At 42.8% G+C, this 57671-nt stretch carries 33 protein-coding genes and 2 tRNA genes (1 of these 35 running past the window's edge); 6 read left to right on the forward strand and 29 right to left on the reverse strand.

Features of this window, described 5'->3' with window-relative positions; genetic code table 11:
• From LN893_RS08340 to LN893_RS08415, 16 genes are all read right to left on the reverse strand, one after another.
• On the reverse strand, nt 1-925 hold a 925-nt coding region (locus LN893_RS08340), incomplete at its 3' end, for a hypothetical protein (protein ID WP_229969355.1).
• A 97-nt stretch (nt 926-1022) separates the two neighbouring features.
• Nucleotides 1023-1691, reverse strand: a complete 669-nt coding sequence (locus LN893_RS08345) for a cohesin domain-containing protein (RefSeq protein ID WP_229969356.1) — start codon at nt 1689-1691, stop codon at nt 1023-1025.
• Nucleotides 1636-4722, reverse strand: coding sequence for a DUF8696 domain-containing protein (locus LN893_RS08350; protein WP_229969357.1), 3087 nt, complete (start codon nt 4720-4722; stop codon nt 1636-1638). Before LN893_RS08350 ends, LN893_RS08345 begins: the two co-directional genes overlap by 56 nt.
• A gap of 92 nt (nt 4723-4814) precedes the next feature.
• Nucleotides 4815-8903 carry an Ig-like domain-containing protein gene (locus LN893_RS08355; RefSeq protein WP_229969358.1) on the reverse strand — a complete coding sequence of 1363 codons (4089 nt, stop codon included), beginning with the start codon at nt 8901-8903 and terminating at the stop codon, nt 4815-4817.
• 532 nt (nt 8904-9435) lie between these two features.
• Nucleotides 9436-9882 (reverse strand): response regulator, encoded by a 447-nt coding sequence (locus tag LN893_RS08360; RefSeq protein ID WP_229969359.1) that lies wholly within the window; start codon nt 9880-9882, stop codon nt 9436-9438.
• Nucleotides 9879-13193 (reverse strand): PAS domain S-box protein, encoded by a 3315-nt coding sequence (locus LN893_RS08365; protein WP_229969360.1) that lies wholly within the window; start codon nt 13191-13193, stop codon nt 9879-9881. The genes LN893_RS08360 and LN893_RS08365 overlap by 4 nt, the downstream gene beginning before the upstream one ends.
• A 523-nt stretch (nt 13194-13716) precedes the next feature.
• The gene (locus LN893_RS08370; protein ID WP_229969361.1) at nt 13717-14955 is read right to left on the reverse strand and encodes an MFS transporter; all 1239 of its coding nucleotides are present in this window, start codon (nt 14953-14955) and stop codon (nt 13717-13719) included.
• Nucleotides 14956-15251: 296 nt separating this feature from the next.
• Nucleotides 15252-17972, reverse strand: a complete 2721-nt coding sequence (locus tag LN893_RS08375) for an alpha-L-rhamnosidase-related protein (RefSeq protein WP_229969362.1) — start codon at nt 17970-17972, stop codon at nt 15252-15254.
• Nucleotides 17973-18166: 194 nt separating this feature from the next.
• Nucleotides 18167-20344, reverse strand: coding sequence for a glycoside hydrolase family 97 protein (locus tag LN893_RS08380; RefSeq protein WP_229969363.1), 2178 nt, complete (start codon nt 20342-20344; stop codon nt 18167-18169).
• 190 nt (nt 20345-20534) lie between these two features.
• Entirely contained in the window at nt 20535-22103 is a 1569-nt protein-coding gene (locus LN893_RS08385) for an alpha-amylase family glycosyl hydrolase (protein WP_229969364.1), read from the reverse strand.
• Between the two features lie 81 nt (nt 22104-22184).
• Nucleotides 22185-23552: an alpha-amylase gene (locus LN893_RS08390; protein ID WP_229969365.1), complete on the reverse strand. Its 1368-nt coding sequence runs from the start codon at nt 23550-23552 to the stop codon at nt 22185-22187.
• Between the two features lie 204 nt (nt 23553-23756).
• Nucleotides 23757-24782 (reverse strand): SusE domain-containing protein, encoded by a 1026-nt coding sequence (locus LN893_RS08395; protein WP_229969366.1) that lies wholly within the window; start codon nt 24780-24782, stop codon nt 23757-23759.
• Between the two features lie 27 nt (nt 24783-24809).
• A complete protein-coding gene (locus LN893_RS08400) occupies nt 24810-26390 on the reverse strand; it encodes a RagB/SusD family nutrient uptake outer membrane protein (RefSeq protein ID WP_229969367.1) in 1581 nt (526 codons plus the stop codon).
• A 27-nt stretch (nt 26391-26417) separates the two neighbouring features.
• Nucleotides 26418-29462: a SusC/RagA family TonB-linked outer membrane protein gene (locus LN893_RS08405; protein ID WP_229969368.1), complete on the reverse strand. Its 3045-nt coding sequence runs from the start codon at nt 29460-29462 to the stop codon at nt 26418-26420.
• 673 nt (nt 29463-30135) lie between these two features.
• Nucleotides 30136-31704, reverse strand: a complete 1569-nt coding sequence (gene susR / locus LN893_RS08410; RefSeq protein WP_229969369.1) for a SusR family glycan utilization regulator — start codon at nt 31702-31704, stop codon at nt 30136-30138.
• 717 nt (nt 31705-32421) lie between these two features.
• Nucleotides 32422-32486: transfer RNA gene (locus tag LN893_RS08415), tRNA-Ser, on the reverse strand.
• A 137-nt stretch (nt 32487-32623) separates the two neighbouring features.
• Here LN893_RS08415 and LN893_RS08420 point away from each other — a divergent pair.
• The 3 genes from LN893_RS08420 (at nt 32624) to LN893_RS08430 (ending at nt 35814) form a co-directional block, all read left to right on the forward strand.
• Entirely contained in the window at nt 32624-33844 is a 1221-nt protein-coding gene (locus tag LN893_RS08420; protein ID WP_229969370.1) for a site-specific integrase, read from the forward strand.
• A gap of 166 nt (nt 33845-34010) precedes the next feature.
• A complete protein-coding gene (locus tag LN893_RS08425; RefSeq protein WP_229969371.1) occupies nt 34011-34343 on the forward strand; it encodes a helix-turn-helix domain-containing protein in 333 nt (110 codons plus the stop codon).
• Nucleotides 34344-34656: 313 nt separating this feature from the next.
• Nucleotides 34657-35814 carry a hypothetical protein gene (locus LN893_RS08430; protein ID WP_229969372.1) on the forward strand — a complete coding sequence of 386 codons (1158 nt, stop codon included), beginning with the start codon at nt 34657-34659 and terminating at the stop codon, nt 35812-35814.
• A gap of 483 nt (nt 35815-36297) precedes the next feature.
• Here LN893_RS08430 and LN893_RS08435 read toward each other — a convergent pair whose 3' ends face one another.
• From LN893_RS08435 to LN893_RS08455, 5 genes are all read right to left on the reverse strand, one after another.
• Complete coding sequence (locus tag LN893_RS08435) at nt 36298-38814, reverse strand: DEAD/DEAH box helicase family protein (protein WP_229969373.1); 2517 nt, start codon at nt 38812-38814, stop codon at nt 36298-36300.
• Entirely contained in the window at nt 38807-40339 is a 1533-nt protein-coding gene (locus LN893_RS08440; protein ID WP_229969374.1) for an Eco57I restriction-modification methylase domain-containing protein, read from the reverse strand. Before LN893_RS08440 ends, LN893_RS08435 begins: the two co-directional genes overlap by 8 nt.
• Nucleotides 40314-41003, reverse strand: a complete 690-nt coding sequence (locus LN893_RS08445) for an SAM-dependent DNA methyltransferase (RefSeq protein WP_229969375.1) — start codon at nt 41001-41003, stop codon at nt 40314-40316. Before LN893_RS08445 ends, LN893_RS08440 begins: the two co-directional genes overlap by 26 nt.
• Before the next feature lie 307 nt (nt 41004-41310).
• Nucleotides 41311-41808: an HNH endonuclease gene (locus tag LN893_RS08450; protein WP_229969376.1), complete on the reverse strand. Its 498-nt coding sequence runs from the start codon at nt 41806-41808 to the stop codon at nt 41311-41313.
• A gap of 319 nt (nt 41809-42127) precedes the next feature.
• Nucleotides 42128-42201, reverse strand: a tRNA-Ile gene (locus LN893_RS08455).
• A 101-nt stretch (nt 42202-42302) separates the two neighbouring features.
• Between LN893_RS08455 and LN893_RS08460 the strand changes: the two genes are divergently transcribed.
• Nucleotides 42303-42935, forward strand: a complete 633-nt coding sequence (locus tag LN893_RS08460; RefSeq protein ID WP_229969377.1) for an HAD family hydrolase — start codon at nt 42303-42305, stop codon at nt 42933-42935.
• The gene (locus tag LN893_RS08465; protein WP_229969378.1) at nt 42922-44211 is read left to right on the forward strand and encodes a site-2 protease family protein; all 1290 of its coding nucleotides are present in this window, start codon (nt 42922-42924) and stop codon (nt 44209-44211) included. The genes LN893_RS08460 and LN893_RS08465 overlap by 14 nt, the downstream gene beginning before the upstream one ends.
• Before the next feature lie 83 nt (nt 44212-44294).
• Here the strand turns inward: LN893_RS08465 and LN893_RS08470 are convergent, their stop codons facing one another.
• The 7 genes from LN893_RS08470 to LN893_RS08500 all read right to left on the reverse strand — a co-directional run bounded on the left by LN893_RS08470 (nt 44295) and on the right by LN893_RS08500 (nt 55635).
• The gene (locus tag LN893_RS08470) at nt 44295-44600 is read right to left on the reverse strand and encodes a rhodanese-like domain-containing protein (protein ID WP_229969379.1); all 306 of its coding nucleotides are present in this window, start codon (nt 44598-44600) and stop codon (nt 44295-44297) included.
• Nucleotides 44597-46417, reverse strand: coding sequence for a T9SS type A sorting domain-containing protein (locus LN893_RS08475; protein ID WP_229969380.1), 1821 nt, complete (start codon nt 46415-46417; stop codon nt 44597-44599). The genes LN893_RS08470 and LN893_RS08475 overlap by 4 nt, the downstream gene beginning before the upstream one ends.
• Before the next feature lie 110 nt (nt 46418-46527).
• The gene (locus LN893_RS08480; protein ID WP_229969381.1) at nt 46528-47304 is read right to left on the reverse strand and encodes a PASTA domain-containing protein; all 777 of its coding nucleotides are present in this window, start codon (nt 47302-47304) and stop codon (nt 46528-46530) included.
• Between the two features lie 85 nt (nt 47305-47389).
• Complete coding sequence (locus LN893_RS08485) at nt 47390-50092, reverse strand: D-alanine--D-alanine ligase family protein (protein WP_229969382.1); 2703 nt, start codon at nt 50090-50092, stop codon at nt 47390-47392.
• Nucleotides 50093-50294: 202 nt separating this feature from the next.
• Entirely contained in the window at nt 50295-51530 is a 1236-nt protein-coding gene (locus tag LN893_RS08490; RefSeq protein WP_229969383.1) for a T9SS type A sorting domain-containing protein, read from the reverse strand.
• A 318-nt stretch (nt 51531-51848) separates the two neighbouring features.
• Complete coding sequence (ggt, locus tag LN893_RS08495; RefSeq protein WP_439651185.1) at nt 51849-53573, reverse strand: gamma-glutamyltransferase; 1725 nt, start codon at nt 53571-53573, stop codon at nt 51849-51851.
• A gap of 88 nt (nt 53574-53661) precedes the next feature.
• On the reverse strand, nt 53662-55635 hold the full coding sequence (locus LN893_RS08500; RefSeq protein WP_229969384.1) for a carboxy terminal-processing peptidase: 1974 nt from the start codon (nt 55633-55635) through the stop codon (nt 53662-53664).
• 486 nt (nt 55636-56121) lie between these two features.
• On the opposite strand from LN893_RS08500, the gene LN893_RS08505 reads away from it, so the two are divergent.
• Entirely contained in the window at nt 56122-56670 is a 549-nt protein-coding gene (locus LN893_RS08505; protein ID WP_229969385.1) for an arylesterase, read from the forward strand.
• A gap of 121 nt (nt 56671-56791) precedes the next feature.
• On the opposite strand, the gene LN893_RS08510 is transcribed toward LN893_RS08505, so the two are convergent.
• Nucleotides 56792-57671, reverse strand: the 3' end of a protein-coding gene (locus LN893_RS08510) for an amidophosphoribosyltransferase (protein WP_229969386.1). 1019 nt of this gene lie beyond the right edge of the window; the window shows 880 of its 1899 coding nt (coding positions 1020-1899); its start codon lies beyond the right edge, outside the window; it ends in the stop codon at nt 56792-56794.

Genomic DNA, 57671 nt, shown 5'->3' on the forward strand with positions numbered 1-57671 from the left:
AGTCAGGAGAAACACCACCAATAGTGTAAACACCAGAAAGGCTGCTATACAAGGTCGCATACAAAGTATCATTCAGTGCATTCAGGTCTGGTTGCCCATTCGGGTTCTCCTGCCAAATTTTAAACTGGTACTGCTTACCCTGCTGGAAAGTAAAGTTGCCAAGCGCAATGTTCTCTTCTGTCGCTCCAATAGCCAAAGAACCTGTCCAGTTTTTAGAGGGCTGTGCTACGCCATTAACAGTCCATTTTAATGTCGTTTTCTTTAGAGCATCAATACCGAAGTTGGCTAAGGTTACTTTTATGGCTTGGCTACCAGCGTTGAAAGGCATTTCTGGTGAATTCAGTTTTACCATACCCCCATCGCGTGAGAGTGGCGAGTAAATACGGATATTATCTATTGCCCAGAAATAAGAAGCATCACCCTGCCAGCGGAAACGTATCTTCGCGTTAGTTACCCCACCTACTTTAGAGGACAGGTTGTAAAGCTTGTTTTCCGGAAGTGCTGTACTATCCGTAAAAGTAGCGATGGTACTCCAACTGCTACCGTTGTAAACTTCTAACGTACCTTTGCCCTTTTTACCTCCAGAGAAAAAGTGGTCAAAGGTTAATAATGTATTGTTACTGATAGAGGCATCAAAAAATTTCGACTCTAACACCACGTTTTCAGCCCCATCTTCTTGTGAGTAGTTGTCGCTATCGAAAATGGCAAATTTTCCAGTGAATGGATAGGGCAGGTTTCGGTTGCCCAAGTTATCAAAACGCCACTTATCTGTAGCCACTCCGTTGATGGTAGTGTTAGCCCAGCCAGTAGGTGGTGTGGTTTCTGAGGCAGAAGAAAAGTCTTCGTTCAGGATATAGGTTTGCCCAAATGCGGAGCCACTGCCTAAAAGCAGGAAAAAAGAGAGCAGCAGGTAAATCTGTTTCATAAAGTGCTTGAAAGAAATAACAGGAGTTGTATGTATGTTCTATAAAAAAAAGAAGAGTAGCCACAGTTTTTCCTGCAGCTACTCTCAACGAAAGTGCTTAAAGAATAAGAGCTCGTTTGACTTCTCTGAACCTGCCAGCTTCCATGCGGTAGAAGTAGGTGCCTTTGCCCAACTGATGACCTTGGCTGTACTTTCCGTCCCAAGATAGCTCATGCTCCCCAGCTGCATAAGTGGTCTTATAGGTTCTTACCAGTTGCCCTACAGAGTTATAGATACTGATGCTCACTTCCTCCTGCTGTGGTATACTGAACCTAATGCTTGTGCCGTTCTGGGAGAACGGGTTCGGGTAGTTTTGGTACAGGGCATAGCCAGGAGCTTTCACTTTAACCTGTGCACTTTCTGATTTAACGCTCAGCTGCTCCAGGCTTCCTGTGTAAGCCACACCTCTTGTCAATGAGGAGTTAATTTCCATCTTGCTTACCGTTCCGTTTTCTCCGATTACCCTGAACCTAACATTGAAGACCTGGGTACCATCCTCCAGACTTAGGCTCCTGCCATTTGGCTCTGCCCATACAGTCGTCAGTTTTCCTTTGCCTACACTGTGTGTACCGTAAGCACCCTCTAAACCAGCATGCTCCACGCGGACAAACTCTAGCACCTTCGGATCCCAGTTTAAGGTAAACTGATAGCCGCTAACGTCATTGAAATCTTTAACCGACACTGGAAGGATAACTTCTTTTCCTGGTGCGGCCTCCTGATCCTCCATTCTGAAGTNGCTTAATGCCAATAAAATCCTGACCGTTCAGCTCTGCCGCCTTGCTGTAGGTGCGGGTGCTATCGTAAGGGAAAGGATTAGCAGGGTCAGCAAAAGAGAAGTCGCTGCTTACGAAGGCCCAGGTTCTGTTGCCAGGGAAGCTGTTCGTGTTGTGCAGGATCAATGATCGTATCAACGCAATATCCAGGGTGGTAACTGAACCAGAGTTATTCACGTCGGCGGCTATAACCTTGTAGGGTGCAGTAAGCGGCTGTACTCCTAAAATATAGCGCTGTACCTGAACAATATCCAAGGTGGAAATCCCATTCAGAACATCTTCTTCTCCTCTACTTACTGGCGCTAATTTGTAGGTATTTGTTTCGGTAGGAGTGAAAGAGAAAGTCCCAGTGGAGGATGTGGTAAAAGATTGTTTATCCATGCTACCAGCTAACTTTACAGTAACATTATCTAATGGTGTGCCCGAAAGGGATTTGACGGTGCCTAATATTGAAACCATAATTGGGGCAGGAGCAAATTTCATAACTGTAGCCTTGCTTCCATTTTCTCCATCTAAATAAGCTACATAGGGAGTACCTTTGGCATCCAAAGCTATACTTGTATAATAAACCCAGCCAATAGAAAACATGCTCTTCCCAACACTTTCCCAGTTGCTACCATCATATCTTAATACCGTAGCATGTGTATTATCTCGAAGTGCTACAAAAGGCACACCGCTTTCATCAAGAACTAGATTGATAAAGTTACTGTCATTGGTTGGAAGCCCACCTAAGCTAACGTCCTTCCAGCTATTGGATGTAAACTTCTTTACCATCAACTCGTCACTCTTTTCTTTATCTTGGTAAGCCACATAAGGAGTACCATTGGCATCCAAGGCTATACTTGTATAAAATGAACTCCCATCTGAAAACCCAGCTACCCCTACATTTATCCAGTTACTGCCATCATACTTTTTCACTGTAACCTTTTGCTCATTATCATAATCACTGAAAGCAACAAAAGGTACATCATCAGCATCTAGTGCTAAGGAAATAGAGCCAGCTTCCCCTGCCGAAAAGCCAGCCGTACCAACAGCTATCCAGCTACTACCATTAAACTTCATGACAGTTGCTTTACTGTTATGAACTCTATCCTGGTAAGCCACAAGAGGCAAACCTTTTGAGTCCAGCTTTAATGTTATAGAACCTGCAGCACCAGCTGAGAACCCACCATAGCCAACAGTTACCCAATTGCGACCATCATATTTCTTAACAGTTGCTCTATATCCATTTGCTGCATCAGAGTAAGCGATATAGGGGAACCCATAGGCATCGAGCACCAAGCTTGAATTTCCAAGTTCTCCTAAGAATCCTGTTTCACCGACATCTTCCCAGGTGCCACCAGTAAACTTCTTCGCGAAGATCTTGCTTCTTCCATCATCATAAAGAATAAAAGCAACATCATTTACATCTAACGCTATACTCATATTTCCAGCGTAACCAGTAGAAAATCCAGGTGTGCCCACAGCTTGCCATTCATAAGTGTTATCAAAAAAGGGTGTATTAACTGTTAAGGTTACTACAGAAGAAACCGTGGATTCAAGATCAGTAACTATTACACGATACTTATAGCCGCTCATAGAGATAGGCGCATTAGAAACGGTTAGGGTTGCTGTGTTCGCTCCGTTATACACTAGCCCGTCACTTATTCTACTAAAACTAATACCCCCGTCTTTGCTCTCCTGCCATTGATAAGCTAAGTTTTCTTGTGTTGTAGTAGTAGCCTCAACTATAAAACTACTGCTTTGGCCTCCAACTATGGTCCCATCAACAGGTTGGCTAACAATAGAAGGAGTCTTAATAGCAAATTTCGTTACCCAAAAGTCATAGCTGCCTCGAGAGCTTTCCGTTTTATCCCCGCCAGCATTTGAAGGTGAACTCCCCCCTATCAAATATCCATTATCTGTTGTAGATACTAATGCGGCTAGGTTATCATAGCTGTCTCCACCCACAGTTTTGTCCCATAACAGAGAACCATCAGCATTGATCCTGACGACCCAAAAGTCCCTGTTACCCTCTGAGGACTCTGTTTTATCTCCACTTGCTTCTGATGAAGAAGATCCCCCTAAAAGATAACCTCCAAACGAATCAGCTACTATAGGCCACAAGTTATCAGAACTGTTGCCACCGTAAGCTCTGTCCCATACCTTTCCCCCATCTGCATCGATTTTGACCACCCAAAAGTCACTGCCTCCCCTAGGTAGATCTGTTTTGTCTCCATTTGCTCCTGATGAAGAGGGACCTCCCAAAAGGTAACCTCCATCAGGCACACTTATCATTGAAAAAATTTGATCATCCCCACTCCCACCGTACGTCCTATCCCATTCCTTGCTTCCATCACCGTTGATTTTAACCACCCAAAAGTCTTGATTACCCTTCAATGCTTCAGTCTTGTCACCACCTGATCCAGATAAAGAAGATCCTCCTAACAAGTACCCCCCATCAGGCGTAGCTATCATAGAATATAGATAATCAAAGCTGTCTCCACCGTAGGTTCTATCCCAAGCCTTGCTACCGTCAGCATTAATCTTAACCACCCAAAAATCATGATTTCCCCTTGATGGTTCTGTTTTATCACCAGTTACCTCTGAAAATGATTCTCCCCCCAATAAAAAACCGCCATCTGGAGTATTTACTAAGGAATATAACCTGTCCCAACCATTCCCTCCATAAGTTTTATCCCAAGCCTTGCTACCGTCAGCATTAATTTTAACCACCCAAAAATCATAACTACCTTTAGAATTATCTGTCTTATCGCCATTTGTATTTGAATTGGATTCTCCTCCAAGTAGATAGCCGCCATCCAGAGTTGGAACCAAAGAATGTAGTTGATCAACATTACTTCCACCAAATGTCTTATCCCAAACTTTTACCACAGGTGCCTGCGCAAATGTTTTAATCATTGATAAGTTGAAGAGCAAGACCAGCACTAGGAAATACTTCAGCGTTTTTGACTTTGTTTTTATCAGCAGGTAAATCTGTTTCATAAAGTGCTTTTAAGAAATAACAGGAGTTGTATGTATGTTCTATAAAAAAGAGTAGCCACAGTTTTTCCTGTAGCTACTCTTAATGAATAAGCTTAAAGTATAAGAGCTCGTTTGACCTCTCTGAACCTGCCAGCTTCCATGCGGTAGAAGTAAGTGCCTTTGCCTAGTTGGTGGCCTTGGCTGTTCTTGCCGTCCCAGGATAGCTCATGCTCGCCAGCTGCATAAGTAGCTTTATAGGTTCTTACCAGTTGCCCTACAGAGTTGTAGATGCTGATGCTTACTTCCTCCTGCTGTGGTATGCTGAACCTGATGCTGGTACCGTTCTGAGAGAACGGGTTCGGGTAGTTCTGGTAAAGTGCATACCCTGTTATAACAGGAGCAACGGAGCTGCGAAGCTCAATGGTCGCGTTGCTTGCCTTTACACTTAGTTGCTCTAAAGCCTGGTTATAGGCAACACTGCGGGTAAGCTCTGAATTGATGGCCACCTCAGTTTGTGTGTTCAACTCTCCTACCGCCTTAAACTTCACATAGAAAATCACGCTACCTTCCGCCAGGCTCTGGCTTTTACCTGCTGGGTCATCCCATAAAGTTGTCAGTTTACCTTCGCTTACTCTGCGCGTTCCAAAGGCACCTTGCGCAGCAGCATTCTCCACAGCCTGGTACTCGAGCACCTTCGTATCCCAGGTAAGTGTAAACTGGTAGCCGCTTACCTTATCAAAAGAGTAAACCTTTACAGGCACCACTACTTCCGATCCAGGAATCACCTGCTGGTCACTCAGCTGCACTTGTAGGTTTCCTGCTGAAGCTTGTCTGGCTGTACTGGCATCCCAGGTGTTGTTCACATCCCCGATCTTCACTCCTATAAAATCTTGACCTGTTAGTGCGTTTACAATGTTTGTATGCACCTGCACCGAGTCTTTGAAAGGGAAAGGATTAGATGGATTGCTAAATTTGAAGCTCTGCGGCACAAACTTCCAAAGACGCTTGCCAGGGAAGAAGTTATCTATCGTCAGGATTACTTTTCTGATAGAAGCGATATCAGTAGTAGTAACCGCGTTTGAATTATCCGCATCGGCAGCCAATAGTTGGTAAGGAGACCCCAAAGCCGTAATATTCAGAATGTGTCTTCTAATCAGGGCAATGTCTAGCGTTGTGATACCATTATACACGGCGGAGTCATTGTTCTTGAAAGGGCTGATGGTATAAGTACCGTTCTGCATCACCTCAAACTCATACAAACCATCTGGCTTTGTCTCGAAAGGCACTGGAGTAGCACCACCAGTTGCAGTAACTGTTACAGTACGTACACCTGCACCCTGTTCTGACTTTATCTTACCGCTGATCTTGATTTGTTTACGCACCGTAGCGGCACCAGCCAATCGGGTTACAGGCACCACAAAACCATTCTTTTCAGACACCTCTATAGGTGTTGGTGTTCCTGTTATCGTGATAGGTGTGCTCTGCCCCATGGCACCAACCAACTTCAGGCGAAGGTTGAACAGAATTGTACTATCAGCCAACGTGTAGGCATCCAGGTTACCATCCGACCAGGAAAGCATCAGCTTGCCTGTAGTAGCTTGCGTCGTACCAAAGTTAGTTGAAGAAAGGCTGGTTAAGCCAAAGCCTTCAACACCCACAAAGGTAGCCACACTGGCATCCCAGTTCAGGCTGTACTGCATGCTCATGATATCTGTAAAGCCTTTTACCCTTACTGGCACCACTATTTCAGTGTTAGCCAAACCGCTAACAGAGTCCGCATCGAAAGTTACGGGTGGCACATCCACAACTGTAACTTTTACGGTACCTGCTTCGCTGCTGCAGCCGTTTATAGTTGCTACAACACTAATAGTTGCTACAACACTATAGGTACCAGAGTTAGCTGTAGTTGCCTTCGCTATGGAAGGATATTGCTGTGTAGAGGTAAAATTATTCGGACCAGTCCAGGCATAAGTAGCACCTGCTATAGTACTGGCACTCAGGCTGAGTGTACCGCCTACCTGCACTGGCGAGGCAGTAGCCACAGGTGTAGCTGGTGTAGCCTTTACTGTTGCCGTAACTGCTGTTCTGGCACTTTCGCAATTTGCGCTGTTAACCACAGACACATAATAGGTAGTGGTAGCGCTCAAGTTAGGAGTAGTATAAGAAGCTGCGGCGGCTCCGTCTATGGCAGTGCCTCCAGTAGCGGTAGTGTACCAGCGATAACTTCCGCCTGCGGTTGCACCGCTTGCCGCTAATGCTACTGTACCTGCTCCGCAACGTTCACCTGCTGTTACTGTTGGCGCTGTTGGTATTACATTAACGGTAGCTGTCACGGCTGTTCTAATGCTTTCGCAACCTGAGCTGCTCACAACCGACACATAATAAGTAGTAGTAACCGTTAGACTTGGGGTAGCATATGTAGCATTAGTTGCTCCACTAATAGCAGTTCCTCCTGTTGCGGCTGTGTACCAACGGTAACTTTCATTCGTAGTCGCTCCTGAAGCAGACAGTGTAACACTACCTGCACCACAACGCTCTGCTGCTGTAACAGATGGTGCTATAGGCACAGCATTCACTGTAACCGTAACGGCAGTTCTGGCGCTTACACAACCAGCCGCAGTAGTTGCATCTACATAATAAGTTGTGTTGGCAGTTAAATTAGGCATAGTATAACTTGCACCTGTTGCTACGGCTGTTCCACCTGTAGCTGCAGCATACCAGCTGTAAGTTAGCTTATCATCAGGGGAATTTACAGCTAGTGTTGCAGCTTCGCCTGAGCAAACAGCAGCACTGCTTACTACAGGATTTGTAGGTAAAGGAGAAACTGTTACCTTCACTGCATTGCTCACACTTTCTGAGCAAGTATTACCAGCTGTTATTTTTCTCCTGAACCATGTATCAGCTGTAAGGGACGAAGGTGTGTAATTCTGACCTGTTGCACCATTTATACTGGTAAAGGTAGTACCATTCGCACTTTGCTCCCATTGGTAGGTGTAGCTTCCGTTGCCACCTGTAGGCAGGCTTCCTGCTAATTGTGCAGGAGTGCCACCGCTGCATATGTTTTGGTCGGCAGAAATAGAGTTAGCAGCAATAGCAGGAACGATAGTGGCAATAACCGCCACTCGCTCGCTTTCACAACCAGCGCTGTTGCTTGTTGCCACATAGTAAGTAGTGGTGACGCTAAGGCTTGGTGTATTGTATATAGCTGCTGTAGCGCCGCTGATAGCTGTTCCGCTTGTAGACGTCGTATACCAACGGTACCCGCCATCTGCTGGTGCTCCACTGGCTGTTAAAACCACTGATCCTGTTCCACATCTTTCACCTGCCGTTACGGTTGGGGCTGCTGGAAGGGCGCTAATCGTAATGTTACTGCCATTATCTGTTCCTGTTATAGCAGGCGAAGACGAAATCACTCTGATTCTGTACCCTGTACCCTCCGTTACCGTAGCTAGTATCGTTGCCGCTATAGGGCTTTGGTTACCTGTACCGATGGTTGTTGGGCGGGCAAAAGAACCAGCAGCATCTGAGAGCTGTGCGGTAAAAGTGTTGCTGGAGTTAAAGGTGCCTTGTTTTGTAAAGGCAATACTTACAGCACTGCTCAAACAAAGATTGTTGCTGCTCAACGCACTTGTCGTTATAGAATACGCTGGCACCTGCACCTTGCCAGCCTTCAGCGTCAGTTGTGCCGCAGCAAAGTCTTTATCCACAAATTCTAAAGGAACAGGAGTATTCACAAAGTCTACAGGACTGCTTTCACCATACTTGCCTACTACTTTAAAGCGAATGGCAAAGATGATAGTGTTATCTGCAAGTGTTTTTCCAGCAAGGGTTGCATCATCCCAGGAGAAAAATATCTTACCACTGGTCGCCTGTGTTGTACCAAAGTTAGCGCTTCCCATCCCTGGTAAACCATATTGTTCCACTCCCACATAGCTTGCTACAGCTGGGTCAAAAGAAATAGTACCCTGTCCTGTGATGATGTTTTTGAAAGCCTTTACCCGAACAGGCACTACGACTTCTGTAGCAGGCATACCAGACACAGAGTCTGCGGAAATAGTAATGGCCTCTGCCATTACTATTCTGTTGAAGAAATCTTGGGCGCTTTTACCAATAGCAGTTGCATCGTAGCCGCCATATGTCTGTACAGCAACAGCTAATGTTGCAACAGCAATTAAGAAATAGGGGAGTAAACGTTTTATCATATTATGTTTGTTTTCTTGTAAAGAAAGATGCAGCTATAGTAGTATACTTATGCTTTTTTCACTTAGAAGGTATAGTGATTCTATCTTCCTAAGCTGTGTTATACCGCATCATTTATATATCTATATTATGCGATATAAAATTGCACCAAAAAATATGAGTTTTCAAATTCTTCACATTAAATTTTTTAATTATTTCTACCTGTCCTGCAACCCAAAGCAACCGCAATTGGATAAGTGGCTATTTTAACTCGACTAGCTCTTAAAGCCTGAAGAAGAGTGTATTGTGTTGCATTACAAATGATTTGAATTTATGGCAAAGAGAAACCATGAAAATTCATTTTGTTATCTTCCACTTTGTACTCCTACAAACAATCACACCTTGATAGTTATGCTTTAAATTGATTGCACTTGGGCAAATGACATCTATATTTCAGAATGACAATTTACAAGTACAGTACAAAAGCAAAAGCACTCCTTATAACATAAGGAGTGCTTTTGCTTTTGTACTGAGTGTTGATAAATGAAGTCTCCCCTACTCAGAGGCTAAATCAGAAGCCAAGAATGTTTTAAGGCTTTTATTGGCTTTGAGTTTATTAACGGCATCATCATCTAAAGGCTTGCTGATGAAGTCGATAACAATGTCGTACTTTGAGGCCCGCTTATAATCATCGGGGTCAATGGTTGAAGAAAGTATAATAACTCTGGTTTGTGCCAAAAGTTCTGGACAATTGGCTGTGAAATCTTCTAAAAAGTCCCAGCCACTCATAATAGGCATATTCAAGTCCAGGAATATCAAAGCTGGGGCCTTTTCCGTTGAGCCCTGTGCTTTTCGGTCTATTAAGCTTTTATAAAAGCTAATTCCTTCACACCCATTATTTAACTTGACAATATCCCTGGCAAACTCATTTACCTCGAGTATAAACTCGCAAAGCATGAGTGTTACTTCGTCGTCGTCAATAAGCAAAACTTTATCAATCATCCCCTTCTATCGCTAAACTGTAAGGTAAACGTGGTTCCTTTATTCACTTCACTTTCAACTAAAATATTACCTCCCATGGCTATCATTTGCGTGTGCGTAATGTATAAGCCAAGGCCTTTACTATCAGGGTGATTATGGAAGCGCTGATACAAGCCAAAAATCCGATCTCCGTACCTGTTCAAGTCTATGCCTAACCCATTATCAGTAAAGTTTAGTTGCATTGCACCATCTTTTTTTTCTGTACTAACAGAAATCTGCAATTTTCTTTCCCCTGACCTGTACTTTATGCTGTTTGTCAGTAGGTTCAACAAGATACTGTGCAAATAACCTGGATTGAAGAAAACTTCATCGCCTTGGGAAAAGTCAAATGTACAACTTCCATTAACTTCCTGCAGCAAACTCTCTACAGAGGTTATAACCTCACTAAAAGCAGTTCGCAAGCCAAGCTTTTCAGTCTTTACATTGATATTATTCTTAATAATTAAGATTTCCAACAGGTCGTTTACAATTCTATTTAATTGTACAGTAGATTCTTTAAACTTTTCAATTAAAAGTAAATTTCGCTCCCCATGAATGGTACTTAAATCCAGCAGCTTCACAATTCCAAGCAAGTTCGATAAAGGGGAGCGCAGGTTATGCGATGTTATATAGGAAAACTGTTTTAGGTCTGCGTTACTTTGAATCAAATCCTGTATCATCAGCTCGCGTTCTACCTCGTATTTTTTGCGCTCACTCGTATCGCGCTGTACAACTATCCAATGCGTGAACACACCACTTTTATCAGGAATAGGCAAGGCTGAAAAATTAGACCAAAACGGCTCTCCAGACTTTTTATACAGAATCAGCTCCAACTCACAAGGCTTGAAGTCTTCAAGCGCTTTTGCCAATTTTACCACTTCCGCTTCATCAGATTCTGGCCCTACTAACATACGAGGAGAATGGCCTAAAACTTCATCGGCGCTGTACCCAGTCATCTTTGTAAAGGCAGCATTCGCATAGACTATTTTTAATCTTCTGCCATCTTTCAACTCTACTGGCTCAGCAATAATAATAGAATCGTTGGCATTCATGATGCCAGACTCCAACAAACGTAATTGTTGCTCTTCCTCCTTTTGCCTCGTAATATCTGTCTGCAAGGCAAAATACTGCTCCAATTCACCATTATTGTTAAAGATTGGCTGCACCTGCATCCGTATCCAGTACCTTTTACCTGATTTAGAGTATTGAGCAATTTCGCAATCAAACGAACTGTTAGCGCTAAACTGTTCTCTTATATAATCTTTTGTGATATCATCTGTTTCTTCCCCATTAAGAAAAATACCTGGTCTTTTCCCAATCACATCACTTAGTTCATAGCCAAAAATTCTTGTAAAGGCATCATTTATCCACAAAACGGCACCAGTTGCATCCATTAAAATGACACCGTTAATGGTTTCTCTGGCAATGAGCGAAAGCCTACGTAACTCTTCCTCAACCAATTTCTTCTGCGAAATATCCTTCAGGACCCCAACCATTCTGACAGCACGCTTTCCTTCATCCCGGATTACGTAACCCTGCTCTTGTACAGTAGTGTAAGAGCCATCAGTCCTTCGGTACCGGTATTCTTCTTGCCACGCAACTTTGCCTTCGTCCTTAAAGGTGTTCTCCAATGATTCTACAACTTGCATCACATCATCTGGGTGCACACGCTCTTGCCAAAAAGAAAAGTCGGTTTTATCCTGATGCGGATCGTAGCCAAAAAGCCTGTCGAAGCCTGGCCCCCAGTATATCTTGTTCGTGATCAGGTCCCAATCCCAAATAGCTTCATGAGTGGCAAGTGTAGCGTATACATAGCGTTCATTACTGATTCGAAGATTATCTTCAGCAATTTTGTTTTCCAGTATTACCTGCAACAGGTTGCCTGCGCTTGCCAATGAGCGCTCTTCGGCTGGGCTAGGTGCTTTGGGTTCTTTATAGTAAACTACAAATGTGCCAAGAACGGTATTATGAGAGTTTAAGATAGGAAATGACCAACAGGCTTTCAGGTTATGTTCTTGTGCTAAATGGCGAAAGCCTTCCCATCTCTGATCAGTATCAATATCAGTTACTATAACCTTTTCTTTTAAGAAAGCAGCTGTGCCGCAGGAGCCTGCATTATCACCAATGGCAAGTCCAGTTATAGCATCTGTGTATGCGGCACATAAACTAGGCGTTGCTATTGGGTAAAGCTTCCTTTCTTCTAACTGCATAAAAGAACCCAACATGCCTGGGTGAATCTTTTCCAAACCAGCCAAGAACTTTGTAATTACAAGCTTTAACGGTGCATTGGGCAGGGCATTAACAGCCAGTACTTTTCTGCCTAACTTATCTAATTCCGTTACCCGCCTTTGCTCTGTAACATCTCTAAAGTAAACAGATAAGCTTTTGTCAGATGGATAGGCGTTTACTTCAAACCATTGTTGTGAAGGAGGGAAAAATTCCTGGAATCGAACAGCAATCCGCTCTTTTATAGCCCTATGAAATTCAGTATAATGTTTAAAGCTTAAAGCCTCTGGAAACACCTCCCAAAAATTGCGGCCTACAACATCTTCTTTTCCAAGCAGATGCAGCCGTGACACTTCTGAGTTCCAGTAAGTAATGTTCCAGTTCTGGTCCAACGCATAAAAGCCATCGGCAATACTGTCTAATATTTTAGAAATCTCTTCTTTGTTCCGCTGCCGCTCCTGGTCTGCGTCTAGCTTGTAAGTAAGATGTTGGTTTAACCTTAGCTCTTCGTTAAGCGCCTTTAATTTTTCATTGGCCCTTTCTAACTGGGCTACAGCCTCCTGCATTTGGCTTTTAGTTAAAGCCACTTCTTGCTCTAGCTGTTGAATACGGTGGTTCTCGGTATGCTCCGTATTATTACCAACTAAACCGTTGCCTTCAACATCCTGTTTCTCAAAAATCAATAAGTATAACTCTTCCTGAGCTGCAGCTAAAACCAAAGGCCGTGCAGACACCTTCACGTAATACCACTGATTGTCAAACTCAAATTTTAGGATTCGGCTCTGGTGCACCTGTTTGCCTTGAATGGCTTTATCTATAACCGATTGAAGCTCTAGTTGCAGTTTACGGTTGACCATCTTTACGATGTTCCCATTCAGGTCACCATTGGGTAGAGACAGATAAGGCCTAACGTCTCCTGTTATCTCTACTATCGTGCAGCTACTGTTAATAACCACATAAGGATGATTGAACGAGGCAAAAATTGTTTCTTTTACCTGTTCGTGTACAGAAACAAACTTATTCTTACCATTTTGTTCTGGTAAAGCAGGGCGCGCAAGAGGTTTCAATGGACTAAAAAAGAAAATTAGTTATAACGACATCAGGTAAAGCTTCAGTATTTCCCGTTAAAACTAATTACATTTTACCATAATGCCTATCCTTTAAATAATATAATTCTCATTTTTATACAGCAAGGATAAAATCATCAGAAAAACAAAATACAACTATATGCATAGTTCAATTATACAAAGATAATAAACCATATCCCGTTATTATATTCCTATTACACTACCTAGCACACTACAACTTACGCCACGGAACAGTATATAAATAAAATCAAAGCTTTCATAGAGGCATAAAGTATTTAAAGCATCTAAGCAAGTACAAATACTTAAACATAATTAGCAAATACACACCTTAAGAAAATATCCTCAAGGTGTGCATTTGCTATTTACCTGATGTTAGCAGAATTGTATAGCATCAGATACGTAATGCTGCATGAAGGAATTTTGAAATTAAAGCCAGCAGATAAAGCTCCTTTCTTGGAGAGAAAAAGACTTTATCTGCTGGCTTTTTTTCGGGGTGTGACAATTAAACTTTATTGGCAACAGCAGCTACGGGTTGCCTCCGCATACGCATCTCAGAAAAAACACCAGCGGTAATAGTCAGTATACCAGCACCTAACAGCACTACTTCTGCCCCAAACAAATCGCCGAAGACTCCTGCCGCCACGGCACCAGCCACATAACCGAAATCGCGCCAGAACCGAAAAATACCTAGACTCTGTGACCTTTGGCTAGGATGAGTGTTATCTGCCACCAAACTTAAGAATGTTGGGTAAACCATGGCTGTTCCAGCACCTACTGTAGCAAGAGCCGCCAGCATAATGGTGTAAGAACTTGTAAAGAATAATGTTGCAATAGCTATCCCCTGCAGCAACATACCTAAACAAAGCAGTTGCTTTCTGGAGTACATGTCTCCTATTTTGCCTGTGAAAAGTTGCCCGATGCCCCAAACAGCAGGGTAAACACCAGCCAGAAATCCTATCTCTACCAGCGAATAGCCTTTAGCTCCCAACACCAATGGTAGCAATCCCCACAGCACCCCATCATTTATCTTCGTCACAAAGCCATTTAGGGTTACCGGCCCCAGATTTACATGCCTCCAAGTCGTGTCCTTCCATACGCTAGGCAGTAAAGAAACAGTACTATCCGCAGCTTCTGCCTGTACATGCGCAGTGGTATCACGCACTAAGAAAAGAGTAAGAACTACACCTGCCAAAGAGAAAATGACACCAGGCAAAAAAGCGTAAATAACCTCACCTGTGGCTGAAGCTATATAGCCCGCCAAAAAGGAGGCTAGCCCCACAGCCAAATAGCCAGAGAACTCATTTATACCCATTGCGAGCCCCCTGTTATTTTTCCCCACAAGGTCTATTGTCATCACGATGCTGGTAGTCCAGGCTAAGCCTTGGTTAAGGCCAAGCAGTAGGTTAGCTACTATTACCCACCACCAACTATTAGCATAAAACAGGAGCCAGGGAACTGGTATCGCAAAAAGCCAGCCTAGCAGCAACAGTTGCTTGCGAGTGAAACGCACCGAAAGCTGGCCCATCAACACATTAGCGATTGACTTAGCCAAACCAAATGCTACAATAAATGAAAGAATAGCTGTGTGACCATTCAAGCCGAAAACGGTTTCAGCATACTTTGGTATAACAGAGCGCTCAAGTCCTACTATCGCACCAATAAAGGCGGTAATCAGCATCAGCAGCCAGAACTGTCCAGCGTTTTCTTTCATGCCCGCCCGAGCGGCTGGAAGTATAGTCATAAATAGATAAATTCGACAGTTAATCTTTGATCTAGGTAAACTTACACATCCGTTCGAAAATTTTCATGCAGAATGCCACTCCTAAACCACTTTCACAAAGTACCAGCTAATTTTGGTAAACTACTGCAATTTATAAATCTAATCCTATTCTATTTTCAACGCTTAGACGCAAAGGTAAACTTGCTTACCTGGTAAGTTGGCACTGAACAAAGCTAAAAAGGTGTATATTCACCTTATATACAAAAAGGCAGCTTCCCCATATAGAAAGCTGCCTTTTTAGAAGTTTGTGCTATTCTCTAGTTCATTAAGGAATATTGCTGTGCTAACTGAGTAATACGTAAGTGGTCCAGCATCGCCTGGTTTACCTCCACGTTCATATTTTCATTGTCAGGTTCAAAAGTAAGCTGCACCTGCTGCTTCCCTTTCTGCAACTGTACCTGCACAGCATTGGTATAACCCCAGTCAGACCACTCGTCTGTACCTCGCTGCGGCAGTACCACAGTGCCCACAAAGCTGTTGTTTACCTGCAGCGTTCTGATGGCGCACTTATTTTGCGTGTTGATTGGGCCGTTGCCGTTAGCGTACCGGAAGTCGATCGCGTATAAACCTGCGGCAGTCACCTCTACCACCAACTGAACCGTCTGGTTTTTCTGTTTCGTGATCTCTACAAAACCGTCTCCAGAAAAGCCTTTATAGGGCAATGCAGCTTTAGGGACAACCTTTTCCACTTCATACACCTGCACATAGTTTGTGTTTTCTATAAGAGGTTCGCTGGCAAAAGATTCTACTCCGTTTTCATCCACTGCAATAACCTGATAAGCCGCATAGCCATCGGCTTTTGTTTTGACAGAAGTACCCTCTGTCGTAGCGACCAGCTTTCCATTTTCCAGCACTTTATACTTTACCGCATTCTCTACCTTTTCCCAACTAAACGTGTTGCCTGATAAATTAACCAAAGGAATAATAGGTGAAACAGTAAAGCCTACCTTGTTGATATTTTGCTGCTGAGGCTTCTGGTTCGAAAGCAAAATTTTAATTTCATGCCTTCCCTCTAAATCAGCAGGTATTTCAGCATTAGGCAAAGGCTTCCCATCCATGTCGATAGATTCGATCTTGTTGCCGAATCCTTCCATATCAATAGCCAGCACTGCCTTTCTATACTTAAAATTGGATAGCCGACGCACACCTGCATAAACTTCGGGCACAAAAGGTTTAAAAACCAGCTTATCTGGCTGAAACTCCATCCCGAACAGCACCTTGTATACCATAGCAAGGTTACCTGCCACACTCCACAGTTGCCTATCGGAGTTGATTTCGGTACCTGCAAAATCGCCATTGCTGGCCACAAAATTCTCTTTGTTCGTCAGGAAAAGAGCTGCTGGGCGGTAAAGGGCTGCCATACTTTCTGCCAAAGCCTGCTCGTTACCTGCTTTGGCTGCCGCCATAGACCAGAATGCCTGCACAAAAGGCCAAACGCCATTGTTGTGGTAAGGCGGGATGTTCGGGATGTGCGGGAATATACTCGGCACACCAAAATCAGAAACGGGTGCATTTGCCACAACTGCTTTTCCTCGTTCCTCGTCTGCCACGCCGTAAAGCACACTCAAGGCCTCTCCCAGCGCTTCAGACTTAGGGGAAAGTATTTTATAGTTTCGCCCGTACAGGTACTGACCATAGTAGCCTTTCTCAGGCTGCCACAGATACTCGTTTATACCTTCCCTGATCCTGTTGGCAATTTTATTATACCTGGCAGAAGCTTCTGTATCATTTAAAATCTGAGCCATTTCAGCCAGAATAACGTTGGCCTGATAATGAACAGCCGAAGTACCTAAGCACTCAGATTCATAAATGTCCACGGGCTGCATCCAGTCTGGGTACGTCTGCTCACGCCAGTCCAGGAACGAGGACTCTCCTTTCACCATACCAGTTACGGGATCATGGGCATTCTTCAGGTCATCTTCCACGGTACTACGGATAATTTCGTATGCCTGCTTCAGCCACGCCTGGTCGCCTGTTACTTTATAGATTTCCCAGGCCGCCACGGCCCACACAATGCGGTCTGTAGATACGGGGTAAGCACCGCCTGTGCCTGTATCCTGAACGATTCTGCCGTTCTGCACCTTACGCATAAGGCTGTACTGCGACACCTTCGGCTGCAGCGTAGCCATACCCAGTATAATGCTGTAGCTGATGTCTCTCGTCCAAACGCCTGCCCACTCTTTTCCAGTTCTGAAGGTACTATCGACTTCAACGTCTGCCTCCATTTCTTCCAGCGCCATGTTATAGAGCGCATCCATCAGCGGGTAATCAGACGTAAAGGTTGGGAAAGCGGAAATATCCTTCGTCAGTTTCCAACTAGTAGCAGTGGACTTCGCCTTTTCAGGAGCATTCAGCACAAGTAGAGCCTCGTAAATTCCATCACCATCAGGGTCTTTCAATTCTAGTTCCGAATAATTTGCCAGGTTGTCAAAGTCCCAGGTCATGGGCGAGGTGCCACCAGCTATAAACACACTTTTAAAGTCTTGCATATAGATTTTGTCTCCGTTAAAAGTCGTGTAAAAGCCCTGCTTCTCAAATGCCTCCAGTACATGCCGCATATCCAGGCGCACCTTTAGCTCCGAATTTGGGGCCAAATACGTGTCAGCAAGTACAACAGTGTCATCTACATACTGCTCCCCGAATTTAATGAGGGGTGTTTCGCAACCACTGTCGGTGGCAAGGCAACTGAACACATGGTCCTTGCCCGAAGGCATTTCGTTGTCTTTGCCGTTGATGCTGAACTTAAAGTTAAGCCTGGGACTCTGGAACTCATTTGCCATGCTCCTGTAGTTCGACACCATTTCTGTAGAAGAAAGCGCCTTAGCCTCAAACTGCTCCTGCACCACCCTGTCTGGATAAATGCTGTATTGCTCCGACTGCCAGATGGCAGCCTCAGGCGCTGTGGTTTTTTGAGTTTGGCAGCTCCCCAACACCAGCGCCGAAAGGAAGAAACCTGCCTGTAACGATCTATTCTTCATAATCATACTTGTTAGCTATATCCCACCTTCTGCAATAAGGCAGGAAATGAAAAGGGATTAAACTGCCAGACGATCATCCCACAGCTCAATCCCTTCATTGTTTCAATATTAAAAGATAACTTAAAACAGGTTTAGAATATCTTCCGCTACACTACATGCAACTATAGTTTAAATGTGTAGTGGCGTTTCCCAACCTATAGTTTCTTCAAGCCTTTCATCTCGGCTTTGCTGCCTTCTTTTATGCTGATGGCAACACCGCCGCTGGAAGCCATTTGCTGCTTCAGCTTGCTTTTTGAGGTTACAATTACCTTGCGGATGTTGTAGCTCTGCGGGTTCTCATTGTAGCTGGCATCCTTACCGTCTGCATATATAGTGGCGATGTAGCTCTTGCCTTTTGGAAGGAAGTCGAAAGAGACATTGGCTGTGCGCACTTTCTCATCCGTAATGCCACCAACATACCACTCGTTCTTGCCTTTGGCTTTGCGGGCTATAGTTACATAGTCGCCTGGCTCTGCTTCCAACACATAAGTATTATCCCAATCCACGGCCACATCTTTAATAAACTGGAACGCATCAGGGAAACGCTCATAGTTCTCTGGCAGGTCTGCCGCCATTTGCAGTGGGCTGTACATCGTTACGTAATAAGCCAGTTGCTTTACCAAAGTTGTGTTTACACGCTGGTCGCTGCCAGTACCGTAGTAAGATAGGTCTGTCTGGAAAATACCAGGCGTATAGTCCATCGGGCCGCCCATTAAACGGGTAAACGGAAGTATAGTAGTATGGTCTGGTGCCAGGCCGCTCATAGATTCGAACTCTGTACCACGTGCAGACTCTTGTGCAATCCAGTTCGGGAAAGTACGGTGCACACCTGTAGGACGTACCGCTTCATGGCTGTTTACCATAATTTTATACTTTGCTGCCGTGTTAGCTACATGGATGTAGTGGTTCACCATCCACTGGCCATCGTGGTGCTCACCGCGAGGGATGATTTTGCCTACATAGCCTGTTTTAACAGAGTTGTACCCATTATCAGCCATAAATTGGAAAGCCCCATGCAGACGGCGTTCGTAGTTAGTAGCCGAACCTGATGTTTCGTGGTGCATCATAATTCTCACACCTTTGTCGGCAGCATACTTCTTAAGTTCCTTCACATTAAAATCTGGGTATGGAGTTACGAAGTCAAAAACTTCTTCTTTCCAGTTACCAAACCAGTCTTCCCAGCCCACATTCCAGCCTTCTACCAGTACAGCATCGAAACCATGCTCTGCAGCAAAGTCTACGTATTTTTTAACGTTCTCAGTAGTGGCACCATGACGACCGCTAGGCGTTAGCTGCGTATGGTCATCGTCCAGTTTTACGTTTGTTTCAGTACCATAAGCCCAGGTGCTCTTACCAGCTACAAAGTACTCCCACCATACACCAATGTATTTAACAGGCTTGATCCAAGAAACATCTTTGTATTTAGTAGGCTCGTTCAGGTTCAGAATCAGGTTAGAAGCAAGAATATCAGTAGCCTTATCGCTTACCACAACAGTACGCCAAGGAGTCTGAGCATCCGTTTGCAGGTAACCTTTATTACCAACAGCATCAGGTGTAAGGTGCGAGCTCATTCTAAATGTCTTCTCATCCACATTCAGCTGCATCGCTGGGTAATTAATCAAGGCAGCTTCATGAATATTGATGTACAGGCCGTCATTAGACTTCATCATAGACGGTGTTTGTATTGCCAGCGCCGACTTGATAGGGTGCTGCGCATGTACATCGTGCGTTGCCTTTTCGATCAGTTGAGAAATCTCGGAGATCTTAGATGTCGTGTAGGCATATTCATTTGTGTCATAATCTCCTGGAATCCACCATATTTTATGGTCTCCAGCCAGGTTAAACTCTGTATGCTCCTCTTTAATGATGAAGTACTTCAGGTTTTCCTGCTTAGGGAACTCATAGCGAAAGCCTACCCCGTCGTTAAATACACGAAAACGAATTTGGATTTGACGGTCTTGTTGTTCTTTCTGAGTAAGCGTTACAAGCAATTCGTTATAGTTATTGCGAATTGTTTTCTGCTCGCCCATAATAGGCTCCCAAGTGTTATCAACAGATTGCTGTTCTGTATTCGTTACAGTGAAGCCTTCCATGAGGGAGGGCAAACCATTTAGCTCCAGCCCCAGCTTACTCGGCTTAATTACTGGTTTATTTTTGAAGCTGAGCTGATAAGAAGGCACACCGTTTGCCGTGAGCTCAAACTTTAGCGTTAGATTCTTGTCAGGCGAGGTGATCGTTTGTGCACTTGCTACAAGCACAGATGCACAAGTGAAAAAAAGCGCCAACAGAAGTTTTGTCTGATTGTGTAGACTTAAGCTATTTTTAAATCGCATAATCATTATGTAGTGTATTAAATTAAGTTAAAGACAAAGTATCACGGCACAAACCGCAAGACCCATTATATATTAAATTGATATTCAATAATTTATTTAACAAATCGCGTATCAGCTTTACAAACTAAAAAACATTGGCTTGTACTAATGCTGCTCCACAATAAGTATGATGCTCATTTTTTCTAAATGCTTACTTCTCCAGCACAACAGTGCTGTAAGCTGGAATAGAGACTGTTCCTTTGTTCAGCTTAGCAGCTTTGTTTTTAAAGTATACTTTTTTGTACCCCGACAATTGCTGCGGCAGCTTTACGCTAATTGGGTCCTTAGAAAGATTGTGCAAAACCAGTAAAGACTGCTTTTCACTGGCTCTCTCAAAAGCACTCAAGCCTTTCGTATTCAGCTCTAAAGGCACCAGTTCGCCATAGGTTAGCGCCTGGCTCTTGTTTCGTAGCTGCAGCAAAGACTTATAGTGGTTATAGATGGAGTTTTTGTCTTTCATCTGCACCGCTAGCGGCGGCACGCTTTCGTCGGTGGAGTAACGGGGCTGCATCCAGGTGGTGCGGATTTTATCTTTGGCTTTCACATCCCATAAAAAAGGCTCACGGATCAACTCATCTGGCTTTTTGCCTCGCATGCCGATTTCCTCACCATAGTACAGATAAGGCGATCCTGGCAACGTCAGCAACAGCGCAGCCGCCATTTTGGCTTTGTTCATATCGCCGTTCACCTCGCTCATAATGCGATTCTGATCGTGATTAGTTAGAAAAGTAGCGTCAACATAATCAGGGTTTATGTTCTGATAGTATTCTCGTATTTTTTTATGGTTCGCTACCAAGTCTCCTGCATCTTCCTCATTCACGGCTTTTGTAATGGCAAAGCCCATATCGAAGTTGAATAGCGCTGGCAACCCCTTCAGGTAAGGCCCAACGATTTCGGCTGGCGCCCATACTTCTCCTACCAAGTACACATCTTTATTAGCTTTCTTCATCTCGCTCAGGAAATATATCCACCAGTTGTGGTTGTCCGTAGCTCTTTCGTCTGGATAGATGTGGCGGGCTGCATCCAAGCGGAAACCGTCTACGCCAACCTCAGAAAACCAGAACTGGCCAATCTTGAATACTTCTTCACGCAGCTTCGGGCTATCATAGTTTAGATCGGGCATACCACCGTAGAAATAACCATAATACAGGTAATCGCTACCATCTACCTTATGCCAGTGTTGAGTATTATAGGAATCGGCACCTGTTGTTTTCCCTTCGCGCTGGGCTTGCGGGTCATTTTTATGCGTCCATACATAATATTCGCGGTAGGGGCTGTTTTCATCTGCCAGCGCTTCTTTAAACCAAGGATGTTCGCTGGAGCTATGGTTCAGCACCATATCAATCACTACCTTAATGTTCCGCTTGTGCGCCTCAGAGATAAATTGCTTGAAGTCATCCATGGTGCCATAATCAAGGTGGATGCCGTAGTAGTCGGTTACATCATACTTGTGGTAAGAAGGAGACGGATTGATAGGCATTAACCACACAGCCTCCACGCCTAGGTTTTGCAGGTAGTCCAGCTTAGCCGTTGCACCCTTTATATCTCCAATGCCATCGCCATTTGAGTCTGCGAAAGACTGTATAAAAATTTCGTAGGTGACTCCTTTAGGCCACTTACTTACATTACTTTGTTGTGCTTTAACGTCCTTTACCGATACTCCACCAAATATGGTAAGCGTAAGGGCAAGAAGAAGGTGAATCAATTTTCTTTTTTCCATCTATAGTTTTATGTGTCTGACATGGCAAAAGCCAAAGTTCAAATTGAGCGAGGCTACAGTACTAAGCCATGTCCTCTGTGTTTATTTAGGTGAATACACCACATAACTTTTTGCTTTACAAGAAATCGTAGCATTTCCGCTTGCATCTGTTGTAACATCTGGGTATTCGCCAGTATAATCTTTCAGTACAGTATTAGCCCACTGTGTCTGCACTGTACGCTCTTTTGTGGTAGTGCCACTGTTAAGAAAGCAAACCAAACCAGGGGTTCCGTTTCTGCGGAAAAAGTACTCAATTGCGCTCGCAAATAATTGAGTTGTGGAGCCAGCAGCCAGGTTTTTCTTGATCCAGATGAGGTTGTTCAGCTTTTCTTTATCTAGCAGAGATTCATAGTCTTTGTAGAAGATAAATGGCGTACCTTCAGTAGTTAGGATGTAAGCATAAGCTAGTAGTTTATTGTCTGCCGAAATTTCATCTGTGTCGTGGTTTGCCACAAAGGTATAGGCCAAAGATGCGTCTTTGGCAACAAGGCCTTTGTTTTCCAGGTTATACATTTGGTTGTTATCTAAGGCATTATCCAGAGCGTAGTACAGCGGAAAATCGAAAGCGCCACTGTTGGCTTCTAAACACCAATCGTAAACCAGGTTCACGTCAGTATCCCAGTACTCCCCTATGGAAACGCTACCTCCTACTGCTGTATTCCAGGCTTTTACCACACTTGGATCATAGCCTTTCACGTAGTCAAACCGCCAGCCATCAAAACCTAATGTGTTTTTATAGTACTTCCCTACACCATCTTCTCTGTTCCACAGCCAATCCTGCACGTTCTGTACCTCATGGCATAGATCAGGATAACCTCCAAAGTAGCCAGCATCGGACTCATGAATAGCGTTCGGATGGAAATCTTCATAAGAACGAATAAATTTACCAGATGCGGGATTGAATGCTGTATAGTAATACTCTCCAGTGTAAGGGCTATACTCAGAAAAGCCACCTGAATTATGGTTTAAAACAATATCTGCAATAAGCTTAAAACCTTTGTTTTTGGCATTGTTGAGCAAAGAAGTTAACTCCCTTTCAGAGCCAAATCTTGTTTCAACTGTTTCATACTGGTTGTACTGCCCAAAATCAAAATAATCGTAAGGGTCGTAACCCATCGACATAGCCCCGGATTGTCCTTTAGAGATGGGAGGTAGCCAAATAGTAGTGATCCCTGCGCTTTTCCAAGAGTCGAGTTTTGTATTAAGGTTATCCCACCAAATTCCTCCAGCTGGCACATCCCAGTAAAAGGCCTGCATCATCACCACATCTGAGGGAGTTGTACTTTCTATTTCAGGCAAGACGGGTGCTACTTCATCAGTCTCTTTATCTGAGCATGCTGAGAATAAAACGGTTGAGGCAGCCAGCGCACACAGGGTTGACGCAAATTTTGCTTTGATAGTATAGGCCATGTTATAAGTCAGATCAAGGCAACCTTAATTACCTGGATTTTAAGTATGAGCGCTTTACAGCACCATTAGGTGTAAAGCAGAAAGCGCTATTACTCTTTAGGTTTATCAGGAAAGGCTTTGTTCTCCCCGAAGCTTTTTGAACAGCATCAGTTTATAAGAATTTATTTTGCCAGGAACAAAGGATGGTTTGTTCCTGGCAAAAATCTACTGTTGCTCAATAGAATAGGTATTGTTTACAAGATCCATGGTTACAGTATAGGTACCAGCAGAGGCAATGGCAATGTCGGCACCGTCTTGAACTAAAGTACCGCCAGATCCACCGTAGTTTGTACCCCAATCGTCGTTCAGACGGAACTTTAAGACCCCTGGCGTAAGTTCTGTCGTGATAGACCAGGTTTGGGTACCGTTATTATAAGTCATGTCTGTGTCAGCACCCCAGCCACTTGGCGTAGCATCACCAATAATGCCCCAGCTATACTGCGCGGCTGTGAAGGTATTCTCGTTCAGGTTTAGCGTTAGGCGGTACATACCAGCCGCTGGCACAGATAAGTTACCTTCTGCAGAGGTGCTTACTGCACCATCACCTGCTTCGCCATAGGCAACATCCCAGTTTTTAGCAGGTGTAATTTTAAACTCTGTAGCCCCTGCAGGGAAGTTGATAACACCTGTATAAATACCGTTGCTTGTAGGCGAGATAAGACTATCGGCAGTAGCCAGAGTCCAGCCCTGGTAAGCACCTGGCACATACACAAAAGAGATCAGCGGATACGGATTTACCGTTAGGTTTACCACGTTAGAGTAAACTGGTGCAATGGCATCAGTGTTATAAATTTGCGACTTTAAACGCACCTCCACCTCTGAATCTGTATTTGTAGGCAGGCTCATAGAAAGTAACAGGGCGTTCAAATCAATCACACTATAGGTTTTAGCTGACTCGCCTCCCTCTAAATTAACTTCTTTGGGGATAGCAAAGTCAGTACCAGCCAAGGCAAACTGTAGCGTGTTTGTAACAGCTGCACTATAACCAAAATCGGCTTTAGTCCAGTTAAAGACCACGGCCTCATCTTCTGCATTTTCCTTTTGCAAAGTCAGGGTGTTGGCAGAAGCCGATATGGTAGCACCCGTTCCTTCTGAGCTAGCCACTACCCTATCCTCGTCTTTTTCGCAAGAAGAGAACAGAATGAGCACCAAGCTTAGCAGCGTTATATTTTTTATAGAAAAACTTTTCATTTGATATCTCTGATTTAAATTAAGCTATTAGTAACCAGGGTTCTGAACCAAATTGGTATTAGCAATGATATCTGTTGACGGAATCGGGAACAGTCTATAGTTCTGGCTAACACCTCTACCTTCTTGCACGCCACCTTTCCAAGGCCACAGGTAAGCATCTGTTGTAAACCTACCGTAGCGAATCAGGTCAGTACGACGGAAGCCTTCCCAATACAACTCGCGACCTCTTTCCTCCAGCACAAAATCGAGCGTTATGCTGTTAACATTAGCAAATGTGTTGCCATAGGCCCTTGTTCGTAATGCGTTTATATAACCAACAGCTGTGTTTAAGTCTCCACCAGTGCCACCACGCAATACTGCTTCTGCATAAACTAAATACATCTCAGCTAAGCGCATCAGCGGAAAATCAGTAGACACGAACACACCAGCAGGCTGAGGCGTGGTACCAGTAGAAGTAATGTTCTTAAACTTGGTTACTTTCGGCCCGTCAGTAAAGGCACTCGGATCATCTATCTCCAGCTTATCGCCGTAGAACATGGCTCTTGTATCTGTAGCACCGCTGTAGTCAGGGAAAAGTAAAGGCAAGTTTTTAGTGCTGCGTAAACCGCCCCAGCCACCATTGGGCACACCAAAAGCTGCTGGATGCATTTCAGCATTAATGGCTGCATTAACAATATAGGTAGTTCCGCCATAGTTTTGCGTGTACACCCCATCGTAGTTAATTGGCAGAATTGTCTCGCTGTTATCAATGTTATTGTCGGCCAGGAACAGCTCTCTATAGTTTTCTTCCAGGCTATAACCAGACTCTATTACTTTGCTGGCATAGGTTATAGCATCAGAGTAACGTGCTTCACCCGTATAAACTTCCGCATTAAGGTAAAGCCTGGCAAGTAGTGCCCAAACAGCAGCTTGGTCGGCACGGCCATATTCGTTCTGGCGTGGTGCCACCATTTGCGGCTCTATGGCCAAAAGCTCTGACTCTAAGTAGTCGAACAATTCAGCCCTTGAGATCTGCGGTGGAATGTATTTCCCTATAGGATCGTTTTCTGTAACAAACGGAGGGTTACCGAATAAATCCATGGCTACCCAGTACTGGAAAGCACGCAAAAAACGAGCCTCCGCATGGTACTGCTGAATAGTTTCTGCTTCAGCCTCTGAAAAGCCTCTGCCATTTACACTACCCTCAGTAGACTCACGGATAAACTCATTAGCCATTGTGATCTGGTAGAAAATCCTGTTATACAGACCCGTCAACAAGATATTGCTGGAAGTCCAATTCAAATTTTGGAAGTCAGGCAATCCAGGATCATTCCAGATTGTGTGTGCTTCATCTGTTGGTAACTCCTGTGCATTCCAGTACAGGCGCAGGAAGTCGGAAGTACCAGCGTCTATACCTCCTAAGTCTGAGCTACCTGAACCAGCATTACCTGTTAGGGCAAAGGCACCATATACTTTGGCTAATACTTGTTTATAACCTTCCAAAGTACCATAAACAGTAACTGAGGTCGTAGCATTAGTTGGTGTTAGGTCTAGTTCAGTGTCGCAAGCAGTAAAGGTGCCTAAACATATGGTTGCCAGTACGGTTGCTTTTATAAAATATTTTCTCATTTCTGATTCTTTAATTAATAGTTTGGATTAGAAGCCCAGGTTTAAGCCAACCACAAAGGTTCTTGGTCTCAGGTAAAAGCTATGGTCGATGCCACTGCCAATTTCAGGGTCAACACCTGAATAATTTGTAACTGTGAACACATTTTGGCAGGTAAAGCTCAGGCGCAGATCAGTTGCATTAAACACACGGCCAGCATCATAACCCACTGTAAAGTTGTCCATGCGCAGGAACGAGGCATTCTCTATATAATAATCAGATTGGAACTGGTTATTAAAGAAGTTGGTGTTATAGATGCTTGTGCTGCTGTTGCCAAGGAATCCAGACGGGTTTAGTATGTTGCGTGTTACCCCTAAGTTAGAAGCAACGTTGTTGTACATGTAGTTACCCAGGTAAGCACGCACAATCGTACTAAAACTCCATTTCTTGTAATCTACCTGTGTGTTGAAGCCCATAGTTACCAGAGGAGCCGCTGCCTTATAACGGTACAGATCTTCATCGTTAATGACGCCATCGTTATTTAGGTCAGCATAAACACCTTCAATTGGGTTGCCATTCTCGTCGTACACTTGCTTGTATACATAAAAGGAATATGGCTGGAACCCTACAGAGTTGATCTGTATGCTCTGACCTGTTGCGCCTGCTATACCTCCTGTTAAATTACCCGCAAAAGTAGAGTCATCTGAAGCAGTCAGTTTTGTAATTTTGCTTCTGTTAGCGGTTAGGTTAACCCCAATGCTCCAGTTCAAATCCTCTTTATCTATTGCAACACCGTTCACACTGAACTCCAGGCCTTTGTTCTCGATGTTGCCTATGTTGGTAAGAAGCAGGTTGCTGAAGTTAGATCCTACAGGAACGGAAATAACACTTAAAAGGTCCTTTGTTCTCTTATAGTATACATCTAATGAACCGCTGATACGGTTATTCAGGAAACCATAGTCTAAGCCTGCGTTAGCGGTTGCGGTTTGCTCCCACTTAATGTTAGCATCGTAGGCAGACGGCGCATACATGTAATAGAAATCATTTCCTAGCTGATATTGCGAAGAAAGCACGCTTTGGTTGTAAACCGGCAGGTAAGAATAGTTAGCTATACCTTCCTGCTGCCCTGTAACACCATAACTTAAGCGCAGTTTCAGGTCAGAAAGCGTTTGCGAGGTATTCAGGAATGCTTCGTCGCTGATGCGCCAGGCAACAGAGGCTGAAGGAAATACGCCCCATCTGTTTTCTGGTGAAAATCTGGAAGAACCATCTGTACGAATGGTACCCGTAAAGATATACTTATCTTTTAAAGTATAAATTAAACGACCATAGTAAGACTTCAAGCGGTTTTGCGGAATATCAAATGGGAATACAGGCTCAGATCCTGGAATTGTATCTCCGATGGCACTAAAGCTGGCGTAGTTATAGTTTGTGGTTTTGTTGTCGTAGAAACCATAGCCAGCTGTTAAATTAATATTGCTGCTGATTGCCGAAAAGTCTTTAGCATAATTCAGGTAGAACTCAACTACTTTGTTATTTATACGCTGCAGGTATTTGTTATTTATACCTGATAAGCTTGGGTCAACATTGTAGCTTTGCGCAGCCTCTGCTGGCACATAAATAGTTCCTTGGCCTTTTGCTACATCGTAACCCAGGTTCAGGTTAGCGTGTAGTTCAGGCAGGAAGTGGAATTTATAGTCAATCTGGGCATTACCAAAGCTTCTCTGTACCTCACTGCGGTCATCTCTCAGTTCCAGCATTGAAACAGGGTTTCTTGATGCATTAGGGTTTGGCCGCACAACACTGTTTTCTTCATTTAACCACTCAAAATAACCACCAAACCTGTTTTCAGCACGCACTGGCTGCGTAGGGTCGAAAGCAACTGCAGCGCCAATGGCCCCCTGGTTTGCAAAACGGGCGTTTGTGATAGAGCCCTTCACGTTCAAATCAACTTTCAAGTGATCATCAAAAAACTGTGGCGTCAGGCTAATGGCACCAGACTTACGCTCAAACTCATCCGTACGCAGCACACCATCTTGGTTCAGATAGCCCAGCGACACACGATACGGAATATCTTTCAAAGCACCTGATACGCTTAGATTGTTGTCTGTACCCGTAGCAGTCTGATAGATTTCGTCCTGCCAATCGGTGTTCGCATCGCCTAACATGGCTACCTGCTCCTCAGTACCATTTTCATTTACATAAGTTCGGAACTGATCGGCATTCAACACATCTACCTTCTTATTAATGGTAGAAACAATGTACTTTGTGTTGAAATTTATACTCGGCTTGCCGCTTTGGCCTTTCTTAGTAGTAATAAGGATAACGCCATTAGATGCCCGCGAACCATAAATAGCCGTGGCAGACGCATCTTTCAAAACAGTCATAGACTCAATGTCGTTCGGGTTGATCAGGCTCAGCGGATTCGATGCCCCTGATATACCAGAACCAGAAAGTGGCACTCCGTCTACCACGATAAGAGGATCGTTACTTGCACTTAAGGATGCACCCCCACGAATGCGGATAGAGCTTCCAGAGCCTGGCTGTCCGCCGTTAGACGTAATCTGCACACCTGCCACCTTACCAGTAATTAGCTGCTCTGGCGTGTTAACGTTGCCCTTCTGAAAGTCTTCTGAGCTCACAGTAGCAACAGACCCCGAAACATCTTGCTGTTTCTGTGTACCATAACCAATCACCACCACTTCGTCCAGTGCTTTCGCATCTGTTCTAAGGGTTACATTAATAGTGGAGCGGTTGCTGATAGGCACTTCCTGTGCTAAGAAGCCTATGTAGGAGAAAACAAGTGTGCCTTCACCGTTCGGTACATTAATGGTATAGTTACCATTGATATCGGTGGGAGCGGCAGTTGTAGTTCCTTTAAGCAATACAGTAACACCAGGTAGCCCAATGCCGCTTTCATCCTTTACTGTTCCAGTTACAGCCAGGCCACTCTGTGCCATCACAGGCATAGCGAGTAGCAGAAATGAACAGATGAGAGAAACAACTAAGTTTGCTCTTGTCTGAGTCTGCACTCTGGTAAAAGAGTGATGCATATTGGAAGTATGCTGTAACCACTTAGATACAGTTTTCTTCATAAATTTTTGATTAAAGTAGTTAGGTATAACATTTAGTTTTGCGTGTAGTCTCATTGAGCAAATAAATAATGAGCGACCACACACTTACTTTTAACAAAATTCAACATAACACAAGGCAAAATAAACTTTCAAAATGAAAAAGTAGAAAATATATGCGCTACATCAATCTTAACATACTCATTATCAGTAAAAAAGGTATCGAGTTTAGCTAAAAAAAAGTAGACAAAATATAGCCCTTTTTCCACATGTAAAAACCTATATAGTACTATTAGTACCACATAAACCTATTGTTACTAAACCATAACAAAGCTTTAGTCATTAATTAGTGAGTAGCTATAAAGCAACGAGAGAAGAGATGTTTTACTGTTAAAAAAGATGAGTAACTAATCAATAGAATAGCTTTTCAAAAATACGCACATCCCTCAAACAATAGATGGCGCACAAGTCCAGCTTAATGAGTAGTTGCTCTCTGCTTTGGAAGACTGACACAGGCAACCATTCCCGACAGAAACACACGAAATAACTAGTATCTGTAACTATTCAATACGGCTGAGAAAACTGAAATATGAGGACGCACAAAACTGTGGCTATGCATAGCAGAGCTTTATGATAGTAGCATAACGGAGACTAGTGCCTCTAGCTATTTAACATTTAATTGGTTGTAAAGGGATGGTTAAAAGGCCTGAATTTCCATTACCTTCTTCTCAAATTCATCGTTAGGCAGAATTGACCTGTTCTTGACCCTCGTTTTGTAATTATAGATTGTACTGACGGAGTACTCCAGTATGTTCGCTATTTGTTCATGGTCGTGAATACCAATCCGAATAAGAGCGAAAATCCTCAGTTCAGTATTTAAAGAGTCCTGGTCTTTTAGCACAAACTTATCTTCTTCCTTAAAAAAAGAATTAAAGGTAGCCACGAAGTTAGGAAACAGCCGGAGGAAAACTTTATCGAAGCCTTCATACAAGTTCTCCCGCTCCTTTTTCAGGTTGATACTCTTCATTACATGGCCAATTTCATCGTACTTACGGGCCATCAGCTTCGTATCAATCGATTTCTTCAGCCGATCAATTTTATTTAGATACCCAGAGTACAGGCTAAAGGAGTAGCCGACATACTCTTCCTTGATCCTGTTAGCTTCAATTAAACTATGGTTAGTCTCGTTTAGAGTTTGATTCGCCTCAGTTACTGTTCTCTTGGCAGCTTTAAGCAGCCTGATCTGCCTAAAGATGATAAAAGCAAATGCCAGCACCAACACAGTAAGAATGGTTACGACAATGGCATAGGTAAACAAACTGCTCCGCTGTTGCTCTACTGTTGCCAGCCGCTCTCCTTCTATAATCGGCAAAATAGTAGATACATAGAGCTTACGCTGCTTTGCACCGTAGAAGTTTGCATCCTCCAACGCCTGCTTTATGTATTCGTATGCCCTGCTCTCTTCTTCGTTATGATACAGAAACTCAGCGAGTGTCATAAGTGCAACGCCTTCCTTCACGGCTGCTTTAACATCAGCGGTGGCAGCCCTTGCCATCCAATCAATTGCTTTATCTGTCTCTCCGTTTAGGTTATATATAGAGGAAAGCAGGGAGGCAGATTTAGCATATTCGTGGTAAGAAGGATTCAATTTATCTATAATCAGTTTAAAATCTTTTTCCGCCCTTTCTAAGTTTCCTTCACGCGGACCTTTCATACCTTTTAAGTAGTATAGGTGCCCTCTTAAGTAATAGTATTGCAGCGTATTTTTACTGCTGTAGGCCAAAGCCGAGTCCAGGGCATTGATACCTACGTTTAAGTAACGATCTGAATAATGGACATTTGAGTTGAATGAAGCCAGATCATGATAAGCCCTGAATTTAAGCATATAGTATTCTACCCTTATGCTATCGGGCATATTTTCTAAATTTACTGTACTTAACGAGTCAAAGGTTTCTTTATACATTCCTGAAGACAGCAACGTAAGCACTGTTTTCAGTTTGGCATAGGCCTTTCTGGTAGGATCGTCTAATTGCCAAGCTGTTTCCTGAAGCTTCAGTGCATAGGTAAAGGCCGAATCAAACTGGAAGGCACTGTATTCATTATACAGTTGGTTGTAAACATTATATTTTTCCAGAGGCGACTTAGCACCACTGTTCACAAGTCTTTGCTTTAGCTGCTCTATTCGGTCTTGTCTAGCTTCTACATAAACATCTTTGTTACCAATGGTTTGAGTAAGCTCATCTAGCAAGCTTTCGGACTGTGCCAAGCAAGCCACAATAGGTGCACAAAACAGAAACAGGAAGAGACACAATATCCCTTTATAATTCATATTTAGGATTCAATGGGCGAAATAACCCTTAAAGTTACATTTAACTTAAGCTCTTATCAAGCTTAACAACACCATGTACGTATAGTTTTTAAATACTGTAGAAGCTCGATACATAGATATATATTAAATTAAAATTACTCAGAGGCTGTGGAAAGAAAGAGTGTAGATAGGTTTTAAAATATCTAAGATCCTTTTGTTAAAAGGAGGGAATGGTTGATTGCTTACAGGAAGGTTTTTTTTGTCCTAAGATGTGCTATGTTACCATACTACTATCAAAGTATGGCGCAATCTAATTTCTCTGATGCATTTGATCTAATAAACAGTTAAGCACGGCAAGACCGACCAGGTGCTGTAAGTGTGCGGGAGTTGCCTAAAACACGTTTAGCAGCATTGTTGTTAGCTTTAAAGCGCCTCTGCAGTGCTACATTCAACTAAAGGGTAAAAAGCAACGCCCCAGGAAGCCTTGAAGTGAATTATTGCATCACCTCTCAATAAAGCTTTTTATTTCACGGATGAAACTCTCAAGATCACCAAATCTACTCCTCCAAAAAATTAAGCAGGTTCTACCAAACCTTACAACATTTGATTGCAAAATGTAAACAAATAAAAAAGCACTTACTTCGAATAAACGATGTAAGTGCTTAATTTTTAATGTGGGCCCACCTGGAATCGAACCAGGCACCTACTGATTATGAGTCAGCACCCTACCGTTTTTACCCGTTTATCTACTTTTATAAAACTTTATAATAGGCTCAATAAAGGCATTTTTGGATTCTATATTCATTGATGCAAATATTGCTATTTACATCAATTGTATGCAAATTGTATGTGCGAACCAATTATTTGCATACACCACATGGAGAACCCTGTAGCAACTAAAATCATTCTTGACACAAGACGAGCATTGAAGGATGGTACTTATCCTGTTAAGCTACGCCTTACACATCTACGCAAACAGAAGTATTATTTAGTTGGAGTTTCTTTGACTGAAGAAGCCTTTACCCGTACCCAAGGCGATAACCCAAGAGGTAACTACAAAACGTTGCAATTGAAATTTAATGGAGTTGAACAGAAAGCAAGAGGGGTGATAGATAAATTGGATGTTTTTACTTTCCCAAGCTTTGAAAGGCAATTTCTAAACTCTGTAAGTAAAGTTGATGTCTTCTCAGCGTTTGAAGATTACATCAACAGTATTAAAGAAGAAGGCCGTATAACAACAGCAATAAGCTACACAGATGCCCTTCGCTCCGTGAAAGCCTTTCACGGTAGAGCTAACCTACCGTTTGCAGAAGTAACCCCTGAGTTCTTGAAGCGGTACGAGAAATGGATGTTGTCAAGGAAAAGGTCAACTTCTACCATCGGTATGTACCTACGTCCTTTGAAAGCAGTATTCAATAGTGCTATAGCTGATGGTCTTGTGAATGAGAAACTATACCCATTTGGTAAACGAAACTTTGTCATTCCAACAAGCAGAAATGTAAATAGAGGTTTAACATTAGATGAAGTGAAAAAAATAGTTGAATACGAACCCGTGCATGACAGTGAAGCAAGGGCACGTGATTTATGGCTATTTTCATACCTCAGCAACGGTGCGAACATGATTGATATAGCTAACCTTAGATATTCAAATATTAGCACTGACTATATCACATTCATCAGAAGTAAGTCTAAGAATACAAAGAGGCAAAATTTAAAGCCTATAGTAGCTGTTCTAACAGAGTACTCTAAGGCTATAATAAAAAGATGGGGTAACAAGCCTGTAGAACCAAATATGTATGTGTTTCCTATCTTAGAAGATGGGCTTAGTGCAGAACAAGAGGTTTCCAAGGTGAAACAGGCAGTTAAGAATATTAATACATATATGAAGCGTATTGCAGGTCATGTAGGACTTGAGCATAATATAACAACTTATTGGGCAAGGCACTCATACAGCAATGTCCTTATGAACAAGAATATCAGCACGGAGTTTATTTCCAAAGCACTTGGTCACTCCAATAAGATAGTCACAGAAAATTACTTGGGTAACTTCGCTACAGAGGAACAGAAGAGAGTTGCAGCCTTGCTTACTTCATTCTGATACTTAACTATTAATCTGAAAAAGAACCACTTAGTATAAAAAACAAGTGGTTCTTTTTATTTTTTTCAGTTCTGCCGTTAGATTCCCTCTCTTTATGTGTTAAATAGGTGTAGGTAGTTCCTACTCCTTCCCTAAACACACAATTATACACTTTATTGCTAAAAATATGGAGAACCCATTTGCTACAATTGCGGTGCAGCTTCAGCGTGTAGAATCCATGCTGATAGAGATTAAGAGGCTACAGGCAAACACCACCAAAGGCAACACAGAACCCGAAGTTATGACCATACAGCAAGCAAGCGAGCTAACTAACTATGCTGTGCAAACACTGTATTGCAAAGTTTCAAAGCGAGAGATACCTTTTGTTAAAAAGGGTGGTAAGCTATGGTTTAACAGGCAAGCGTTGCTTAACTGGATGAATGAAGGCGCTCAGGGCACAATTGAGGAACAAACGAATAATTTAGTGTTAAACTGCTTCAAAAGAAAAAGGAGAGCGTAGCCAATGAACTAAAGTTTCTTCAATTCCCCCTCATAAATCCCCTTCCTTCTAATTTCTGGCACATTCTAACTTTGCTCTATGAGCATCAAGGGAAAATTGCGCCTAAGAATCTGCACGATAAACTATAAAAGCAATTTATAGGACTTTCCACAGCTAATTAGTCTCTCAAACTAATGAAGGGGATTCCTGTGCGTGTTCTGGTAGCCAGTGCAAGCACAGGGGTTAAAGAATTTCAACAAGAAGAGTGTTCAATAACAAGCATATATATCTATACTACTAAGGTTATATAGCTTGCATAAACTATTGATTTTCAATGGATAAATATATAATCAACATAGATAAACTCGTGATAAACCTAAGTGTTAATAATAGCTCTGTTTTAAGACAAGTATTAACAGGTGGTAAGATAATAACTGAAAAGATAACCCTATATGGAGAATACAACCCTATAGCAAGCAATAACAGAAACATTGTTAAAATATACCTTAACGGAGAGAAAGTAGGTACTGTGATGCACAATGCTAAAGCTTTTAAGCACAATAGCCGTGTACAGTTCTACTTCAGTAAGCCTAAGCTCTATAGTGGTAAGTGGTACAGAGCCTTTTCAAGACTCATGAAAGAGCTAAACTTGGAGTATGATGGTTTGCATTCAATTGAAATAGCTTATGACGCTACAGGCTTGCTAAAGCAGCTGAGAGAATGGTACAACCACTCCACACTCGTTGGGCAAAGTAGGTACAGACCCTTTGGGCGCAAAACCATAGTACCTTATACAAAATCCAATGATGGTATAGATACTTTTTACATGGGTGGTAGGATGCCTAAAACTGATGATGAAGCTACCTCTAATCCAGTGGTGGTAGAAGTAAAGGTGTATGACAAGCTCAAAGCTGCCAGAGATAAAGACGAACTATACTTTCTTGACTATTACGAGCAGAACGGGTTTAACCTTGATGAAGGTGTAGATAGATGCGAATTGTACCTCAGGGGCAGGAAGCTCAATAGAGTTATCACAGACTTGAAGATGCTTACCAGACAAGACGTATTGGTATCAATCCTGAAGGATTATGCAAGATATTACTTGCAATGGCGAGACCTTAAAAACTATCACTGGAACAATGGGAATAAGAAACATGAGGTTGTTGAGCTAATAGACTTTGACAAGCTAAAGGCATCAAAAATCCAGTTTAGACAAATTCCTGAGGTTAATAAGACCAAACTCAAGTCTAACAAGACAATGATTAGAACCCTCTACAGCGATTACATCTGCAAAGGCTACGAATTGCTAAGAGATACTTTAGTATTCTACATCTTGCAGAACAAGGAATTAAAAGTGTGGACACTCATTAGGTACAAGCAGTTTAACGTAGACTTTGAGAGAGCATGTGAGGATGGTGTACAGGAGAGGATTGATGAAATGGAAAAGATATTCTTATGTATTAGTAACGGGCTTGACCCATTTGAAAAGTAATGCAAAAAGGCATGCAAGGTTATCTTGTGTGCCTTTCTGTGTTTAAGATTTTATATGTTCTTTAACTTCGTTTATAGGCTTTTTATAGTTCCCTTAATATGTTCCAAAGGGCTTTAAAGGGTTTTAATTCTTAATTACAAGGTATAGTCATTTATGCGTTTCTATTGAACCAAACGGTAAAATCTGGCTATCTGTGTACGAAAAAGTGCTTAAACAGGGCTAAAAGCTATGATTTAATGCTAAAGGGCGGTGGGGAGTATCCCCGTGGGGGGTGAAAAGTAAAAAACATTGTTGTACACGGGGGAGGGCGTAAACGGAATTTTTATAATTTTTCATTTTTTTGAGATGATTCAACAAGGCATGAGTACTATACCTGTGTTTCCCCTGACGGCAAAGTTGTTCCAAATTGCTATTGAATCGCATGAAAAAGGCTTCAACTGATATAATTCAATTGAAGCCTTGGAAAGAAATAGTTAAAATTTCTTAATAATTCTCAACTTCATTAACAAAAGTAACTTGGTAATCTTGGGCACTTAACACAGTGTTGAACCCACCAACATTTTCTCCTTTATGCTTATTTATGCCAACGTATTCTAAGGACGCATCTTCGTACCGTTTGAATTTGAATACAGCATCATTCATCAGACTATCATTGAATACGCCTAAGCTCACTAAAAGCTCAAAATCCTTTTTAGTGAGTCCAGTTACTTTTTTAAATAACTCTGGCTCTAACTCAGTAATTACATCTTTTAGCGAATACTCTCTGTAGTCTGTTAGATACATGAAGACAGGTACACGAGTAGCAAACTTGATTAACTTGTCCTGTATCTGTTTACGGAGGCTTTTATACTCTTTTTCTTCGTCTGATAGTTCTTTCTTCTCAGCCTTGGTTAGCTGCTGTTCATTGGCTTCCTTCTTAGCTTTTTTTACCGCTTCAGATTTATTGATTATAGTCTCAATATCCTGATTTAAATTTCGGAAGCCTTCTATACTCATTAGAGCTTTCATTGCATCCTCATTATTCATGAGACGCTGTAGTGTGAAATTATCTACATTAACCAGAAGTGCACTTTCCCAACGCCTTGCCAAGAGAGTTGCTGTAGTTCCACTCATTGCCATGTCAAGAATTCCAGCAGCATCAATTTGCTTCATTGAGCTTCCATCGTAAGCTAAAACGGGCAAGAAATTGATGAACTCAGTAACTTTAGCTTCGGGATTTGATTCGTTGACATTTAATCTACAGCTATAGTCAGCAATCTGCCTAAGGGCTCTATCAGGAGCAAAATCAAAAACGTAGCATTCTTGTTTGATTATTTCTTCCTTATTAGGAGACCTACTATCAGGGTTATTTATCACCCAAGGTGTTTGCACACGGAATGCTGCTTGAAAATATGTTTCTGGACTTGAAGAATTACGCAACATAAATATTCCTGTCCATGGCTTCACAGATACACCTGTTGTCAGCTTACCACACGAGAGGGTTATTGTTTTAGATTTTAAAGGATTATCACTCATTGCCCTCTGCACAGGTTCTAAAGCATCAACACCTATACCTGCACTTGCTCCAGCAGCAACAACAACGGTGTAGTCATGATAGAATTTATTTTGCTCCTGAGCTATTAGGTTAGCCATTGCATGACATGAAGCTACAGTAGGTAGGAACCAGAATGTGTGATTCAAAACCTTTAAAAGTGGTGCATGTGAGAATGGTAATGGAGGCTTTTTGGCACCCATTTTTAAGAAGTCTTCAGTAGTCTCCTTGAAAGAACCTCTGATTAAGTCAAGCCACTTCTGAACTTCATCTTCATATTTGAATTTTGCGTTCTTTCCCTCTCCTTCAGCAGAAAAAAACACATTCAAATCAAACTCATTATATTCTCCTTTTAGAGCTATCTCTCTGATGGAGTCAGGTAACTGGTAAGTGAGCATCACCATCCTTGGTAAAGAGGCGTAAGGGTTGCATTTCTCCTGCCAACTCTCCTTAGCTCTTTGCTCGTCTGAATAAGTCCAGTTGAATATCTGTTCTTCTATGAACTCTCCAGAAGTTATAGCTCTAAAAGGAGTGCCAGATAAATATAAATAATGATTAGTTGTAATAGGTAGAATTTCTTCATCAAAATACTCTATGCCTTCTCCCTCACCAAACTCTAACTCTTTCTTATCTTCAGCTTCAAAAAGCTCCTTAGCATTTTCTCTCCAAGCTCCATAGTGGTATTCATCAAAAATTACGCAATCCCAATGAGTGGTATGTACCCACTCGTTTTTTGTTTTGATACCCCCTGTGCTTCTATTCCTGCCTAAATAATCCTGAAATGAACCGAAGCAAACTATGGGTTTATTAGGGTCTGCCATTTCAAATGGTAAACCTTTATTAGAGATAAATTGCCAGCCTTTGAAATCCACATGCGACTGAAGGTCTTCATCCCATGCACTTTGAACAGCAGGCTTGAATGTTAAAATGAGAATTTTTGACCAACCCATTTCTTTCGCAAGCTGGTAAGCTGTAAAGGTCTTGCCAAAGCGCATTTTGGCATTCCACAAGAAGTGTGGTGCCTTACTACCGTTTTCTAATTTATAGTTTTTAAAATATGATTCAGTTTTAAAGACAGCAGCTTGCTGCTCAGGACGCATGTTGAAAGTTTTAGTCCGATTCTCTTCATTTCTGTTACCACTTTTAATGGCAACAATAGCAGCCTTAATTTCTTTTAATCCACATTTAAACCATTCACCTTCGTGATTATGTACACCCTGCTTCTTAAGGTAGCGATGCACATCATGGTCGGTAAAAGAACTGCCATCATTCCGCATTGCTGATTCTTCAAGAACTATTTTATATTTTACAGCACTTGTCTTTAGTTGTTCAGCAACACGAATCTTTGCGTCTCTGTCAGTAAAACCAACTTTAAGCAGCCCCACATGGTCGGGCACGCCAATTAATTCATATGCATATATAGTAGGATTAGCATCTGGACGAGGTGGAAAAAATTCTTTTCTAATCATTTGAATCTTTATTTTCAGTTCCACCAATATCTTTAATCCTTGAGTCTATAAAACTCCATTCTTCTTCTGTTATACCCCATCTCTTTCTCAATATCTCGTCTGTATATGTCCCTTCATATTTCCCCAGGTGAGGTATAAATTGAAAGCTGTTTCGGGTTACATCTTGAGAAACAACACTTTGTAGTAACAAGAACCTGAAAATTTTTGAAAACAAATATGATTTGAATGAAACTACCTCGTTTAGGTCTTTTGATGCAAAGGCAACTAACCAAGACTCAGTACAGGCTTCACCAGGCTTAGCAATTCTTACATTACCTTCATAATAAAAGCCAACTGGCTTCGAGAAATCTGTTTGCCCAGCAATTGGCGCTCTTGGAATCAAGAGTTTATATTTATCCAAAAATTTATAGTTATCAGTTATTTCCTCAGGATTAACAAATAATAGTCCTTGCCTCTGAGTGAAATAACATGGTATACCCACTTTAGATGGTTTATGGTGCCCTCTAATACCAAAAGGTTTTGAAGGAGAAACAATTACATTCATATTGTGCTTTGCTCCTTCAATCTCTTTAACCTTGCGTATTATAGGAACAGCTTTACTATGACGTATCAATATGGAGAATTCATTCAAGGCTCTAACTGATTTGACTGCCTTACCTTCTATAAAATTTGTTACTTCACATAGGCCTTGACTGTCCCTTTCTCTCAAAAAGTAGCAGATGCCTCCTGCAACATCTACACCAGGGAAAACATCGTTTGAATTTTCATAATCAACAAGTTTCCTTATATGGCTGTCCTCCAACATTTCCCTTCTAAAATCATCAAGGCCTTTGCCTCCTGCATACCAGCGAGCAGGGATAATCATTGTTAAGTATCTTGGATTAAGCTTTTTTGCTTGCTCTACAAACTTATGATATATAGGACTTGCACTTCTCCCGTGGCCACCATCACTTAACTGATAGGGGGGATTACCGACAATAACATCAAACTTCATATCAAATATACTTTCAGGTTCGTCAGTGTGAATAAAATTATATGCATAAGTTTCTAATGCATCGTCACGGTCGTATACCTCTTGGCTTGCTCCACAATAAGCGCACTTGCCATTCTCCCAAAGGTGTTGCATGCGCTCATAATGAATGTTTCCTTGTTCATTGTCGAAAGCTTCGCATATAGAATATTTCCCATTAGCAGTTTTAGAACAGTAGACACTTCTGCGAGAGAGTAAGGACGTTAGTTCAGTAATCGCAATTGCATATAACTGCTTAGTAAAAACATGGTTTATACGCTCCTGTTTATCAGGTATCTTAGCTTCTAACCCCTTCATCAAACGCTTAGCAATTTCCCTTAAAAAGACACCTGACTTAGACACAGGGTCAAGAAATTTAACTTCAGGACTACTCCAAAGCTCTTTAGGAAGCAAGTCCAATATTTCATTTACTAAGTTTGGAGGTGTAAATACTTCATCGTTGCTCAAATTAGCAAGACAAGTAAGTACATCAGGGTTGTAACTCGTTTGTATCATATTCACCAAGTTTTAGAAAGTGTGTGAGTGGGTAATCCTTTATTGGCTCATTTATATAAGCAGGATTATTATCATCACTGAACAGCGTCATTTGATGACTTCTATCAAGAAGGAAAGAGAGCGAAAAGTCTCTACGTTTAATCATGCTACCATTGATAGCAGACCACTCAGAAAACACAATAGGAACAGCATTTGGACAGGGAGTCTTTAAGTTTAGTGCATCACCCCATAGTATATTTCTTTTAAGAATATACATAACGCTTCTTCTGCATTCATCTTTACACTTCTTCTTATAAAGATTAGTATATTGACTATTGAAGATTGAAAATAAACGCTCACGACAATCATCAACATTGTCTTGCAAGACGTCTACACCATATATGCTTGAAATTGCTATTACAGCATATCTTTCAAACTCTATTTGGCTTTTAGCATAGCGACTTGTAACTACTGCTAATTTTCTTTTTAAAACCTCCGCTAAGAAGTTCCCATCACCACAAGCAGGCTCCAAAAATCGAGAATCAATTCTTTCTGTCTCTTGCTTAACTAAATCAAGCATAGCGTTTACTTCACGCTCAGCTGTAAATACTTCTCCGTGGTCTGCTACTCTTTTCTTCGATTTAACCTGCTTAACAGCCTTGCTCTCCTGCTTCAACTCTATCACCTTTCTAACTTATCTAAATAACACTACAGCCTTGTCTGCTTCAAGGCTCAAACTGAGGCATTAAAATTACAGCTTTTAAACTACATATTAGCAGCCAAGGCAGTACAGGAACGCTTTAAATATTGAACAAACAATATACAGAAAAAGAATATTATTTAATGGCTTTATTATAGGATAAAAAATTCTGCTAAAAATTGGTGTTATCTCAAAGTCGAAACTTTTAAGGGGCATCCAACAAAAAGGCCCATCTGATACAGATAGGCCTTAAGCACCTTAATAGTATTGTGAGGACTTAGAACTGAAGATTTTATTTCCTTATTACCCTTGAGAAGTCAATTGCTTCTCTATTCATTTCAGTGATAGCCTCGTGGCATGAGTGGCATACACTAACTAACTCAAACAAAGGTTCATTCTTCCAATATCTGTATGACTTATGGTGAACCTGAGTTGCTTTTTTTTCAAGGCAGGATTGACAAACAAAGTTATCTCTTTTAAGAACCAACTCTCTTCTCTTTTTCCATTCATCAGTTAATAGATACTCAGTATGCTCTTCTAAAAACTTATCAAGAGACTGTTCTTTCTGAAACTTCTTTCTCTTTTCATCATAACGTTTGTATATCTCACTCAAACTCTCATAATGAGAGAATTGAAAGGCATGGGCAGCATCCATATCTGCTTCAGGCAAGGAGTTGAAATTATCAACCTTGCTCTTGCTATAGAAGTTTGACTCAAGCTCTCCGCAAGCAAAGCACTGTTTCTTTAGATGATGCTTACCGATAGAGTTACGATACTGAACATAAACCATATTGTGGTTGTGGCAAGGCTTCCTATCTGAGGTGATATAATTCCAACAAGAGTCGCAGTAACTAATAGTAATTTCTTCTTTGGGAAACTCCTTACATAAAGCATTACATCTTGGGCACTCCATATTATGTAAAAATTAAAATTGAGCAGAGAAAGATTGAGATAATATTATTAGAAAGTATAACCAGCTATACACAATAATAATAAGTTCTTTTGGAGAGGTATGCAAACAGGACGCTATTTAAGCAGTTTGTATGCAATATGTATGCAAACAAAAAAGCACTTACCAGATTGCTCTGTGTAAGTGCTTGATTATCAAGTGGGCCCACCTGGAATCGAACCAGGCACCTACTGATTATGAGTCAGTTGCTCTAACCGAATGAGCTATAGGCCCGTTCCCTTCAAAAGCGCTTTAGAAGCGTTTCTTTGTATTTGGGAGTGCAATTCTACATATTTGCATTCAAATTGTCAAACAGAACACAAATATTTTTTTCAGTGGACTTAAAAAAAATTAAAAATATCATCTTCGACCTGGGCGGTGTTATCATCAATATCGACTATAACAAGAGCATCAGAGAGCTGGAGAAGCACTGTAAAGGCGGCCGTACCATAGAATACAACCAAAGAGCGCAGTCAAAACTGTTCGACCTTTTTGAGACGGGCAAGAGCAATGCTGATGAGTTTAGAGCGCAACTACGCGATACGTATGAGTTAGAAGCTACCGACGAGGAAATTGACGCCGCCTGGAATGCCATGCTGCTGGATATCCCTAAAGAGCGTATAGACTTGCTGTTGGAGCTGGGTAAGCAATACCGTATTTTCTTGCTTAGCAATACAAACGAAATACACCTGAAGCGCTTCAACGAGATGGTAGCGCATAGCTTTACCATTCCTAGCCTGGATTCTCTTTTCGAGCAAACATACTACTCGCATCTGATTGGGCTGCGAAAACCTGATGCGATTGTGTTTGAGCAGATACTACAGCAAAACGGCTTAGCAAAGGAAGAAACTCTTTTTATAGACGATAGTATCCAGCATATCGAAAGCGCTCAAAAAATTGGCATCCAGACTTTGCACTTGCAGCCGCCCTTAACTATAAACGAATTTTTTGGAGATGCTGGAAAGTAGGAAACTGCGCCAGTACGGGCTACACCTGCTGCTTTTCTGTATCACTTTAGTTACCACAACCATAGCGGGGGCAGAGTGGCAGTTAGGAAAACTGTTCTTCTTGAGTACCGAAGGGTTTGATGGCACGGGCACGCTTACCTGGGCACAGGCTGTGGCAGGTCTATATTTTTCAGTCCCATTTTTGGGAGTGCTTACGGTGCATGAATTTGGCCATTACTTTACGGCCAAACATTACCGCACACACGTTACTTTGCCCTATTACATCCCCTTATGGTTTGGCATTACATCGTCTATAGGCACAATGGGTGCCTTTATCCGCATCAAGAGCCAGATTATTTCGAGGAAGCAGTTCTTTGATATAGGTGTAGCTGGCCCTTTGGCAGGTTTTGTGGTTGCACTACCTCTACTTTGGTATGGTTTTACACACCTGCCTGATCCTGCATACATTTTTACGATACACCCAGAGTATAAACAGTTTGGTTTAGACTATGCACAGCATGTCTATAACAATGATTTTGGAAATTTTGCTTTAGGCAAGAACCTCCTGTTTCTGTTATTTGAAAGGTTTGTAGCAGATCCTGCATTCATGCCAAACAGGTACGAGATCATGCACTACCCTTTTCTGTTTGCCGGATACTTGTCTTTGTTTTTTACGGCGCTAAACCTATTACCCATTGGCCAGTTAGACGGAGGGCATGTACTGTACGGCTTAATTGGCAATACACGTTTTAACAGGCTCTCACCGATCTTCTTTATATGCTTTATACTTTATGCAGGATTGGGCGTTATCTCGCCGTATACCGTACCTGTGTGGTCGGTGGAGCTACTTATTGTATTTGCACCCTTCACCTACTGGGCTTTCTGGAAGCTTCTTAAGAGCACACGCTTAGGTTTTCTTGTTGCCATGATCATGCTGTTGCTACAGTATAGCTTCGCCACAACTTTCCCTGATTACGAAGGCTATATCTGGATGTGGAGTTTTTATTTACTGTACCTGGTGTTTGTGTTAGAAACAGCCGTACCAAAGCCTCTTTATGCGCTTTATTTAGCCTTGCTAGTGGTAGGTGTACAGCTAGCTATTTCCTTGGCTTTCCCTGATGCAGATGGCTATAGCGGCTGGCTTGTTTTTGGTTTGCTACTGTCGCGCATTATGGGCATTTACCATCCATCCTGCCCAGACGAAAGGCCTCTTACACCAACTCAAAAGGCACTGGGCGTATTGGCATTCGCTATCTTTATACTTTGCTTTACGCCTTCTCCTTTCATTATTGAATAAAGAAGAGAAGCTGAATCTATAAATAGAAAGAGGTAGAAGGTTTGTTCCTTCTACCTCTTTCTATTTTTGAGTACTTTAGCTAATTAGCCATTGTAAGCCAGAATGCCACCTAGCAGGTTACGCACATTGTTGAAGCCTTGCTGTTGTAAAAAAGCTTTTGCGTTGGCAGAACGAGCACCAGAGCGGCATTGCACAATCACTTCCTGATCCTTCAGGTCTTCCAAATCGTCCAGGCGCTGTGGCAAAGTACCCAGCGGAATGTTCTGTGAACCTTCAATTCTTGTCTCCTGGTATTCCCAGTCTTCGCGCACATCTATTATAACAGGTGTCTCTCCTTTGTTCAGACGCTCTTTCAGTTCGTCTACAGTAATATCAGCTGATGTTATCATGGTTTGCTAAGTATAAGTTTTTTTATAGTTACAAATTTATTTTTCTCTATACGTACATTATATAACCCTGAGCTTAGATGCTCCAGATTAACAGGCTCTGTGCCTCTTTTATAAGACTGCTCATGCACTAACCTTCCTGCCAGATCATACACCTGCAGGCGTTCATATTCTCCGCTTACATATACCTTGCCCGTACTTGGGTTTGGATAAATAAGATAACCTTCCTTTTCAAGTTGATCATCATCCAGACCTAAAACGGTCTCGCCCGTCATTACAGGGCGCATCATTATAGCTCCTTGTGTAAAGTTATCGGTTTGCCAGCCGTTTACACTGCTCCAGACAAAACGTCTGTCAACCATAGGCTCGTTTTTATCAAAGCCCATATTTATAAACAAACTTCCTGGCTGCGACCAACCTATATAAAAGGCTCCCTGCACTGGAACAGCTCTACTCAGTTCTACCTCATAAAACCCATTCAATGTTTCACTGTACTGCACCTGAAAGGCTTGCTGGTGCAGTATTTCACCAGGAATACCGTTAGCATCTTCCCAAACCCTGAAAGTAACAGAGGTATTTGATAAATTATTTCTAACCCTTGGAAAATGTACCCGAAACGCCCGCACTTGGTCTGGTTTGTTTAAATCAAAACGCTGTGCTACCTGTGATGCACCTGTTGCAATGTAATTAAAACCTGCTTCTGCCGTGCCATCATCGTAGGCGTAGTAGTTGGCTATTTCCGTTTCTCGGTAGGTGGTATCGTTTGCCCGCAGTAGGGGGTTCTGCTCATTTGTTATCAGTACCATGCTATGGCGCAGCACGAAGTTTTCGGCTGGCAAACCAATGTTAGTTAAACTCGGTGCTCCCGAAATTTCATATTGGCGGCTACCTCCAGGAATCAAGCCTTGGGCCCTTAGAAAAGTATCGGCGATAGCTGCGCCAGCCACTTCTAAGAATCCTCGCCAGCTGATGGCTCCAGGCACAGAACCCAAGTTGTTCAACGTGGCAGTCACCTCCTCAGCTAACGCCTCTTCAGGAGCTTCCACGAACTGCCACCTCGGCATGGCAGTATAATCTTTTAATAATTTAGAGACATTTTTGCTGATAGCAATATCTGTTGTTCTGTTCTGCCCTTTGCGCCTGTTTCTATCTAACACCACATAATCTAAGTTCCAGGTATCAGCCAGACCGTTTCGTAAGCCAATGTTTCTGAACCTGAACTGAAAATCATTATGAAAGAAGCGCGAATCTTTTAATCCTACAAAAACCTGTGCAAATTCCGTTACTTCTCCTACAGCATTTTGCCGCCACACCTCTTGCCAGGCGCCTGAGGCATTTTTAAACTCCAGCACCAGGTAAATGGTGTTGTTTGCATTTCTGGAAGGCACTTCGCCCATCCCTCCCGATTGCCAGTAAAAGCTGAGGTAAACAGAGTCGCTGGGGCTAAGCACACTTAGTAGAAATGGCTGCGAAGTAAGGGTGTCTGAGGGCCCTGCAGTTAAGGAACCAGGCACGTATGGCCTACCTTGGGCGTTAAGCCCGTCCATAGTCGCTACATTTATAGTAATAGGGTTTAAACCGTAGCGGTTGTTAATAAATACGCCTCCATTTAACCAGCGCTCAGGATCTGGAGACACATCCGAATTAGCGAAATCACCAAAAAAAGGCAAAGAAACAGGTGCCGCCGACTGGCGAAGCGCTACAGCCGCATTACGCTCAACCTGGCGTACCTCCTGCTGCAAAGGCTGTAGCACCACCTGTGCCCATGCCCCCACACTACAGGTAAGTACAACAAAAATAACCGCCAGCGCCTTTTTCATGTTTGTTTAAATGTTCTACTATAAATGAGCCAATATAATTACTCCTGAAGCTTTAGAACGAAAACGCCCACCGTTTCTGGTAGGCGTTTTCCTAAAATTATTTTATCTTCTTAATCTATACCTTGCACAGGCTCCATACCAGCAACCCAAAGGTCCACCAGTTCACCTACCCGTACTTTAGCGCCAACCTCAGCAAAAGGACGTTGTTTCAGTACCGTTCCGTCTGCCTCACTGCTGCCTTGCACGTGAATGATATTGCCTAGCTGAAGCCCCTGCTCTACTAATATGACAGTGGCTCTCTCTACAGGCATTCCTACTACATCAGGAATTTCAAACTCTGTATCGCCAAGGCCATTACCCACGTGCAGGTCCACTACAGAGCCTTTTGGCACTGCTTCACCAGGTTTTACCTCACGGCCATTTACAAACTGCTTCAGCACGGCGTTCTTCTGTAAATCTGGCACCTCTGTTACCTTACCCTTCTTTAAGTCGTAGCTTTTAAGTATAAGCTCAGCATTCCGAACAGAACCATCGATTAGCTTTGGCATCTTAATCATTGGTGGGTTCTTCATGTTTACGCTCACATAAATCTTCCGATCTTCCTTCACCTGAGCACCCTGTACTGGGTCCTGCGTTAGTATTTCAAACGGCTTCCTGTCAGGGTTATAGCTAGAGTCATTTACAAAGTAGCGCAGATTCTGCTCCTCCAATAGTTCCTCTGCATCAGAGAGCTGCATCCCTTCTATTCTGGGCACAGGAATACTCTCCCCATGGTTGGTCTTAGATGGAAGGTAGAAGTAGAAGAAGCCGATGATCAGCAGCACTACAATCACTCCCATAATGAACAGATGTTTTATAACATCTAAAAATGAATTCGCTTTGAACATATTTTTAAGACAAAAGACGCAGGACAAAAGATATAAAACTTCTGCCTTCAAACATTCTTAACTTTTTAACCTTCTAATTTTCAAACTAAACTTCAACTTTCATTCTGGTGCGCTCAATACCGTACTGCAGAATGTGGTTAATAAAGTCGTATGGCTTGTATCCGTTTATGGCCGTTTGGTGGAAGATACAAGTCGCTGGCGTCATACCCGGCAGTGAGTTCACCTCAATAATGATCGTCTCCACTTCATCGTTTTCCAGCACACGCACAAAGGCATCTATACGGGCATAACCTTCTATATTCAAAATCTGCGCCACACGCTTCAAGTCTTCCTTCACTTTGTCAGAAATCTTCTGGCGACGCTCAGGGTCAGAAGCATAACGTGCTGGTGTGATGTTTTGTCCTTCTCCAGCCAAGAATTTTTCTTCTAAAGACAGTACCTCACCTTCAGCCAAAGCTTCTGATGCTTCAAACACTTCGTACTCTACCGTTCCGTCTGGGCTATACCTCGTCAGCAAACCGCCTGTTACCTCCAGGAAGTGCTTTGCACCGTTCTTGCTAATCAGCGTTTCAACCAGGAAGCCCTGTTTGTTTGGAAATTCTTCTTTGAAACCAAGTGACAAGGTACGGGCACACTCTGTATCCAACTCCTCCATCTCACGGAACATAAGAGTGGTGAAGGCAGCTAACTCGGCACGAGTTTTTATCTTTTTAACGGCAGAACTACAGCCATCGTCTGCTGGCTTAGCAATAAATGGGTACGGGAATTCCGCTTCTATACTTTGGAAGAAAGCCTCTTTATCGTTTAGCCAGTCTTCTTTAAGCGCCATGCGATGCTTTGCTACCGGCACCCCATGCTTTGCCAGAATTTCGTTCGTCTCATACTTGTTGATCGTAACCTGAGAAGAACGGATGCCCGAGCCGTTGTATGGAATGTATAGTTTCTCCAGCTCCAATTGCAACGCACCGTCCTCGCCTGGACGACCATGCAAGGCAATAAACACCGCATCCACCATATTCTTTAGTTGGCTATAGGTAATGCGCTGTGGTTCCTGCAAACTGCGGCCCGTATACTTACGCGTTATGCTTTCGGCCTCGCTAATGATCTCCTGCAGGACTGGGTGCGGTTTACCACCTTGCTCGAAGTGCTGTATCTTTTCTTTGATGTCATCGGCATTGTCTTTCAGCATGATGTTAACAGGAATGCTGTAAAGACGATGAGCCTCGTTATTACCTGTCAGGAAGATAGGCAGCGGCTCGTATTTAGTGGAAGAGGAGAGCTTTTCGTAGATGTTACGCCCGCTCTCTACCGATATATGTCTTTCAGAAGAGTAACCACCCATAATCACACCCACACGAATCTTATCGTGAAGATGAGCCTGCTGCTCTTTTATCTTTTTGTCCAGTTCCGCCAGCAGTCTTGTCAGCCTTACCGTATCCTTACCAGACTTCAGGCGCTCGGCCAGCGAAGTGCGGATAATGTAAGTAAGGAACTGCGATGGGTTAAGCCCAATTTCTGCGGCTTGGTGAAAGAAGAACGACGAAGGCAACATACCTGACGTTGTGTTCGGGTCGTTCAGGAAAATCTCGCCAGCCTCCGTAATAAAGCCATCCAGACGTGCATACACGTTAAAGCCAAGCGACACGAACAATTTGCTGCAAGCTTGGCGTATTTCCTGTATCTGCTCTGTCGGCAGGTTAATCGGTGTAATTTTACGGCTCAGGCCTGGCAAATACTTCGAACGGTAATCGAATACCTCGCCTCCTTTTACAATCTCTGTTGGTGGCAGAGCCAGTGGCTTCCCAGTTTCGTCCTGCACTACAATGCAAGAGAACTCTCTGCCATTTATAAAAGCTTCTACCAATATTTGCTGCTCGTGCTCAACATTCGTCAGCGTAATGGTTTCGGCAGTTGTGTTAGTAAATGTATCGTTGATGTGGTTAAGCAGTTGCTCAGGGTGATAAATAATCTCTTCACCGTCTACCATCACAGGCATACCGATTCCCTCACGGATGTCCACAAGTTGCTTCATACTCACCAGTTGCTTCTCCTCTTCCATCACCTGCCACTGTGCTTTGTAGATGGTTTTGGTGAAGAAGCTACGATCTACTCCTGTTTCAAACTGGGCAAAATCGTTTTCTTTAATAATGGAAACGCCAATAGAGGAACCCTGATGCGGTGCCTTTAGTACAAGCGGCAAACCAAGTTCAGCTACCAACGAGTCGAACAGCTGCTGGCGATTTTCCTGCTTTGCCCATTCGTTGTACTGGATTAACTTATAGTCAGGCGTCGGAAAACCGTGCTGCTTGATAAGCTCTTTCTGCGCTGCCTTGTCTATGCCTATGCTTGAAGGAAGTATACCAGAACCCGAGTACGGAATACGGTACCACTCCAGCAAGCCTTGTATACTACCATCTTCTCCATAAGGACCGTGCAGCGTCAGGAAAGCGAAATCGAAGTGATTGTGGAATTCGTGCGGCAGCAGGCGCCTGCCTGCTTTGGAAATAATCTCATCCTGCTCTTCAATGCTGAGTTCGCCCAAAGACTCCAGGTAAATCTGCAGCCCATGCTCGCTTTCTGGCAGTGCCTCCACAGGCGGATAAAAGTCACGAATGGTACCTTTATAGATATACTGCCAATCCAGCAGAACAAAGTTACCAAGGCTGTCTGCAAACACAGGCACAGTCTCAAAAAGCGACTTGTTTAAGTTATCGTATACTGTACGACCACCCGCGAAAGATATCTCACGCTCACGCGATGGGCCACCGAAGATTATTCCTACTCTCATTCTTACAAAGGTAATAAATAGAGGGGTAAAGTTAAGAGATGATTTGATTTAGAAAAGAACGCAGCTCAAAAGAAAAAAAGTTCTTCATTACCCCGTAAACTTTTAACGCTTAGAGCAGCAAGAATGCTGCTCTAAGCGTTAAAAGTTTACTTATGAAGTTCGGCTGGCTGCATACTGAGCAGCACGCTACTTTACAACATCCTTATCTTTTCACAAACCTGAAGGACTGACGTTTCCCTAGTTCATCAACCAGTACCAGTACATAAGTACCACTGCTTAAGTGGTTCAAGCTAATGGTAGTCCTGTAGGAATCTTTTGTAAGCTTCTGGTTTAGCAGTTGCTGTCCCATTACATCTATCACCAGCGCTTGTACTGCGGCCGTAGATTCAACATGCAACACATCAGAAGTAATCGTTGGGAAAATTTTTGCATCTGCTTTCGCAACGGAACGTGTTACGGCTACCACAGATGAATAGAAATATGTTTCATCTTCATCCACCTGCTTTAGCCTGTAGTATGATAGGCCTGGCAAAGGTCTTTCATCGGTAAAAGAATAATTTGTTGCCGCTGAGGTGGTTCCTTTTCCTTCCACCAAACCAACTCCCTCAAACGCTCTCCCGTCAGAACTTCGCTCAACTATAAAATGCTTGTTGTTTTCTTCCGAAGCCGTTTTCCAGTTTAGCACCGTTAAATTTCCGTTTAGCTTAGCAGAGAAAGACACAAGTTCTACAGGCAAAATACCAGCCTGCCCCGCAGCATCCGTACTCCAGGTCAGACTAAAATTGTCTATGGCCAGTCCGTGGTCATCATCCAAGTCGTTCAGGTCTTTCCAGCGCAACATAGCGTAGTGACCTGTAGGAACATCCACAGGAATGGTTGCGGAAAGAATACGCCTGTTAGTGGGAGAGTTACCATTTAAGGCACCTGGAGCAGAAAAGCTCACTAAGCTTTTAAAATTCAGATCTGGCACTGCTGTCCAACCCACATCTGTTCTAGGATGTAGGTTAAAAGCGGTTGGGCTAGCATTGGTGCTATACCAAAATGTTGTTTCTTGTTCTCCAGCTGTTCTGCTGGCACTGCGCCACTGTTCTCCTGCATACGTTACATGTAACGCTGTAAGTGTAGCTCCAGTATTATTCTGAATAAGGAGGCCCCACGCAAATTCGCCTACTGTTGCTGTTCCTGAGCTGATGGCGCCCAGCGCCCTGTCCGTAGAACCGCTTAGCCCAAAACTGTACAAACCGCCCGTATTGCTAGATCCTGTTCCAACTAAAACAGTGCTACCAGCAGTATAGGTTCTTTGGATAAACCAACCAGGAATGTATTCTGTACCATTTTCCCAAATTCCCGTTCCTGCTGCTGGCAAAGCATCAAAGTTTTGTGTGTAGCTGGTATTATGTGGGTTCAGACTAACCTGAGCTGATGCTATCTTTGGCATTGCCAATGCTAACACTGCCAAAACTTTTACACAAATTGCTTTTCTGTGGGTAAATCTTGTTACCATGAGCTGGATATAATCTAAGCTTTGTTTATTAAATTCTGTAAATCAGACAATAAAAGCACTAACTATATCTCCTCAGCTTCAGTTCATTAGTGATGATGGGTAGTCAAAAATTTATGTGAAAGTATGTATAGCTATAGTTAAACTACAACATAGAAAAGTAAAACGAGAAGGTGTTATTTCAATAAAATAAAATGGCTCTATACTGTTTGTATAGAGCCACCTCTGATTTCTAAAAAAGCTACAGAGATAAGTCTAATATCCTACAGCAGTGTCATCTCCTCTTGGGTCTGCTCCGCCCTCTAAACGTCCATCGGGGAGCACAAGTATAGCATCTATCCGCCCGAAGCGCCCACGCTCGTTTAAGTTATATCCCTTTTGTTTTAGTTCAGCCTTTACTTCTTCCGAGAGAGCATCTGGTTCGTGTTGTATCTCGTCGGGTAGCCATTGGTGATGGAAGCGTGGAGCCGCCACAGCCTGCTGTATGCTCATATCATGTTCCACAACATTAAGTATGGCCTGAAACACAGAAGTGATAATGGTTGAGCCACCTGGAGTACCCACTACCATGTATAGTTTACCATCTTTTTCCACAATGGTCGGCGTCATAGAACTAAGCATACGTTTACCTGGCGCTATGGCGTTAGCTTCTCCGCCTACCAAGCCAAACATATTGGGTACACCTGGCTTCAGGCTAAAGTCATCCATCTCGTTGTTCAGCAAAAAGCCTGCACCCTCTACTACTACTTTGGAGCCGTAGCTGCCGTTTAAGGTAGTGGTTACAGAAACTGCATTGCCAAACTGATCGACGATGCTATAATGGGTAGTTTGCTCCGACTCATAAACCATCAAATCGCCAGCTTTTACAGCAGAAGACGGCGTAGCTTTATCAAGGCTAATGTCTGCGCTACGGGCTTTCAAATATGACGGTTCCAGAAGTGGCTCTATCGGAACATCCACAAAATCAGGATCGCCCAAATAGGTAGCACGATCTGCATAAACCCTTCTTTCGGCTTCCGTCATCAGTTGTACAGTAGGAGTATTCTGCCATCCATATTTGGCTAGTTTATAAGGTTCCATCATCTGAAGCAACTGCAATAAAGCAATTCCGCCGCTGGAAGGTGGCGCCATCGAAATAACTTTTAAGTTGTTATACTTGCCCGTAACTGGCTGGCGCCAAACAGAAGTATAGTTTTCCAAATCCTGATGAGAGATAATGCCGCCACCTCTTTGTATTTCACGCACTATAATATCGGCTGTTTCTCCTTTATAAAAACCATCTCGGCCATTGTCTCTAACGCGCTCCAGCGTGCGTGACAGGTCATGGTGGTAAAGTGTGTCGCCTGCTTTCCAATCATGCTCCCGCACCAGGTAAGGTAAGTGCTTGTTGTTTGAGATAAAGTTCTTCCGTTGATTATTTAAGCCTCTGGCTTCTGCCTCTGTCAGCACCACGCCTCGCTTTGCCAGATCAATGGCGGGCTGTATAAGCTCCTTTAGTGGTAAAGACCCTAGCTTCTGATGCAGCTTAACCATGCCGTCTACAGTGCCTGGCACACCAGAGGCTAAGTGCCCGTTCAGGCTCAAGCCTTCTATTACGTTGCCTGCTGAGTCTAAATACATAGTAGCGGAGGCGTTGGCTGGTGCCATTTCACGAAAATCCAATGCACCTGTTTCTCCTGTGTGGTGGCGATAAACTACAAAACCGCCTCCCCCTATGTTGCCCGCTACAGGAAAAGCTACAGCCAGCGCAAATTGTGTGGCGATGGCAGCATCGTAAGCGTTTCCGCCCTTCTGCAGAATGGTAAGCCCTATCTGAGATGCATTGGGATGTGCCGACACAACCATGGCTTTTTCAGCCACTAAGCCTTGTTGCTGCGATATACTTTTTTCAGGGCTAGAAGTACAGCCTGTCAGCAGGGCGAACCATAAGTTTACAAGTATGCCTGTGGCTGCAATGTTATATTTTCTGGCTAAATGCATGTTGGGATAGCTTAGGTGAAGGCGGAAGATACAAAAAAAGCCAGTTACTATTGTAACTGGCTTTTCCCAAATATTATGAATCTATCTCTTATTTTATATCATTCACAATTACTTCAACAGCTTGTTCGATATAAATATCTTTTTTCAGGTTACTCAAGAAATCCTTGTTTCGGGCAGCCTTAGCTGTGTCAGCATTTACAGCCTGAAGGTCTTCTGGCAATCTTGATACTTTCAAAACTGGCACTTCTTTTTGAGCTTCCTCTAAACGCTTGGCAGCTGCTTTCGCCTTTTTTTCTTCTTCCTGGTACTTGGCAAGGCTAAGCGAGCGAGTAGTATTTTCTGACTGTTGCTTTAGGCGCGCCGCACTTTCTTTGATCAGGTTAAAGCTATTGCTCTTGGCAATTCTGCTATTGCTGCTGGCTTTTACCTTAGCAATGTTAAGGCTACCGCCTTTCCAAGGCTTATATTTGGCAGGTGCAATCTCATCGAAAGGAAGCGGATAATCCTGTTCTTTCTCACCAAACTCAAGGTAGCTATAGGCATCTGGAAGTGTTACATCTGGCGTTACACCACGCAACTGCGTTGTGCCACCGTTTATACGGTAAAACTTCTGCGTTGTCATTTTAAGTTCTCCGAAAGGCTTATAAGCATCAAACTGAGATGGCAATGCTTCGTCTAACGGGAAGAACTGCTGCACTGTACCTTTACCAAAAGTTGGGCTACCAACAATTACGGCACGCTTATAATCTTGCATAGCTGCGGCTAAAATTTCAGAGGCAGATGCACTGTTGGCATTCACCATCACTACCAGCGGGCCATCGTACTGTACCTGCGGATCTTTATCATCTAATACTACAGCTCTGCCCGAAGCAGTTTTTACCTGCACCACTGGCCCCTGGTCGATAAACAGACCAGCCATATCAATAGCGTCTTTTAAAGAACCGCCACCGTTGTTACGCAAGTCCAGAATCAGGCCTTTCATACCGTTAGCTTTTAGTTTGGCAACCTCACGTTTTACATCTTCTGCACTGTTCGGAGCACCTGTTCCTTCAAAGTCGGCATAGAAACCAGGTAGTTTAATGTACCCGATCTTTTGTTTGTTGTCTATCATGGCAGACTGTGCATAAGTTTCCTCAAACACAATCACATCGCGTATAATCGGAATTACTTTCGTAGAGCCATCTGGCTTTTTAACAGTAAGGCGTACTTCAGTACCCTTCTTACCACGAATCAGCTGAATCGCATCGTCCAAGTTCATGCCTTCAATAAGCACTGGCTCTCCATCGCCCTGTGCCACTTTTTGTATGGCATCGCCTGGTTTTAAATCTCCCTGCATATAAGAAGGGCTTCCTGGTACAATTTCGTGTACTTTTATCTGTCCGTCTTTTTCCTGAAGCGAAGCACCAATACCTTCCAACCTACCTGTAAAATCTAAATCGAAATCAGCTTTCGCTTTAGGCAGGAAATAGCTGGTATGTGGGTCATACACATTCAGGATTGCATTGATGTAGTTAGAGCGACGATCATCGCGCTTGGTTTTCAGTAAGCGGGTGTAGTAATCGTTGTAAAGCTTCAAAACCTGCTCACGTGACTCTTTCTCCATCTGCTCCATAGTTTTGGCTTCTGCGCCCTCTTTACCAGCAGATTTCTCCTGCTCGCTCACCATCTCTGCCAAACGCGTAAGAGTCTGATATTTAAGCTGCTTGCGCCACTCATTTTTCAGTTCTTCTCTTGTGCTGGCAAATTTAAGTTTCTCGCCATCCAGTTCTATTGTTTCATTCTTAGTGAAATCGAAAGGCTGGGCCAGTATTTCTTTGTAATATGCCTGCGATTCTTTTACCCGCTGTTCAATCAGATCTGCCGATTTGTCGAATAATTCGTAAGAACCTTTTTGCAGCTGATCGTCTATAGCTAATTCATACTTGCGTAGTTCAGCCACATCGGAAGCTAAAAGATATTTCTTATTAAAATCGAGGCGGTTCAGGTAAAGTTTGAAAGCCTTTTTTGAAAATGCGTCGTTTAGCTTCTCAGGATTGTAATGGCCAGAGTTAACCCCTTGCATCAGAGCTCTAATTAAAATCTCATTCTTCTCAGGGGAGCCATTGTTGTTACCGTTGCTGTAAAATATAAAGGACCCTGTTAATAGGACCACAACCAGCACTGATAACAATATTTTAAATCTAGTTGTCAAGGATATCATCTAATTTGATTAAGTAATCTATCTATGAAAGCATACGCAAAAGTAGTGCCGTAGATTTAGGCAGCTTAAACTATTGTTTATTTCTGTAATGTAGAAATAAATTTCCTGGTATGCCATAAATCTAGCTCAGAGCCGAAATAACATAGAGGAACAGCAATATAAATAGTACGTAGCGAATTGTCTGTTATTATAACTGTGTATAAGTTTTTTTCGTTTCCTCAAAAGTTAAAAGGTTCAGCCAGCTTACGAGATTAGCTATTACAACAAGCTCATCTGTTATAATCGATTGCTTCTGACAACTGTTTTATACCTGTACGTTAAGAGGCAGGCACACAAGTAAACTTTAGCATGAAAAACATACTTTTCTTTGGCGACAGCCTTACAGCTGGCTATGGATTAAGGACTTCGCAGTCCTACCCTAGCATTATTCAGCAGAGGTTAAAAGAGCAAGGTTACGACTATAAAGTGATTAACGCTGGGTTAAGTGGAGATACCACAGCAGGCGGAGTATATCGGGTAGACAGATGGCTGCAGGAGCCTATTGATATATTTGTGCTTGCCTTAGGAGCAAATGACGGACTTCGGGGTATACCAACACGCGAAACATCCCAAAATCTGCAGGAAATAATTGATAAGGTGCGGCACAAGTACCCTGATGTAAAAATCATACTTTCAGGCATGGAGATACCTGATATTGTACCAGGCCGTTATGCTGCCGAATACCGAGTGCTATTCCGTGAGCTTGCCATCAAAAACAATACCTTGTTTATTCCTTTTATACTGGCAGGAGTGGTTGGAGTAAAGGAGCTAAACCTTCCAGATGGCGTACACCCCAATGCCGAAGGACAAAAAATTCTGGCTGAGCACACCTGGACGGTATTGAAAGACATTTTATAATTGACAGCCTCAGGACAGAGGCATTGATATTATAGGAAGCTTAAGATAAACGTAGTAGCAAAAAAGCGATGTGGAGTTTCCTCCACATCGCTTTTATCATAATAGAACAATTCTTTTGATCTTAATAAGCTCTTACAGCCTTATTTTCCACAAAGTTCATGAAAGCACGGTTTACAACACCAGTTCCGCCAGGTGTTGGGTAGTTGCCTGTAAAGTACCAGTCTCCTCTATGGTTCGGGCAAGCTTCGTGTAAATCTTCAATGCGCTGGTAAATAACCTGTACTTCTGCATTTACATCTTTAGCCTTCACAATTTCTGATACCTTGTCCGACACTGCTTCATAAGAATACAAATTATAGAGCTCCTGCACAAAGTTTGTCTCTTTAAAAGCTGGCGTTCCTGCGGCAGCCGCACACTTATCGTACACTTCCTGCAACTTGTAGTACTTATTATCTTCCTTCAGTAGTTCAAGTAACGCTCTGAAAGCCACAAACTCCTTCATACGCGACATGTCTATACCGTAGCAATCAGGGTAGCGGATTTGCGGGGCACACGATACTATGATGATTTTTTTAGGGCCTAGCTTATCAAGCATTTTAATGATACTCTTCTCTAGCGTTGTACCACGCACAATAGAGTCATCTATTACCACAACAGTATCTATTCCTTTTCTTACAACGCCGTAAGTGGTGTCATAAACGTGAGTTACCAGGTCATCACGGCTGTCATTATCGGTAATGAAAGTACGCAGTTTGGCGTCTTTTATAACCAACTTCTCCGCGCGCGGTCTGAACTGCAGAATATTATCCAGTTCGTCCTCCGTCAAGCTCTGGTTTAAGATGGCATTCTTACGATAATCACGCAGGTGCATCTCTATTCCCTTCATCATACCTAACCACGATGTCTCGGCAGTGTTCGGAATATAAGAGAAAACGGTGTCTTTTAGGTTATAATCTATTGCTTCCAGAATCTGAGGGCACAACATGCGGCCCATGTTCTTG

The sequence above is a fragment of the Pontibacter harenae genome, assembly GCF_020907245.1.
GTDB lineage: Bacteria > Bacteroidota > Bacteroidia > Cytophagales > Hymenobacteraceae > Pontibacter > Pontibacter harenae.

What these genes read in the sequence shown, in the direction of transcription:
- LN893_RS08435 (WP_229969373.1), bottom strand. Translation starts at nt 38,814, where the DNA reads ATGATTAGAAAAGAATTTTTTCCACCTCGTCCAGATGCTAATCCTACT.
- LN893_RS08450 (WP_229969376.1), bottom strand. Translation starts at nt 41,808, where the DNA reads ATGGTTTATGTTCAGTATCGTAACTCTATCGGTAAGCATCATCTAAAG.
- LN893_RS08505 (WP_229969385.1), top strand. Translation starts at nt 56,122, where the DNA reads ATGAAAAACATACTTTTCTTTGGCGACAGCCTTACAGCTGGCTATGGA.
- LN893_RS08395 (WP_229969366.1), bottom strand. Translation starts at nt 24,782, where the DNA reads ATGAAAAGTTTTTCTATAAAAAATATAACGCTGCTAAGCTTGGTGCTC.
- LN893_RS08375 (WP_229969362.1), bottom strand. Translation starts at nt 17,972, where the DNA reads ATGAAGAATAGATCGTTACAGGCAGGTTTCTTCCTTTCGGCGCTGGTG.
- LN893_RS08485 (WP_229969382.1), bottom strand. Translation starts at nt 50,092, where the DNA reads ATGAGAGTAGGAATAATCTTCGGTGGCCCATCGCGTGAGCGTGAGATA.
- LN893_RS08345 (WP_229969356.1), bottom strand. Translation starts at nt 1,691, where the DNA reads ATGGAGGATCAGGAGGCCGCACCAGGAAAAGAAGTTATCCTTCCAGTG.
- LN893_RS08465 (WP_229969378.1), top strand. Translation starts at nt 42,922, where the DNA reads ATGCTGGAAAGTAGGAAACTGCGCCAGTACGGGCTACACCTGCTGCTT.
- LN893_RS08490 (WP_229969383.1), bottom strand. Translation starts at nt 51,530, where the DNA reads ATGCCAAAGATAGCATCAGCTCAGGTTAGTCTGAACCCACATAATACC.
- LN893_RS08425 (WP_229969371.1), top strand. Translation starts at nt 34,011, where the DNA reads ATGGAGAACCCATTTGCTACAATTGCGGTGCAGCTTCAGCGTGTAGAA.
- ggt (WP_439651185.1), bottom strand. Translation starts at nt 53,573, where the DNA reads ATGCATTTAGCCAGAAAATATAACATTGCAGCCACAGGCATACTTGTA.
- LN893_RS08370 (WP_229969361.1), bottom strand. Translation starts at nt 14,955, where the DNA reads ATGACTATACTTCCAGCCGCTCGGGCGGGCATGAAAGAAAACGCTGGA.
- LN893_RS08480 (WP_229969381.1), bottom strand. Translation starts at nt 47,304, where the DNA reads ATGTTCAAAGCGAATTCATTTTTAGATGTTATAAAACATCTGTTCATT.
- LN893_RS08390 (WP_229969365.1), bottom strand. Translation starts at nt 23,552, where the DNA reads ATGGCCTATACTATCAAAGCAAAATTTGCGTCAACCCTGTGTGCGCTG.
- LN893_RS08360 (WP_229969359.1), bottom strand. Translation starts at nt 9,882, where the DNA reads ATGATTGATAAAGTTTTGCTTATTGACGACGACGAAGTAACACTCATG.
- LN893_RS08430 (WP_229969372.1), top strand. Translation starts at nt 34,657, where the DNA reads ATGGATAAATATATAATCAACATAGATAAACTCGTGATAAACCTAAGT.
- LN893_RS08500 (WP_229969384.1), bottom strand. Translation starts at nt 55,635, where the DNA reads ATGCAAGGGGTTAACTCTGGCCATTACAATCCTGAGAAGCTAAACGAC.
- LN893_RS08470 (WP_229969379.1), bottom strand. Translation starts at nt 44,600, where the DNA reads ATGATAACATCAGCTGATATTACTGTAGACGAACTGAAAGAGCGTCTG.
- LN893_RS08420 (WP_229969370.1), top strand. Translation starts at nt 32,624, where the DNA reads ATGGAGAACCCTGTAGCAACTAAAATCATTCTTGACACAAGACGAGCA.
- LN893_RS08440 (WP_229969374.1), bottom strand. Translation starts at nt 40,339, where the DNA reads ATGATACAAACGAGTTACAACCCTGATGTACTTACTTGTCTTGCTAAT.
- LN893_RS08380 (WP_229969363.1), bottom strand. Translation starts at nt 20,344, where the DNA reads ATGCGATTTAAAAATAGCTTAAGTCTACACAATCAGACAAAACTTCTG.
- LN893_RS08405 (WP_229969368.1), bottom strand. Translation starts at nt 29,462, where the DNA reads ATGAAGAAAACTGTATCTAAGTGGTTACAGCATACTTCCAATATGCAT.
- LN893_RS08400 (WP_229969367.1), bottom strand. Translation starts at nt 26,390, where the DNA reads ATGAGAAAATATTTTATAAAAGCAACCGTACTGGCAACCATATGTTTA.
- LN893_RS08475 (WP_229969380.1), bottom strand. Translation starts at nt 46,417, where the DNA reads ATGAAAAAGGCGCTGGCGGTTATTTTTGTTGTACTTACCTGTAGTGTG.
- LN893_RS08355 (WP_229969358.1), bottom strand. Translation starts at nt 8,903, where the DNA reads ATGATAAAACGTTTACTCCCCTATTTCTTAATTGCTGTTGCAACATTA.
- LN893_RS08385 (WP_229969364.1), bottom strand. Translation starts at nt 22,103, where the DNA reads ATGGAAAAAAGAAAATTGATTCACCTTCTTCTTGCCCTTACGCTTACC.